At 36.1% G+C, this 57,671-nt stretch carries 40 protein-coding genes, 1 tRNA gene and 1 pseudogene (2 of these 42 only partly in view); 31 read left to right on the forward strand and 11 right to left on the reverse strand.

What is annotated here, in order from left to right:
* Positions 1-7,642, forward strand: partial view of a PKD-like domain-containing protein gene (locus DCC35_RS09495; RefSeq protein ID WP_137090561.1) — the 3' portion only. Its footprint begins 3,761 nt before the window's first position; only the last 7,642 of its 11,403 coding nucleotides appear in the window; its start codon lies beyond the left edge, outside the window; the stop codon is at positions 7,640-7,642.
* A 70-nt stretch (positions 7,643-7,712) separates the two neighbouring features.
* Positions 7,713-10,550, forward strand: coding sequence for a PAS domain-containing sensor histidine kinase (locus tag DCC35_RS09500; RefSeq protein ID WP_137090562.1), 2,838 nt, complete (start codon positions 7,713-7,715; stop codon positions 10,548-10,550).
* Between the two features lie 11 nt (positions 10,551-10,561).
* Here DCC35_RS09500 and tyrS read toward each other — a convergent pair whose 3' ends face one another.
* The gene (gene tyrS, locus DCC35_RS09505; RefSeq protein WP_137090563.1) at positions 10,562-11,842 is read right to left on the reverse strand and encodes a tyrosine--tRNA ligase; all 1,281 of its coding nucleotides are present in this window, start codon (positions 11,840-11,842) and stop codon (positions 10,562-10,564) included.
* 185 nt (positions 11,843-12,027) lie between these two features.
* On the opposite strand from tyrS, the gene DCC35_RS09510 reads away from it, so the two are divergent.
* Positions 12,028-12,627, forward strand: coding sequence for a tetratricopeptide repeat protein (locus tag DCC35_RS09510; RefSeq protein ID WP_137090564.1), 600 nt, complete (start codon positions 12,028-12,030; stop codon positions 12,625-12,627).
* 49 nt (positions 12,628-12,676) lie between these two features.
* Here the strand turns inward: DCC35_RS09510 and DCC35_RS09515 are convergent, their stop codons facing one another.
* From DCC35_RS09515 to DCC35_RS09535, 5 genes are all read right to left on the reverse strand, one after another.
* A complete protein-coding gene (locus DCC35_RS09515) occupies positions 12,677-13,567 on the reverse strand; it encodes a 3-hydroxyacyl-CoA dehydrogenase family protein (RefSeq protein WP_137090565.1) in 891 nt (296 codons plus the stop codon).
* A gap of 102 nt (positions 13,568-13,669) precedes the next feature.
* Positions 13,670-14,029 carry an arsenate reductase family protein gene (locus DCC35_RS09520; protein WP_137090566.1) on the reverse strand — a complete coding sequence of 120 codons (360 nt, stop codon included), beginning with the start codon at positions 14,027-14,029 and terminating at the stop codon, positions 13,670-13,672.
* A 111-nt stretch (positions 14,030-14,140) separates the two neighbouring features.
* On the reverse strand, positions 14,141-15,958 hold the full coding sequence (locus DCC35_RS09525; protein ID WP_137090567.1) for a glycoside hydrolase family 13 protein: 1,818 nt from the start codon (positions 15,956-15,958) through the stop codon (positions 14,141-14,143).
* Positions 15,959-16,010: 52 nt separating this feature from the next.
* Positions 16,011-17,090, reverse strand: coding sequence for a class II fructose-bisphosphate aldolase (gene fbaA, locus DCC35_RS09530; RefSeq protein WP_137090568.1), 1,080 nt, complete (start codon positions 17,088-17,090; stop codon positions 16,011-16,013).
* Between the two features lie 13 nt (positions 17,091-17,103).
* On the reverse strand, positions 17,104-19,941 hold the full coding sequence (locus tag DCC35_RS09535) for an alpha-amylase family glycosyl hydrolase (protein ID WP_137090569.1): 2,838 nt from the start codon (positions 19,939-19,941) through the stop codon (positions 17,104-17,106).
* Positions 19,942-20,332: 391 nt separating this feature from the next.
* Here DCC35_RS09535 and DCC35_RS09540 point away from each other — a divergent pair, with 391 nt between their 5' ends.
* The 5 genes from DCC35_RS09540 (at position 20,333) to DCC35_RS09560 (ending at position 27,907) form a co-directional block, all read left to right on the forward strand.
* Positions 20,333-21,364, forward strand: a complete 1,032-nt coding sequence (locus DCC35_RS09540; protein WP_137090570.1) for a LacI family DNA-binding transcriptional regulator — start codon at positions 20,333-20,335, stop codon at positions 21,362-21,364.
* Positions 21,365-21,534: 170 nt separating this feature from the next.
* Positions 21,535-23,940 (forward strand): glycoside hydrolase family 31 protein, encoded by a 2,406-nt coding sequence (locus DCC35_RS09545; RefSeq protein ID WP_137090571.1) that lies wholly within the window; start codon positions 21,535-21,537, stop codon positions 23,938-23,940.
* Positions 23,941-23,995: 55 nt separating this feature from the next.
* Complete coding sequence (locus tag DCC35_RS09550) at positions 23,996-25,393, forward strand: alpha-amylase family glycosyl hydrolase (RefSeq protein WP_137090572.1); 1,398 nt, start codon at positions 23,996-23,998, stop codon at positions 25,391-25,393.
* A 2-nt stretch (positions 25,394-25,395) separates the two neighbouring features.
* Positions 25,396-26,769 (forward strand): MFS transporter, encoded by a 1,374-nt coding sequence (locus DCC35_RS09555; RefSeq protein WP_137090573.1) that lies wholly within the window; start codon positions 25,396-25,398, stop codon positions 26,767-26,769.
* A gap of 70 nt (positions 26,770-26,839) precedes the next feature.
* Positions 26,840-27,907 carry a type III polyketide synthase gene (locus DCC35_RS09560; RefSeq protein WP_137090574.1) on the forward strand — a complete coding sequence of 356 codons (1,068 nt, stop codon included), beginning with the start codon at positions 26,840-26,842 and terminating at the stop codon, positions 27,905-27,907.
* On the opposite strand, the gene DCC35_RS09565 is transcribed toward DCC35_RS09560, so the two are convergent.
* A complete protein-coding gene (locus DCC35_RS09565; protein ID WP_137090575.1) occupies positions 27,900-28,310 on the reverse strand; it encodes a hypothetical protein in 411 nt (136 codons plus the stop codon). The genes DCC35_RS09560 and DCC35_RS09565 overlap by 8 nt on opposite strands.
* Positions 28,276-29,517 (reverse strand): sterol desaturase family protein, encoded by a 1,242-nt coding sequence (locus tag DCC35_RS09570; RefSeq protein WP_137090576.1) that lies wholly within the window; start codon positions 29,515-29,517, stop codon positions 28,276-28,278. Before DCC35_RS09570 ends, DCC35_RS09565 begins: the two co-directional genes overlap by 35 nt.
* A 58-nt stretch (positions 29,518-29,575) precedes the next feature.
* Here DCC35_RS09570 and DCC35_RS09575 point away from each other — a divergent pair, with 58 nt between their 5' ends.
* The 13 genes and pseudogenes from DCC35_RS09575 to DCC35_RS09640 all read left to right on the forward strand — a co-directional run bounded on the left by DCC35_RS09575 (position 29,576) and on the right by DCC35_RS09640 (position 43,664).
* Positions 29,576-30,145: a hypothetical protein gene (locus DCC35_RS09575; protein ID WP_137090577.1), complete on the forward strand. Its 570-nt coding sequence runs from the start codon at positions 29,576-29,578 to the stop codon at positions 30,143-30,145.
* 152 nt (positions 30,146-30,297) lie between these two features.
* The gene (locus tag DCC35_RS09580) at positions 30,298-32,205 is read left to right on the forward strand and encodes a DNA topoisomerase IV subunit B (protein WP_137090578.1); all 1,908 of its coding nucleotides are present in this window, start codon (positions 30,298-30,300) and stop codon (positions 32,203-32,205) included.
* A 5-nt stretch (positions 32,206-32,210) separates the two neighbouring features.
* Positions 32,211-34,844, forward strand: coding sequence for a DNA gyrase/topoisomerase IV subunit A (locus DCC35_RS09585; RefSeq protein WP_137090579.1), 2,634 nt, complete (start codon positions 32,211-32,213; stop codon positions 34,842-34,844).
* Positions 34,845-34,849: 5 nt separating this feature from the next.
* Positions 34,850-35,530 (forward strand): TrmH family RNA methyltransferase, encoded by a 681-nt coding sequence (locus DCC35_RS09590; protein ID WP_246070199.1) that lies wholly within the window; start codon positions 34,850-34,852, stop codon positions 35,528-35,530.
* Positions 35,527-36,189, forward strand: a complete 663-nt coding sequence (locus DCC35_RS09595; protein ID WP_137090580.1) for a SanA/YdcF family protein — start codon at positions 35,527-35,529, stop codon at positions 36,187-36,189. The genes DCC35_RS09590 and DCC35_RS09595 overlap by 4 nt, the downstream gene beginning before the upstream one ends.
* Before the next feature lie 91 nt (positions 36,190-36,280).
* Positions 36,281-38,721, forward strand: a pseudogene (locus DCC35_RS09600) (DUF5686 family protein).
* A gap of 24 nt (positions 38,722-38,745) precedes the next feature.
* The gene (locus tag DCC35_RS09610) at positions 38,746-39,102 is read left to right on the forward strand and encodes a tetratricopeptide repeat protein (RefSeq protein ID WP_137090583.1); all 357 of its coding nucleotides are present in this window, start codon (positions 38,746-38,748) and stop codon (positions 39,100-39,102) included.
* Positions 39,103-39,146: 44 nt separating this feature from the next.
* Complete coding sequence (locus DCC35_RS09615) at positions 39,147-39,881, forward strand: tetratricopeptide repeat protein (protein ID WP_394347721.1); 735 nt, start codon at positions 39,147-39,149, stop codon at positions 39,879-39,881.
* A 1-nt stretch (position 39,882) separates the two neighbouring features.
* Positions 39,883-41,838, forward strand: a complete 1,956-nt coding sequence (thrS, locus tag DCC35_RS09620; protein WP_137090585.1) for a threonine--tRNA ligase — start codon at positions 39,883-39,885, stop codon at positions 41,836-41,838.
* Between the two features lie 93 nt (positions 41,839-41,931).
* The gene (gene infC, locus DCC35_RS09625; RefSeq protein WP_137090586.1) at positions 41,932-42,486 is read left to right on the forward strand and encodes a translation initiation factor IF-3; all 555 of its coding nucleotides are present in this window, start codon (positions 41,932-41,934) and stop codon (positions 42,484-42,486) included.
* A gap of 26 nt (positions 42,487-42,512) precedes the next feature.
* Positions 42,513-42,707: a 50S ribosomal protein L35 gene (gene rpmI / locus DCC35_RS09630; protein WP_137090587.1), complete on the forward strand. Its 195-nt coding sequence runs from the start codon at positions 42,513-42,515 to the stop codon at positions 42,705-42,707.
* 82 nt (positions 42,708-42,789) lie between these two features.
* Positions 42,790-43,134: a 50S ribosomal protein L20 gene (gene rplT, locus DCC35_RS09635; protein WP_137090588.1), complete on the forward strand. Its 345-nt coding sequence runs from the start codon at positions 42,790-42,792 to the stop codon at positions 43,132-43,134.
* Between the two features lie 59 nt (positions 43,135-43,193).
* Positions 43,194-43,664 carry a pyrophosphohydrolase domain-containing protein gene (locus tag DCC35_RS09640; protein WP_137090589.1) on the forward strand — a complete coding sequence of 157 codons (471 nt, stop codon included), beginning with the start codon at positions 43,194-43,196 and terminating at the stop codon, positions 43,662-43,664.
* Between the two features lie 246 nt (positions 43,665-43,910).
* Here the strand turns inward: DCC35_RS09640 and DCC35_RS22060 are convergent, their stop codons facing one another.
* Both DCC35_RS22060 and DCC35_RS09650 read right to left on the reverse strand, forming a co-directional pair.
* Positions 43,911-44,021, reverse strand: coding sequence for an LPXTG cell wall anchor domain-containing protein (locus DCC35_RS22060; protein ID WP_137090590.1), 111 nt, complete (start codon positions 44,019-44,021; stop codon positions 43,911-43,913).
* 49 nt (positions 44,022-44,070) lie between these two features.
* Positions 44,071-44,143 (reverse strand) — tRNA-Met (locus DCC35_RS09650).
* Between the two features lie 115 nt (positions 44,144-44,258).
* On the opposite strand from DCC35_RS09650, the gene DCC35_RS09655 reads away from it, so the two are divergent.
* The 7 genes from DCC35_RS09655 to bshB1 all read left to right on the forward strand — a co-directional run bounded on the left by DCC35_RS09655 (position 44,259) and on the right by bshB1 (position 52,343).
* A complete protein-coding gene (locus DCC35_RS09655) occupies positions 44,259-44,642 on the forward strand; it encodes an START-like domain-containing protein (protein WP_137090591.1) in 384 nt (127 codons plus the stop codon).
* Positions 44,643-44,721: 79 nt separating this feature from the next.
* A complete protein-coding gene (locus DCC35_RS09660; protein ID WP_137090592.1) occupies positions 44,722-46,635 on the forward strand; it encodes an LptF/LptG family permease in 1,914 nt (637 codons plus the stop codon).
* A 64-nt stretch (positions 46,636-46,699) separates the two neighbouring features.
* Positions 46,700-46,975 carry a 30S ribosomal protein S15 gene (gene rpsO / locus DCC35_RS09665; RefSeq protein ID WP_137090593.1) on the forward strand — a complete coding sequence of 92 codons (276 nt, stop codon included), beginning with the start codon at positions 46,700-46,702 and terminating at the stop codon, positions 46,973-46,975.
* 110 nt (positions 46,976-47,085) lie between these two features.
* Entirely contained in the window at positions 47,086-49,233 is a 2,148-nt protein-coding gene (pnp, locus tag DCC35_RS09670) for a polyribonucleotide nucleotidyltransferase (RefSeq protein WP_137090594.1), read from the forward strand.
* Positions 49,234-49,650: 417 nt separating this feature from the next.
* Entirely contained in the window at positions 49,651-50,514 is an 864-nt protein-coding gene (locus DCC35_RS09675) for a sigma-70 family RNA polymerase sigma factor (protein ID WP_137090595.1), read from the forward strand.
* 126 nt (positions 50,515-50,640) lie between these two features.
* Positions 50,641-51,597 (forward strand): thioredoxin-disulfide reductase, encoded by a 957-nt coding sequence (gene trxB / locus DCC35_RS09680; protein WP_137090596.1) that lies wholly within the window; start codon positions 50,641-50,643, stop codon positions 51,595-51,597.
* 14 nt (positions 51,598-51,611) lie between these two features.
* On the forward strand, positions 51,612-52,343 hold the full coding sequence (bshB1, locus tag DCC35_RS09685; RefSeq protein WP_137090597.1) for a bacillithiol biosynthesis deacetylase BshB1: 732 nt from the start codon (positions 51,612-51,614) through the stop codon (positions 52,341-52,343).
* Positions 52,344-52,356: 13 nt separating this feature from the next.
* Here bshB1 and mtaB read toward each other — a convergent pair whose 3' ends face one another.
* Entirely contained in the window at positions 52,357-53,682 is a 1,326-nt protein-coding gene (mtaB, locus tag DCC35_RS09690; RefSeq protein ID WP_137090598.1) for a tRNA (N(6)-L-threonylcarbamoyladenosine(37)-C(2))-methylthiotransferase MtaB, read from the reverse strand.
* 300 nt (positions 53,683-53,982) lie between these two features.
* Between mtaB and DCC35_RS09695 the strand changes: the two genes are divergently transcribed.
* The 3 genes from DCC35_RS09695 to DCC35_RS09705 form a co-directional block, all read left to right on the forward strand.
* Positions 53,983-56,145 (forward strand): glutamine synthetase III family protein, encoded by a 2,163-nt coding sequence (locus DCC35_RS09695; RefSeq protein ID WP_137090599.1) that lies wholly within the window; start codon positions 53,983-53,985, stop codon positions 56,143-56,145.
* Between the two features lie 132 nt (positions 56,146-56,277).
* Complete coding sequence (locus DCC35_RS09700; protein ID WP_137090600.1) at positions 56,278-57,312, forward strand: ligand-binding sensor domain-containing protein; 1,035 nt, start codon at positions 56,278-56,280, stop codon at positions 57,310-57,312.
* 197 nt (positions 57,313-57,509) lie between these two features.
* A protein-coding gene (locus tag DCC35_RS09705; RefSeq protein WP_137090601.1) for a hypothetical protein crosses the window boundary here: on the forward strand, positions 57,510-57,671 show its 5' portion. It continues 66 nt past the right edge of the window; the window shows 162 of its 228 coding nt (coding positions 1-162); its start codon is at positions 57,510-57,512; the stop codon falls past the right edge of the window.

Below are 57,671 nucleotides of genomic sequence, written 5' to 3' on the forward strand. Positions count from 1 at the left end.
GCCAACGGTAACCGTGAATCCACAGCCGGACGGCAGTCTGTCAGGTGGGGCAACGATCTGTGCAGGAGGCTCAACGAACTTAACCTTTAACTTTGCCACTGGCACCGCACCATTTGATGTGGTGTATAGTGATGGCACAACTAACTTTACAGTAAACAATATTACCGATGGAGCGACAGTGAGTGTATCTCCATCAACGACAACGACTTATACCTTAGTCAGCATCACCGATGATAACGGCTGTACTGATCCGACACCAACGGGCAGTGCAACGGTTACGGTATCACCACAAGTAAGTGGAAACTTATCTGCTGATGCATCCGCAATCTGTGCAGGGGAGAGCGTAAACTTAAGCTTTGCTTTAGCAGGCTCGTCAACTACCTATGATGTTACCTATACTGATGGCACGACACCGGTAACTTTAACCGGAATTAGTGATGGTCATGTTGAAACGATCACGCCAAGTGCAACAGCAACGTATAGCATTACCAGCATCACAGCAAACTCATCGACTTGCTCGACTACGACAAATGTGAGTGGCACGCCAACGGTAAGCGTGAATCCACAGCCGGACGGCAGTCTGTCAGGTGGGGCAACGATCTGTGCAGGAGGCTCAACGAACTTAACCTTTAACTTTGCCGCTGGCACCGCACCATTTGATGTGGTGTATACCGATGGCACAACTAACTTTACAGTAAACAATATTACCGATGGAGCGACAGTGAGTGTATCTCCATCAACGACAACGACTTATACCTTAGTCAGCATCACCGATGATAACGGCTGTACTGATCCGACACCAACCGGCAGTGCAACGGTTACGGTATCACCACAAGTAAGTGGAAACTTATCTGCTGATGCATCCGCAATCTGTGCAGGGGAGAGCGTAAACTTAAGCTTTGCTTTAGCAGGCTCGTCAACTACCTATGATGTTACCTATACTGATGGCACGACACCGGTAACTTTAACCGGAATTAGTGATGGTCATGTTGAAACGATCACGCCAAGTGCAACAGCAACGTATAGCATTACCAGCATCACGGCAAACTCATCGACTTGCTCGACTACGACAAATGTGAGTGGCACGCCAACGGTAAGCGTGAATCCACAGCCGGACGGCAGTCTGTCAGGTGGGGCAACGATCTGTGCAGGAGGCTCAACGAACTTAACCTTTAACTTTGCCGCTGGCACCGCACCATTTGATGTGGTGTATACCGATGGCACAACTAACTTTACAGTAAACAATATTACCGATGGAGCGACAGTGAGTGTATCTCCATCAACGACAACGACTTATACCTTAGTCAGCATCACCGATGATAACGGTTGTACTGATCCGACACCAACCGGCAGTGCAACGGTTACGGTATCACCACAAGTAAGTGGAAACTTATCTGCTGATGCATCCGCAATCTGTGCAGGGGAGAGCGTAAACTTAAGCTTTGCTTTAGCAGGCTCGTCAACTACCTATGATGTTACCTATACTGATGGCACGACACCGGTAACTTTAACCGGAATTAGTGATGGTCATGTTGAAACGATCACGCCAAGTGCAACAGCAACGTATAGCATTACCAGCATCACAGCAAACTCATCGACTTGCTCGACTACGACAAATGTGAGTGGCACGCCAACGGTAAGCGTGAATCCTTTGCCAAATGTAGTAGCAAATCCGGCTAATGAAACAATATGTAGTGGTGAACAAACTAATATTTCATTTTCTACAGATAATGGGGTGTCTCCTGTAACCTATTCCTGGACAGTGAGTTCAAGTGGAGCTGATATCTCTGGAGCATCTTCCGGATTTGGTAATACTTTGAATCAAACTTTATTTAATTCCGGAATAACATCGCAAACTGTAACATATACAGTTACACCGGAGAGTGGTAATGGATGTTCAGGGAATAGCATTGACATAACTATTACAGTCAATCCTTTACCGGAACTTACTGTAACGAACAATACTTCTGAGATCTGTAGCGGAGAAACTACTGATATTCAATTATCAGGAACAACAACGGGAGCGACGATCAGTCTTGCTGCAGTAAATTACAATGGCCTGACAGGTGGATCATATGCTACAGGAGGGACATTTACTTATGGAGATGCGATTGCCGAGACATTAACAAATGGCGGGTTGACACCGATCACAATCGATTATGTATTCACTGTCAGTGGCAATGGATGTACCGGAACTACGATTACCGAATCGGTTACTGTTAATCCGACTCCGGACCTGACTGTGACCAACAATACAACCGATATCTGCAGTGGAGAATCTGTCAATATCAATGTATCGAGTGGAGTGTCAGGAGCAACGATTACTTTGCAAACAGTTAATTATAATGGCTTAACAGGAAGTTATGCTGGAGGAGAAACATTTACTTCGGGAAGTAATCTGATAGAAAATCTTATTAATACAACTACTGCACCGGTGACAGTTGATTATTCATTTACTGTATCATCGAATGGTTGTGATAATCCTGCTGTTCAAACAGCGAGTGTAATAGTTAATCCAATACCGGAACTTACTGTCACAAATAATACTCCTGAGATTTGTAGCGGAGAAACTACTGATATTCAATTATCAGGAACAACAACGGGAGCGACGATCAGTCTTGCTGCGGTAAATTACAATGGCCTGACAGGTGGATCATATGCTACGGGAGGGACATTTACTTATGGAGATGCGATTGCCGAGACATTAACAAATGGTGGATTGACTTCGATCACAATCGATTATGTATTCACTGTCAGTGGCAATGGATGTACCGGAACTACGATTACCGAATCGGTTACTGTTAATCCGACTCCGGACCTGACTGTGACCAACAATACAACCGATATCTGCAGTGGAGAATCTGTCAATATCAATGTATCGAGTGGAGTGTCAGGAGCAACGATTACTTTGCAAACAGTTAATTATAATGGCTTAACAGGAAGTTATGCCGGAGGAGAAACATTTACTTCGGGAAGTAATCTGATAGAAAATCTTATTAATACAACTACTGCACCGGTGACAGTTGATTATTCATTTACTGTATCATCGAATGGTTGTGATAATCCTGCTGTTCAAACAGCAAGTGTAATAGTTAATCCAATACCGGAACTTACTGTCACAAATAATACTCCTGAGATTTGTAGCGGAGAAACTACTGATATTCAATTATCAGGAACAACAACGGGAGCGACGATCAGTCTTGCTGCGGTAAATTACAATGGCCTGACAGGTGGATCATATGCTACGGGAGGGACATTTACTTATGGAGATGCGATTGCCGAGACATTAACAAATGGTGGATTGACACCGATCACAATCGATTATGTATTCACTGTCAGTGGCAATGGATGTACCGGAACTACGATTACCGAATCGGTTACTGTTAATCCGACTCCGGACCTGACTGTGACCAACAATACAACCGATATCTGCAGTGGAGAATCTGTCAATATCAATGTATCGAGTGGAGTGTCAGGAGCAACGATTACTTTGCAAACAGTTAATTATAATGGCTTAACAGGAAGTTATGCCGGAGGTGAAACTTTCACATCAGGAAGTGGTGTTGTAGAAAGCCTAAATAATACGACTATAAATCCGATAACTGTAGAATACGTTTTCAGCGTATCTGCAAATGGGTGCGATAATATTACTACGGAAACGACAACTGTAATGGTAAGTCCATTACCAACGTTTACCAATCCTATTTCAGAACTATCCGATCAAATTTGTAGTGGTGATCAATTGAATTTCACTCCGGTTTCTTCTGTAACAGGAACTACTTTTAATTGGACTTCCTCTATTACCGGGACTATTGATCCAACTAGTGTTTCTACCAGTGGTAGTGGAGTTATTAGTAATTCACCTGTTAATACCGGTACAGACCAGGCTTCAGTAGTTTATACAATAACTCCAATAATAAACGGTTGTGAAGGACCGCAAAAAGAATATGTAGTAATTGTTAATCCGGTTGTTGAAGTAACTTCAGCATCTCAGAATTATGAAATATGCGGAAACGAAACTACGAATATTCAATTATTAGAAACCAGGTCTATTTCTGGTGTAGTGTATAATTGGACCGTTAACTCAGATGCGAACATTTCAGGAGCTACTGATGGGTCAGGTACAGTTATTTCCCAGTTACTACAAAATAGTTCAAATATTGCCGGTAATGTAGTTTATACAGTAACTCCAAGCTTTAATGGATGTCCGGGAATTCCATACGAAATCACAGTTAATGTTAAACCGATACCAGACGTAGAAGCATTACCTTCAGCAGAGTCCATTTGTAATGGTACGTCAACAAATATTACGCTGTCAAATCCGAATAATGTTGCAGGCACCACCTACACTTGGACTGCTTCTGCTGATGCTAATTTAACAGGAGCTTCAGATGGTACAGGTGATATTATCCAGCAAACGCTTTTTAATTCAGGAACTAATTCAGCTGGAGTTCAATACGAAATAACTCCGATTTCAAATGGTTGTGCGGGTACACCAATAACAGCCTTTGTTACTGTGAACCCGGAATTAATAGCTGATTCCGGGAATGATCAGGTAGTATGTGAAGGAACCGGAGTTACATTAGGAGGTTCTCCAACAGCTTCAGGTGGTTCAGGGTCTTATAACTATAACTGGACCGGCCCGGATAACTTTAGTTCTGCTGTGGCTAACCCTAATAATGTAATTGCACAGGTAGGAGTAAACACTTACACGGTTGTAGTTACAGATAGCAGAGGTTGTCAAAGTGCTCCGGAATCGATTAACATAACTGTTAATGATGCTCCTGAAGTATTTGCAGGAAATGATAGCCAGATATGCCGTGACCAGATTTTTAATCTTGAAGGAAGTATTTCAGGATCTACTACAGAAGCTTATTGGTCATCACCAAGTGGTACGGTTGGATTTTCTCCATCAAATTTATTTTCCGAAGCATTAACTTATACTCCGACACAAGCAGAGATCGACGCAGGACAGGTAATATTAACTTTGACTACCAATGATCCTGCAGGACCTTGTGCGGCTGTTTCTGACCAGGTATTGATTATTATAAATGATCTCCCAAATGCCAGCTTTAGCGGATTGCCTTCTGAGCTTGCGGAGAATGATTCACCTGTAGAATTAACTCCATTTAATACAGGAGGTAATTTCTTCTTTAATGGTGTTGATTTTGGAACAAATATTTTTGATCCTAATCCTAACACAGGTACAAATGCTACATTAGGTCAAAATGAGATAATGTATACATTTACAGATGGTAAAGGATGTACCAACAGTACAACGCAAACTGTATTTATAAATGCACTAACTCCAATTAATTTCTTCGTTGGAGATAGTACCGTTGATGCTTCGGGTAACCCGGTAGTATGTAGTAATGAAGGTCTTCAGCTTTTAGTCGGAGATCCATCTGCCGATCAGATTAATTACGATGCTAATACACCTCCAAATACTGTAGGTTTCTTTGACGGAGCTAACGTAATCGAGATAAACGGTGAATTCTTTTTTGATCCTGCGGCAGCTGGTACAGGTATTCACCAGGTTACCTACACATATACCAATGAAAATAATGCTACGAATCAATTAACTAAAGACGTGTTTGTTTTTGGTACTCCACAAGTTGACTTCACTTTTTCAGAGCAATGTGTAAGCGATCCGGTTTTATTTGAAGATGCTTCATCAATTGAACCATCACCATTCAGTGAAGGGTTAGTTTCCTGGACATGGGAATTTGGAGATGGATCAATGAATGATAACAGGCAAGATCCCGATCATTTATATAATAATGCCGGGACTTATGATGTGACACTGACAACAACCACCTCCAGAGGATGTACCAGTACTGGAACTAAAAGTGTAAAAGTCGGAGAAGTTCCTGTAATAGACTTCCTGGTTTCCAGAGTTTGTAATGGAGATCAATCGATATTTACTCCATCGGTGTCATTACCAGACCAGGAGATTGTAGGATGGTTATGGGAATTTGGAGACGGTACTCAATCAGTTAATAAAAATGCAACATATACCTATCCTTCACAGGGTAATTATAATACTTCTTTAACAGTTGAAACTACAGAGGGATGTATTGAAACAGTCCAGCAAGAGATATTTATTTTACCACGTGTGACTTTGGTTAGTGATCCTGCGAATCCGTATTTAGCTACTTTCAATTCAGGTACAGAAGGATGGGTAGCACAGGGAGAAAATGTAAGTTGGGAGGTTGGCTCACCTTCCGGCGGAACGATATTCCCAATTGATAATCAGGCATGGGTAACAAATGCTGATGGATCACCATCTGTATCAGAAGATAGCTGGGTGAATTGCCCTTGTTTCGATTTTAGTAATATGACCAGACCAATGCTAAGTCTTGATTATTTCTCAGATCTGTTTAGTGAGGATGGAGCTGTTATTCAATATTCTCTAAATGGCGGGGAAACATGGGAAGTTCTTGGTCAAACCGGATCTGGTATTAATTGGTATTCCAGTGATAAAGTAACTTCAAGACCAGGTGATCAGGATGGTTTTAACAGTTATGGCTGGAATACCGCAGAGGATGATTGGAAGACAGGGAGAATATATTTAGATGAATTAATCGGGCAGCCTTCAGTAAGAATGAGAGTAGCATTCGCTACCGGACCAAATCCTCCGTTAGGATCTGAATTTGATGGTTTTGCTCTTGATAATTTTAAAATATTTGAAAGAAGCAGAAATGTATTAGTTGAACAATTTTCAAATCTTGCTCCAGAAGTTCTTACAGGCACACAAGAAAGTATAAACAGACTTGAGCAGGCGGGTGATGAGATATTAATGATGCATTATTTCACAGACATTCCAGCAGTTGATAGTTTATATGATGCTAATAGGGCAGATCAGGGTGCAAGAGGATTATATTACTCTGTTTCACAAACTCCAACTACAGTAATCGATGGAAACGTTTATAATGGTTTATCTTCAGATTGGCAATTAAATACAGTACTTACCAGGAGCTTGATAGATCCCGACTTTAAAATTGAAATCGATTTTCCAGTTCCAAATGAACGATATAATTTAACATTCGACATAGATGTAACTAGTATTTATGACCGGGCAGCCGAGGACATTTATGTTCAGACCGTTGTTGTAGAAAATGAAGTGTTATTGAGTAATGGAGATGTGATTCCAAATCTTGTTAAGGAATTTTTACCAAGCGCTGCCGGAACCTTATACAGATTTAATTGGGCACAGGGTGAGAGAAGGTCATTAAGGTTTGATTGGGAAATTACAGCTTATGACCCATCAGAGTTAGCGGTTATTGTATTTATACAGAACAGCTCCGGAGAGGTATTACAATCACAAATAGTAAAAGCTCCGGATTACGGTTATGAAAATTCTGTACTTACAGGAATTGAAGATGATTTTAAAAATACCAGGGTGCTAGTTTATCCTAACCCTGCAGTAAACGAGACAACTTTATTATTAGAAGAACCGGTTAAAGAAGATACAGATTTGATAATGTATGATAGTAAAGGGTCTGTTGTATACGAAGGGAAGATTTTGAGAGGGGCAATGGAAAAACAAATTGAATTATCTAACTATTCAACCGGTATTTATAATCTACAATTAATATCTGAAGGAAGAGTATTGGGTACCCTTAGAATAATTAAGAATTAGTGAATCATTTAGTTTGACTTTAGAGGATTAAAGAAATATATTAATGTGCGTATAAAACTTAATAGCCCTAATGAGTACTGACCTTTATAGTTCTCTGTTAAATGAGAGAGCAGATTTATTTTTCGAGGCAGCTGATAAACCGTTTCTTATTTTAGAATTCAATGGGGAATTTTTTTCAATCTTATCATCCTCTTTTAAAGCAAGTGAAAGTGATGTTATTGAACTCCAGAATAAAATCAGAAAAATTGATAGTAGATTAATTGAACAAGGAGGTATATTTCTTTTAAATCACCAATTATTTAATATATGTCAATTTATAAAGTCTTATGATAATAAGGCTTTATTTTATGGGATCCTTTTAAAAGAGGGTGAATTACCAATATCCAGGCTTCCCGAGCTGAACTTTAATGATACTTCCAACAAGATCATCATTAATAAAGATACTGGCCTTATTCATAGTGCATCAAAAGCCTTTTGTGAATTATTTGATTTTGAATGGAGCGAATTGATAGGTGCAAATGTAGCTGAAATATTTGGAAGAAAAACCTGTGAGCTTTTATCTAAGGGAATTTTATTATTTAAGGGTAAATTATCCCTTACTTCAAAGGGCAATGTCAAATGGGGAAATATCAAGGTTATTGAATCTTATCAAACTAATGATAAGGAATTTTTAATTCTGAATTTCGATGATTTGACAGAAAGTCATTTACGAAGCTTGCAGTACTTCCAGATGATGAGACAATTCGGTGAATCAATCCTTGTTGTAGACCTTAAATCGAGAAGGATAATTGACCTTAATAATGCTACAATTGACCTGACTGGTCTTTCTCAGCAAGAAATTTTATCAAAAAGGATAATCGATATTTTACCTGATTTATATCCATCAAGTGATGGAGGTTTTAGTGTCTGGGTAAAGACCATTAAAGAGTTGTCAAATGCTGGTGAGAATTATATCAAACGCTGTACTCTCAAATCTGATAACTTTAAAATTACGGTTGAGGCTTCTGTCCATTATCATTATTTAGATAATAAAGGTTATTTCACTGTCTTATTAAGAGATATAACCAGGCAATTGAAGTCTGAATATTCATTGAAAGATAGCAGGGAAAAGTTACAAATTCTCTTTAATAATGTTGGGTATGGAATTATTGAAACAAGTCCTTCTGATATAATTATCAGAGTAAACAAAACCTTCCAGGAGCTATCTGACTTAACTGAAGCTGATTTGGTAGGTCGACCAATAGAATCTGTTTTTTCAGAAATTCCCTCTTTAAATCGAAAAGATCCTATTCATATAAATACCTCAGACTCAAGAATTGTGAGCCTTTTAAATGGTCAGGAAAAGGATGTATATATATCACTTAAGAAGTCAATAGTAAGTGGATCTGATAAAAAAGTTCGATCGCATATTTATGTGATGGAAGATGTTACCGATTATTTAATTACATATCAGAAAAGTAAGGAACAGGAGTCTCTTCTTGAATCAGTTAATGAAAATTTAAAAGAAGCAATTTATAGGTGTATTAAAGGTAAAGGACTAGTGTACGCTAACAAAGCGTTTTTGGAGTTGTTTGGATTTAAAGATCTAAATGAAGCATTAAATACATCAGAAAGCGAACTGAATGATTATTATCTTAATGGAGACCGAAGAAAATCAATTTTACTGCAAGCAAGAAATAAAGGATATATAAAGAGTGCTGAAGCCGAATTTATCCGTAGGGATGGAACTAAATGGTGGGGATTACTTAACTGTACCGTCAATAAAAATGAAAATAGTGAATGGATTATTGATGGAGCTATAGTAGATATTTCATTGAGAAAAGAAGCTGAAGATCAGGCAAGGGCTAACCAGGACTTATTAAAATCAGTGAATGAAAATATTCATGATGCAATTTATCGAAGTACCACTGATGATAAAGTAATATATGCAAATAAAGCTTTTTTGAATCTCTTCGGATTGGATGAAAATATACAAGTACATCAAATAGATCCTCAGAATCTATATCGAAATAAGTCGGATAGAAACGAAATAATTAAAGAGGTTGAAGAGAAAGGAATGGTTAAAAACAGGGAAATTTTCTTTATCAGGGAAGACGGGGCCGGTTTTTGGGGACTTATTAGTATGAGTAAAATGGTGGGAGAAGATGGAAAGCATTATTTAAATGGTGCTATTAGGGATATTACTGATCGGAAAATCGCTCAAATCAATCTTAAGAAGAAAAATGAAGAATTAAGAAAAATTAATTCTCAATTAGACCGGTTTGTTTATAGTGCTAGCCACGATTTAAGAGCTCCATTAACCTCACTTTTGGGTCTTATTAATATTGCTGAAAAGGATAAGGATAATCTTGAGCAATATTTTGAACTAATGAAAAAAAGTATTTTTAAGCAAGATGGTTTTATAAAAGATATTATTGATTTCTCTAGAAATAAGGAGATTCCTGAAAAATTAGAAAGAATATATCCGGGTGATTTTATTACAGAAATTCTTGATAATTTAATCTATGGGAATCCTGATGACCGGATAAAAGTAAATGTAATAATTGAAGATAACATTTCGGAGATACAATGCGATTCCAAAAGGCTTTCAATTATTTTATCAAATCTTATTTCAAACTCTTTTAAATATGCTGATTTTAACAAAGAAAAACCCTATGTCAATATCAGTGTCTCTGCCGATTCAAATTATGTTATTTTTGAAATAGAAGATAACGGTATTGGGATTAGCGAAAAGTATCTAGGTAAAATATTTGATATGTTTTTCCGTGCCCACGACACATCCTTTGGTTCCGGAATAGGGCTTTATATTGTAAAAGAAACAATTGAAAAGTTAAAGGGAAAGATCTTCGTAGAATCAACCATAAAAAAAGGCACCAAGTTTATAGTCATGGTGCCTAATAGAAAATGATTTTTTCCTAATTAAATTATTTTTACAAAGAAGTAATTCTTTCTTCCTTTTTGTATCAGATAATATTTATTCGAAAGCGGATTAATATCAAGGATTGCATTTCCATCTGTAATCTTTTCTTTATTTATTGATATACCACCTTCTTTGATCATTCTTCGAGCCTCACCTTTACTTTTAAAAATTAAATCTCCAATGTGCTCACCCAGAAAATCCACATAACTAATCTCACCAGGTGTGTTAATTTCTTTTTGTGGAACTGTTTCAAAAACTTGTAGTAAAGTTTTTTCTCCCAGCGAATCGAAATCGGAAATTGTTGCTTTTTTATCAAATAGTATTTTGGAAGCTTTTTTAGCGGTTTCAAGTTCTGTTTCACCATGAACCATTTTGGTGATATCGTCAGCAAGAGCATTCTGAAGAGTTCGCAAATGAGGAGCTTCTTCGTGTTGCTTCTCCAGAGTTTCAATTTCTTCTTTTGATTTAAGTGTAAATACTCTGATCAATTTCTTACTGTCTTCATCAGAACAATTAAGCCAGAATTGATAAAATTGGTAAGGAGAGGTCATTTCGGGATCCAGCCAGATGTTGCCTCCTTCTGATTTTCCAAATTTTGATCCGTCTGCTTTAGTAACCAAAGGAGCAGTAAGTGCATAAGCCTCTCCCTGGGCTTTTCTTCTGATATATTCAGTTCCTGTAGTAATATTGCCCCATTGATCAGATCCTCCCATTTGGATCTTCACACTATGATTAGCATATAAATGGTAGAAGTCATATCCCTGAAGCAACTGGTAAGCGAACTCTGTAAATGAAATTCCAGTTTCCAGTCGTTTTTTAACGCTGTCTTTAGCTAGCATGTAGTTAACAGAAATATGCTTTCCGTTATCTCTCAAAAATTCCAGAAAACCAAAATTTTTAAACCAGTCATAATTGTTTAATACAATGGCAGAATTTTCTCCACTATCAAAATCGAGGAATTGTTCTAATTGCTTTTTAATTCCAGATTGATTTTCACGCAAGGTTTCTTCATCCAGTAATTTTCTTTCGGCAGCTTTGAAGGATGGATCACCAATCATACCGGTAGCGCCTCCGACTAAAGCAACCGGTTTGTGTCCGGCTCTCTGAAAATGAACCAAAAGCATAATCGTTGCCAGGTTTCCAATGTGAAGTGATTTAGCTGTAGGATCAAAACCAATATATCCGGCCGTTATTTCTTTTTTTAATTGTTCCTCAGTACCCGGAGTCATATCGTGCACCATTCCTCTCCATCGTAGTTCTTCAATAAAATCTGGCTTCATAGATATATTTACTTTTTTTAAATTTTTGGCAAATATAATGTTCATTTTTTGTTTAAGAGATAAAATCATGAATAATCCTTATCCGTGTTGAATAGCTATTAATTATTTAACTTTGCCTTTCGTTAAGTTTTGTGGTATTAGCCAATCATTGCTCTAAATTTATTAAATAATTAAAAAGAAAATTTATGTTGAAATTACGTCTCTATTTGACGGTACTGATTATGATTGTAGCAGTTTCTTGTGGAAGCGACCTTTCTGATAAAGGAGATCAGTTATACAAACAAGGTAAATACGAAGAGGCAATTGAGGCTTATTCAGAATATTTAGAAACTTATCCTAATAACGAGATTGTTATTTATAACAGAGGTAGGAGTTATGAGGAGCTTGGGCAATTTGATGAAGCAATTGCTGATTATGAAAAGGTTCTGAAAATTGATGATCGACATATGAATAGCAGATTAGGTCTGGCTTCTTTATTTTATAAGAATGAAGATTATCCATCAGCAGAAATAATATTGACTGAATCAATGAAAATTAGTCCTGAAAATCCAAATGTCTATGCTTTGAGAGGGAAAGTGAATTTTCAGATGAGTGAATTTAAACAGTCGATTACTGATCTTTCAAATGCTATCAAAATTAAGCCGGATATGGCTGAAGCTTATTACTATAGAGGGTTAGCTTATATAGGGACTAATAAAAAATCCACTGGTTGTGCCGATCTTCAGAAGGCACTTTCGATGGGTATCGATGTAGCTCAAAATTCAATCAACAAGTATTGTAAATGATATTTCTGGAATAAGGAAATTAGAAAAGGGAGCTATAAGCCCCCTTTTTTTATTTTTTAAAGTTGTCCGAAACGACAAGATCCTTGGTTCCATGAGAGTAGGAATAAAACCCTTCACCTGATTTCACACCTAATTTTCCAGCCTGTACCATGTTTATTAACAATGGGCAAGGAGCATATTTAGGATTACCTAAGCCGTCATGTAATACTCTTAATATCGAAAGACAAACATCAAGTCCAATGAAGTCAGCTAGTTGTAACGGACCCATTGGGTGCGCCATTCCAAGTTTCATAACAGTGTCAATTTCTTCTACTCCTGCTACTCCTTCAAAAAGTGAATATATAGCCTCGTTGATCATAGGCATTAATATTCTATTGGCGACAAAACCGGGATAATCATTTACTTCTACCGGAACTTTACTTACATCTTCGGAAAGTTTCATAATAGTATTGGTAACCTCATCCGAAGTAGCATATCCTCTGATAACTTCTACCAGTTTCATAACTGGAACCGGATTCATAAAATGCATACCTATTACTTTATCCGGTCTTTCAGTAACAGATCCAATTTTAGTAATACTTATAGAAGATGTATTCGTTGATAAGATACAATTGTCAGGAGTAATTTTATCTAGCTCTCTGAAAATATCCAGTTTAATATCTACGTTTTCTGTGGCCGCTTCTACAACCAGATCAGCATTTTTCACGCCCTCTTCCATGGAAGTGGTAAATGTGATATTCGAAAGAGTGGAATTTTTAGCATCCTCATCGATCAATTCTTTTTTTATTTGTCGATCAAGGTTTTTTGTAATTGTAGCCTTTGCTTTTTCTAATGCTTTTTCGTTAATATCAACCAGATTTACAGAATAGTTACTTTGAGCAAATACGTGTGCGATCCCATTGCCCATAGTTCCTGAACCAATTACCGAAATATTTTTCATTTTAATGTCTGTTTATTGAGTTTGTGGCCCTGAAATTAAAAAATCCAATGCTCTTCGAAAAGAACATTGGATAAAAGCTTTTTAATTTTTGGTTGAGAGAGATTAAGCTAATTTGAAAATATCAGAAGGTTTCTCGCAAAGAACTGCTTTTTTGTTTCTTATAACAATTGGAGCTCTGATTAAATCAGGGTTGTTGTATAATACATTGAGCCAACCTTCCATTGTATAAGCATGTCCTCTGACTTTTTCCTGATATTTAGGATCAGCTTTGTTCAGTAATCTTTTTGGAGGGATATTAAGCATGTTAATAATTTCCTTCCACATGAGCTTACTGACCCGGGTGCGATTGTAATCAACATCATTCACATGATTTGACACTGAATAGGCATATGCTTTCGTTTGCTTGCCGCTGTTCGTTGCCGAATCATAGATGATCATAAGTTCATTTGGGTGAAATTGCATGGCAGTAACTATTGGTGTAGGTAAATAATATAATAAAATTTCACCATAATTCAAATATTATTCTATAGTTACCAGTAATAGCAAAATTATATTTATCAGCTATTTGTATAATTAAAAATCTAATATAAGTGCTTGGTTAGGTTTTAAAATAATATTCTTCCCAATGTTTGTTTTTTCGCCGGATAGGATATTTTGAGCTTCCTCTCCGGGCTTAATTGATTCTTTAAATCTTTTCAGGTTCAGATTTTGTTCAGAATTATTATTATTTATTATTACAATGACTTTATCATTTTCAGATTTTCTCTCATAAAAATATATTTCATTTTCTGGGATATAATGTTTTAAGCTTCCCTTAGCAATGGCCTCTGAGTTTTTTCTCCAGTTTAATATGTCTTTCATAAACTCTAAAGACTTCTTTTGATTCTCAGTAACATTTTTATCCGCAAAGACATTTACCTCATCACCTTCCCAACCACCGGGAAAATCTTCTCTCAATACCCCATGATCTCCATGGCCATCCATTAGAATTTCCGTACCATATAATATTTGAGGAATTCCCCTGGTTGTCAATAATACTGAAAGGGAAAGTTTGAATTTATCAAAGTCCTTATCCAACACATGATAAATCCGATCCATATCATGGTTGTCGACAAAAATCTTATGCATAAAAGGGTCAGTGTAAATAAAGTCCTTTGCCATAACTTCATAAATACTATATACACTTCCCTCAGGTTTAAAAGCGTTTTGAATAGCAAAGCAAATAGGGAAATCTGAAATGCTCGGTAGTTTTGAATTATATTCGCCTTCGTTCGCATTTGGTTTTCGTGACCAATACGATTCAAAGGAAGCATTGTTTAGCCAGGTTTCTCCCACGATAAAAAAACCTGGATATTCTTCTTTAACTCTTTCAACCCAATTTGCCATCATTTCCTTGTCTGGGTAGGGGTAGGTATCCATTCTGATACCATCAATTTTAGCATATTCTATCCACCATAAACTAGTTTGAATGAGGTAATCTGATAAAAGCTCATTATCCTGATTAAGGTCGGGCATCGTTTTGACAAACCATCCATCAACCATTTTTTTGTAATCAAAATCGGAAGCATATGGATCAGAAACCACCGACCCCGTATAATTAGTTTGTGTAAATTCAGGCCATTGATGGATCCAGTCTTCTGTTGGCAGATCTTTCATCCAGTAATGATTTGAACCTATGTGATTAAAAATTAGGTCCATAATTACTTTTAAGCCCTTATCGTGAGATTTTTTAACAAACTCCTTATATAGCTTATTACTTCCCAGTCTTTTATCAATATGGTAATAATCAGTTATGGAATATCCGTGGTAACTATAAGACTCCATATTATTTTCCTGGACAGGATTGAGCCATACTGTGGTGATTCCTAGTTCTTCGAGGTAATCTAAATGATCAATCACACCTTGTATATCACCTCCATGCTTGCCTCCAGGATTTTTTCTGTTGCTTTTTTCAAGATATCCTTTGATGTTATTTGTTTGAGGATCACCATCGGCAAATCTGTCTGGCATCAATAAGTACATCACATCTGAAGCTGAAATCGGATTTATATTTTGATGTTTTTCCTTTTTATAAAGTGGATAGTCTATTTCTGTCGTTTTACCTTCTTTAGTAAATGTAATATTTACCGGACCCTCTTTTCTGTTTTTACTTATTTCCAGGTAAAGGAAAATATAGTTTTCATTTTCGGTGGTTATTTTTCTTTTAAGAGAAACACCTTCGTCATTAATTTGGACTTTTGAATCAGCAATATCTTTGCCATATAACATTAATTGGAAGGTTGGATCTTCCATTCCTATATACCAATGTAGCGGTTCTGCTTTTTGAATGTCAGGCTGGCAAAATGAGATATAAGAGCAGAAAAATGCTGTTAGAAATAATAATGTTTTCATGATTCGAATAAAAAAAGAGGCCCTTTTAAAAAAAAGAGCCTCAAATAGTTATTTAAAAGTTTCTGTTATTTGCATTTAAGTCTTCAAATGCCTGAGCTAATCGTTTTTTGAAGGAATCTTCACCTTTACGAAGCCAGACTCGTGGATCATAGTACTTTTTGTTTGGTTTATCATCACCATCAGGATTTCCAATTTGTGCCTGAAGGTAGCCCTCATTTTCTTTATAATAATCCTTAACACCATCCCAGAAAGCCCATTGAAGATCGGTGTCAATATTCATTTTAATTGCTCCATAACCAATTGCTTCAGTTATTTTTTCAGGCTCAGAACCTGATCCACCATGGAAAACAAAATTTACAGGGTTAGGCTCGGTATTAAATTTCTCCTGAATGTATTCCTGAGAATTTTTAAGTATTTCAGGAGTTAATTCTACATTACCTGGTTTATAAACACCATGAACATTACCAAAAGCAGCAGCTACAGTGAAATTAGGGCTGATTTTTAATAATTCTTCATAAGCAAATGCGACTTCCTCCGGTTGAGTGTATAGTTTAGAACTATCGATGTTAGTGTTATCAACACCGTCTTCTTCACCTCCGGTAACACCAAGTTCGATTTCGAGAGTCATTCCAAGTTTATCCATTCTTTCAAGATATCCCTTACTTATAGCTATATTTTCATCAAGGGGCTCCTCAGAAAGATCAATCATATGACTGCTAAACAATGGCTGACCATGTTGCTTATAATATTCTTCACCTGCATCCAGAAGGCCGTCGATCCATGTCAATAACTTTTTTGCTGCATGGTCAGTATGAAGAATTACAGAAACACCATAGTGTTTTGCCATTTGATGAACGTGATGGGCTCCACTTACTGCACCCGCAATCGCAGCCTTTTGTCCATCATTGCTTAACCCTTTGCCAGCATAAAATGCAGCTCCTCCATTAGAAAACTGAATAATCACCGGGCTGTTTACATCTCGTGCAGTTTCGAGAACAGCATTGATGCTATCGGTACCAATTACATTTACAGCAGGCAATGCATAGTTATTAGCATTAGCGTGAGCTAGTAATTCTTTTACTTCTTCTCCCCAAAGAACACCACTTCTTAAGGTTTTCTTTACTTCAGACATAAACTTTTATTATTTAATTTTTAATAACTCTTTGGGTTGTTGTTTTTTCTTTTCCAATGAAATGTACGAGGTAGATCCCCGGAGTAAACTCTGTAAGATCAATAGTAGGGGAAACATTTTCCTTGCTAATATCAATAATTTTGAGGATTTGTCCTAAGTTATTAGTGATATTGATTGATTTAATATCAGATTTAACTAATCCTGAAACATTGATTGTGTTCTTCGTTGGGTTAGGATAAATAATTAAATCAGTATTATCGATGTCATCTTCAACAGTTAAAATATTATTTAGAATTGATGGAGCTCCTGTTGGTCCGATACTTTCGATCGGTAAATCAGGATTGTCAGTTAAAATATGAAACTCTCCCGGTGCCAGATCCAGATTCAAGGTTACATTATCAAAATTAATCGACTCTTCTGCTAGTACAGAATACCATTCTCCGGTATTTGGAAGTGAAAGTGTTGTAGTGCCTTCTGTAACTCCAAAGTTACCCATTACTACTACATTTAAATTATCTGATGTGTATTTAAATGTTTTAATCGATGAAGTCCATGATGCTGTGAATGCATCTGAATTCATGTTTTGAGCATTTATAATATTTTTTAACTGAATAATTCTGCTAAAAGTATTATAAACTTCTTTCCTGTTTTGCTCATCGTAGTATTCCCAAAGCACGGGCTTAGGAGATGTTCTTCCATCGAAATTAATGCTCACATCATATCCAAGTTCACCAAATTGCCAGAACATTTTCGGTCCTGGAGGTAGAAATAAGAATGCTGATGCAGCTTTTACTCTATCAAGAGCGATATCCTCATTTCGAACAGTATATGAACCGGAACTATTTCCGTAATTCAGAGCTTCTACCATTTGTCTTTCTTCATCATGGCTTTCCATATAGGTTACTAAATGATTATTATTCCAACCTCTGAATTGGGCTACCCCACCGGAAATATCAGACTTGTTATTATCGTGGTAACCTAGTATTGCTTCTTTATACGGGCCGTGCATATTGCCCCATAACATCATTCCATAATCTGATAGCTCTTTTTCTTCTGTGTTATTACCAAAATGCTCCAGAATAACATAGGTACTAGGATCATTTTGCCATATAACATCAGCCATCCTCTTCAAATAGCCAATTCTTTCGCCATCGTATGAACTCCATGCACCTACATCAGAGGTCTGTTTTTGAGTAAACCCTTTACTCAGGTCAAATCTAAATCCATCGAAATGATATTCATTCACCCAATAATTGTTAACTGTGTCCATTAAATCCTGTGTATATGAGGAAGAATGATCAAAGTCAAAAAATACATTAAACGGGTGAGTAGCCTCTACGTTAAAATAAGGATTATCTGCAGTAGGCCTTATGGGATCACTATTAAAATCGAACCACATAGTAGCATAAGGAAACGGAACATCTGCATGATTGAGAACCATATCTAAAACAACAGCTATTCCCATTCCATGGGCAGTATCTATAAACTCCTTTAGTTTATTTTTAGTGCCGTAAAATTTATCTACAGCAAAGAAAAAAGTAGGGTTATAGCCCCAGCTGTTATTACCAGCAAATTCCATTACCGGCATCAATTCAATAGTGTTAATTCCCATGGACTTAAAATATCCTAAAGTATCGATCAAATTCTGGTAATTCTTATTTTGATCTCCTTCAAAAAAATCTCTTATCAACAGCTCATAAACAATTAAATTCTCTTTTTCTGGCTTCTGATATCCATCATTTTGCCATACGAATTCTTGCTGGGCGGTTTGAAGTACTGAGAATCTATTGAAATACCATTCGTCATGAGCTGCCTCTGAAGGAAATTCTTTAAGATTCGGAAAAGTTTCAGAGGGAATATATCGATCATCGGGATCTAAAATTTTATCTGAATATGGATCAGCGATGAAAGTAGATCCGTCGACAAGGTATTGAAAAGCATATTCCTGACCGGGTGTTAACCCATTTATTTCCAGCCAGAAATAATCTCCATCTTTGTTCATTTGTGTCGAAGTAGAAATAGTCCAGTCATTCCATTCTCCATATAAAAAAACATCATTCTTACCTGGAGCAAAAAGGCACAGGGTTACTTTAGTGTCATCACCTTCATGGTAATTAATACCTGGAATGATATCAGCAGGGCGAGGAGCAGTGGGTTGAGACCCTTCGAAAATAATATCGAAGTCATATGTGATTGTTTCACTTCCGTTGCCGGCTTCAATCTCTATAAAGCTGACATTTGTATCATTGAAAGTATAATTGAAAGAAAAATCTCCTGATGTTGAAGTAGAGTTTACTTCTGAACCATTAACTAAAAATCTAACTGTAGATTGCTCATTAACTCTACCATTAAATGAAATAGATTCTCCCTCACTAACAAATAAATAGCTTGTTTCCGGATTATTTATAGTCAGAGCAAAACCAGTTTCGGTAATGTAGTCAACAGTTTTTCCATCAGCCCAATCATTTCCTTTTAGTAGCATTCCCAATTCTGTTTGTCCTTCAGGAATAGATGAAAAATGATCAGCTGGAGTAAGTGTCAATGTAAATGTAGTATTTCCACCTTCCGTGATTTTAGTAAACTTAGCCGGAGCAGTTGATGTAGGGTCACTATCAGCAGGGTTTTTGTTAAATTGTGCATCCGCCGGATTAGTAGTGGAAGGAAGCCACATCCATAAATAAGCATTATTCAAGCTTTCCAGACTTGTTCCGGTAACATCATATGTTATGGTTATTTCAGTCGTAAATGAAAAGCTTGCAGGTGATATTGTCGGTTGGATATTCTCTCCATCCTGACCAAAGGATGAAAAATAAATAAAAAATATTAATAATAGAGGGTAAAAGTTTTTCATGTTTTTATGTCTATATAGGTTTGGTTAAAATTGTATTTTAGCAATATTTTTACTTAGGTTATATTTGTGTTATCACTACGGATACTGTAGTGAAACATTTATAATTTAATCAAAAGAATGTTATTATACATAAATTTTCACGGGTTTTAAGTATTGATCATTTATGGTATTATTTCAATCGTTTGCGTAAATTTCAGTTGAAATCTTTTTAATTGTTTTTACTAGTTTTTCGGGTAAACATATTATCTTAAGGAACTGTAATAATTTATTAGGATATAAATAGTACTTTTTTAATTTTTAGAATTTGTTTATGAAATTTATATCTCTGATTAATCTAAACATTAGGTTAATTAATAAATAATGGGATATATTCATATGTAAATTAATACACATGGGAAATTCACATCAGGTAACAATAAAAGATATTGCAAGGGAATTGAATATTTCGCCTTCAACGGTATCCAGGGCATTAAAAGACCATCCTGATATTTCAAAGGATACTAAAAAGGCAGTTTCTGATCTTGCTAAAAAATATAATTATCAGCCAAATGCAATTGCTCTCAGTCTGAGAAGTAGAAAAACGAACACCATTGGTGTAGTAGTGCCACAGATCGTACATTTTTTCTTTTCCAATGTTATTAGTGGCATTGAAGATATTGCTTATGACAAAGGGTATAACGTAATGGTATGTCAGACTAACGAATTGCAGGAACGTGAAGAGAAAAGTGTTCAGGCATTATTAGCAAGCAGGGTAGATGGATTGCTTGTTTCTCTTAGTAAGGAGACTAAAACCTATGATCATCTACGAAAAGTAACCGATGGTGGGACACCTATGGTGTTTTTTGATAGGAAATCTGATGATTTTGATGTTAGCTCAGTGGTTATAGATGATTATCAGGGTGGATATCAGGCTACAGAACATTTGGCAAAACAAGGGTATAAAAAAATAGCTCATTTGGCAGGTCCTTTAAATCTTACCTTATCAAAAAGTCGTTATGCTGGTTATCAGCAGGCTTTGAAAGATTATGGACTGGATTATCGCAGGGATTATGTCATCGAATGTGCAAATGGTACAATAGAAGAAGGTTATGAAAAAACAAAACCTCTATTAGATTTGCGCGATAAACCAGATGCAGTGTTCGCTGCAAATGATCCTGCTGCAATAGGTGCTTTAAAAGCTATTAAAGATTCAGGATTAAAAGTTCCACAGGATATTGGTGTAATTGGATTTAGCGATTGGCAATTAGCCTCTCTGGTTGAGCCTGCTCTATCTTCTATCTCCCAGCCCGGTTATGAAATGGGCGCAGAGGCAGCCAGGTTAATGTTCAAAGCTCTTGAAGCTGAAAAAGGTGAAGAGGTAGAAAAAGAAAATATTGTGTTGAAAACTAATGTGATCTCAAGAGAATCTACTCACAAAAAATAATTTTCCTAAAAGGAGATTTCAAACGATTTAAACCCTTCAAAACTTCGATTTTGCAGGGTTTTGTTCTTTTTATGAAGTATTTATACTAATAATTTTTGTTGTTTATTTGTGCTATATGGCTTTTTTTTAAGCTATCTTAATGCTAAAAGCACACATTAAACAAGATTATTATGTCTCTTCTAAGTGAGTCTGTCGGTTCTGTTGACAAAGTTGATTTTAATGATTCAAAAATATCTTTGAAACTATCAAATGGAAGTGCTGAAATTAGTTCATTTGATGAACAGATTTTTAGAGTAAGGGTCATGATCAAAGATGAACGGGATTTTTCATATGCTATAACCAATCCGGATAAGATAAATGAAGAGGTGAAGTTTGATGACCTTGATAGTAAAATTCGATTTTCAACAACCAAAGGTCATCTGGAAATATATAAGTACCAATTTATTGTCGATTTATTAAATCATAGTGAAAAGTCTTTAACCAAAGATGATTCACTAGGTACCCGGTTTATCGGAAATGAATTGACTGTTTACAAAAGATTAAAGGAGGATGAGAAATTCCTTGGATTGGGTGAAAAAACAGGGCCATTAAACAAAAAAGGAAGAGCGTATGTCAATTGGAATACTGATCAGTTTGCATATTCTCCGGATGATGATCCGATGTATTGTACAACTCCTTTTTATTTAGGGGTTCATAAAGATGGCTTATATGGTGTTTTCCTTGATTCCACCTATAAATCTTCTTTTAATTTTGGGGCGAGTAATGATCGGTTTACCTCCATAACCGTTGAGAATGGCTCATTAAATATTTATTACATTTTAGGCGATAGCCTGGCAGAGATTACTCAGGCTTATTGTCGGTTGACTGGTACACAGGCATTACCACCAAAATGGTCATTAGGATATCAGCAATGCAGGTATAGCTATTATCCCGAACACGAAATAAGAAACTTAGCCAGAACATTCAGAGATAAAAAAATACCAGCTGATGTACTGTATTTTGATATCCATTATATGGAAGACTACAAAGTTTTCACCTTTCACAATGAGCGGTTTCCGGATCCGAAAAAATTGATCAGTGATTTGAAAGAAGATGGATTCAGGTCTGTGGTAATTGTAGATCCTGGTATTAAAGTTGAAAAGGGCTACGATGCCTATGAAGAAGGGAAAGATAAAGGATATTTTATGAAATATCCCGATGGTGAAGATTTTGCAGCCCAGGTTTGGCCTGGTTGGAGCAATTTCCCTGATTTTACTAATCCTGAAGTACGAGATTGGTGGAAAGATAAAATAGGTTACTATACGAATCTGGATATTACCGGTATCTGGAATGACATGAATGAAATCGCTTCCTGGGGGCAATCTACTCCTGATCTTATAATCAATGATTATGATGGAGATAAGACCAGTCATAAGAAAGCCAGAAATGTTTATGGGATGCAAATGGCAAGGTCTACTGCGGAAGGAATAATTCAGAATAAGCCAAATGAAAGACCCTTTGTCCTGACCCGTTCAGCTTATGCCGGTATCCAGCGATTCGCCGCAGTTTGGACAGGTGATAATGTTTCCTCAGACGATCATATGTTATTAGGAGCAAGAATGTTAGCTGGTATGGGTTTATGCGGTATGGCATTTGCCGGTAATGATGCCGGTGGTTTCGTTGGTGAAACATCAGGAAAGTTATTTGCCAGATGGATAGCTCAATCAGCTTTCACTCCATTTTTTAGAGGTCATACCATGGTCAATTCTACTGATGCCGAACCCTGGTCTTTTGGAGAAGAAGTGGAAGATGTTTCTCGAAACTTTATTGAATTAAGGTATAAGTTAATGCCTTATATATATTCTTTGTTTTGGGAAGCACATAATAATGGAATGCCAATAGTCAGAACTCTGGCCTATTATTGGTCAAATGATTCAACAGTATATGACGGGGCATTTGAAAATCAATATTTATTTGGAGATTCGATAATGGTTGCTCCAATGCGGTCAGATACAGACTTTGTTAAAATATATTTCCCTCAAGGTGTATGGTATGATCTTTTTACAGATGAAAAATATATTGGTAGTGAAGTCTCAATTCTTGAATATGAAATAGCTAAGTACCCCTTGTTCGCACGTGGAGGCACTTTTTTTACTGAGCAATCCCTGGTGCAAAATACCAACGAGAACCACGACGGAGTTCTAAAGATTCATCTTTATCAGGGTAGTACCGGTAGCGTTTTTAATTTTGTTCATTTTGAAGATGATAATATATCATTCGACTATAAAGAAGATAAATATTACCAGAGAACTATTTCTTATGATCCTGAAAAGAATGAATTAGTTTTTCTTTCATCAGAAGGAAAGATGGAAAGTTCTTTTAATAAGATCCAATTGATTTTTCACGGATTTGAAATTGATAATTTATCTATCAACGGATCAGAAAAATCAGTCAGAGAAATCAAACAATATAGATTTATTGGTAAGATTTCAAACTTTGATCCTTTTTATAATGATGATGATGATGGGTTACATGCCGATCAATTACCATATGTTGAGTTTGAGAACGAAAAAGGTGAAATAAGAGTGAAATGGTAGTTCACTAAATTAAAAAACTGAATTAATTATAACCTAAATAAATAACCTGAATAACATGAAAGAACGAAGTAAAATAGCTTTGCTATTATTTTTTCTGCTAACCTCTTTTGGAGTTATTTCCTGCGGCCAGGAAAAAACCGAAGAAAAATCTGAAGTAGCTCAGGAAGTTCGCGAAAATAAGTACCCTGAGGCAGCAAAAGATTATACCATTTACGAAGTGAATGTCAGGCAATATACACCTGAAGGTACATTTAATGCTTTTTTACCGCATATGGAAAGACTCAAAGCAATGGGAGTGGATATATTATGGTTTATGCCAATTCAGCCTATCGGGATAGAAAACAGGAAGGGGCCTGAAGAAGGGAGCCTTGGTAGCTATTATTCTATCAGAGACTATACGGCTGTAAATGAGAATTTCGGAACTCTGGAAGATTTTAAAAAAGTAGTTGACAGGGCGCATGAGTTGGATATGATTGTAATTCTGGACTGGGTGGCCAACCACACTGCTTTTGATCACCACTGGACCGAAGAGCATCCTGATTTTTATAATAGAGATGAAGAAGGTAATTTAATTCCACCAACGGGAACAGATTGGACGGATGTTGCCGATCTAAACTATGAAAATAAAGAACTTCATAATGCCATGAGAGATGAAATGGCATGGTGGATAAATGAAGCCGATATTGATGGGTTCAGATGTGATGTTGCACATGAGGTACCAATGGCATTTTGGAATCCGGCAGTTGACAGCCTTCAGAAAATCAAAGATCTTTTTATGTTGGCAGAATCAGATGTTCCTGAAATGCACGATTCAGCTTTCCATATGACTTATGGGTGGGGATTTCATGCTTTATCTAATCAAATCGCTGAAGGAGAAAAGAAAGCGTCAGATATCGGTCCTTTTCTTAAAAATGACAGGGAAAGATATGGAGAGGAAGCCTTTAGAATGAATTTCACTTCTAACCATGACGAGAATAGCTGGAATGGTACTGTTTTCGAAAGATATGGTGATGGAGCTAAGACCTTTGCAGTATTAATGTCAACAGTGCAGGGAATGCCTCTGGTTTATAGTGGTCAGGAAGCAGCATTAGACGAACGTCTGGAATTTTTTGTAAAGGACACGATAGAATGGGGTGACTATAAATTTGAAGATTTTTATACAAAGCTTTTAAAGTTGAAAAAAGAGAACCCTGCATTGTATAATGGCGAATTTGGAGCACCGGCTGAACCTGTTGATCTGCAAAATGAGAATGTATTTGCATTCGACAGATCAAAAGACGGAAATACTGTTTCAGTGATATTAAATCTATCAGGAGATTCTCAGGACGTCAGTATTCCTGACGAATGGGTAGGAGCACACAAAGATTATATGTCAGGTACTGAAGTTGAGTTAACTACAAGACAAAGTCTTGATCCGTGGGCGTATTATATTTTTATAACTAACGAGAACTAAAGATGAGTACAGGGACAAAGAAAATGCCCAAACTAAGTTTTCTGGACATTTGGTTACTTAGCTTTGGATTTTTAGGTATACAATTTGGCTTTGCTTTACAAAATGCAAATGCAAGTAGAATATTACAGACTTTCGGGGCAGATGTAGAGCATTTGTCATGGTTTTGGCTTGCAGCACCTCTTACCGGATTAATTGTTCAACCGATAGTAGGACACTATTCTGATAGAACTTGGAATAAACTAGGTAGGAGAAAACCATATTTTCTAGTTGGAGCTATTTTGGCCTCGATAGCTTTAATTTTAATGCCGAATGCAGGTCAGTTTGCTCAATTCATGCCTGCAATGTTTGTTGGAGCTGGCTTTCTTATGATTATGGATGCTTCGATAAATATTGCCATGGAACCTTTCAGGGCATTAGTTGCAGATATGTTACCTTCAGACCAGCGAACTCTCGGTTTTAGTGTACAAACTACTTTAATAGGAATAGGGGCAGTAATAGGTTCAGCTTTGCCATACATACTTAAAAATTATTTAGGAGTTGATAATCCCGCAGCGGAAAATGAAGTGCCTCTTAATGTGATTTATTCTTTTTTCATAGGAGCAGCTGTTTTAATTATTTCAATTCTTATTACTGTTTCTGGTGTTAAAGAGTATTCTCCAGAGGAATATGAAGCTTTTCATGGTAAAGCACCTGATGAAGAGGAGGAAACCGGATTTTTTCAGATATTTAAAGATTTTGCCAATATCCCAAATAACATGTGGAGACTGGGGCTTGTTCAGTTTTTCTCCTGGTTTGCATTATTCAGCATGTGGGTATTTACTACACCTGCAATAGCACAACATATATATGGATTACCGGTTTCTGATACTAGTTCAGCAGCCTATAATGATGCTGGTGACTGGGTTGGTATTATATTCGGAGTTTACAATGGCGTATCTGCGGTGTATGCGTTTTTTGTTCTTCCATGGCTGGCAAAGGTTACATCGAGGAAGATGGCTCATTCAATATCCTTAATATGTGGTGCAATTGGGTTTTTCTCTGTGTATTTTATAACAAATGAGGACTACCTGGTTATCTCTATGATAGGTATTGGTTTTGCCTGGGCGAGTATCCTGGCAATGCCGTATGCAATTCTGGCAGGATCTATTCCTTCTGGAAAAATGGGAGTTTATATGGGGATATTTAACTTTTTCATTGTTATTCCTCAAATTATAAATGGAATTTTTGGTGGTCCGTTGATTAAAAATGTATTCGGAGAACAGGCGATTTATGCATTGATTATAGCGGGGTGTTCATTTACACTTGCTGCTATATTAGTAGTGTTTGTAAAAGATGAAGATGAGCCTGAATCGGATGAAACCGCAATTGATGTGTAGCTTTTCAAAATATAAGTAAAAAATATTATGCCCGGCAAAACAATACCGGGCTTTTTTGTATATTAATATTATGTACATAACCGGATTAGAACTTATTGAAGCTCCATATGATATAGAGCAGCCACAATTAAAGGAAGTTCTGGGAAAAGCATTAAACCTCGATGAAAGAAATCAAAGGGCATTTAATGTACTTTACAGGGCAACAGGTATTAAAAGAAGACAAAGTGTTGTCGAGGATTATTATCGTGGTAGAAGTGTGGATTTTTTCGCAGATGAAGGAGATCGGATCATTTTTCCATCTACCAAAACAAGAATGGATCTTTATCGGAAATCCATTCTGGAGTGGTTAATTCCTTCTGTTAAAAAGATCCGAGATAAAAAATTTGGTGATGTAGAATTCACTCATTTAATCACTGTAAGCTGTACCGGTATGTATGCTCCCGGCTTAGATTATGATATTCAATACCATTTAGGTCTGAATCCAACGATTTTTAGACAATCAATAAATTTCATGGGGTGTTATGCTGGTATTTCTGCCCTTAGAATGGCCAAAGATATTTGTAAAGGCAGTCCTGAGGCAAAAATTTTGATTGTGGACGTTGAAATGTGTAGTATTCATTTTCAAAATTCTATAAAGCATGATGACCTTCTTTCAAACAGTTTGTTTGCTGATGGCGCTGCTATGATAGTCGTAGAAGGAACTGATTCTGATAATAGAAAACTGGCCTCCATTAATAGCTTTGAAACTCAAACTATTCCTGAAAGTATGAATGATATGGCCTGGGAAATAGGTGATGAAGGCTTTAATATGAAATTATCTTCTTATGTACCTCAACTCCTGGGAGATCAACTGGAAAAGTTTGCTGCATGCTTTGATAAAGATTCAACCCTTAATTATGCTATCCATCCCGGAGGAAGAAAAATCCTGGAGGCATTTCAGAATGCTTTTGGAATAAACTCAGAACAATTACAGCATTCATATGAGATTCTGGAAAGTCACGGAAATATGAGTTCAGTAACTATATTCTATGTGATACAGAAAATGATTTCAGAAGGAAAAACTGGTAAAACTTTTGCAGCTGCTTTCGGACCGGGGTTAACTATGGAAGCTGCAAATATGGAAATTTACTCTAATTAACAGGGAATTCAACATTACTGACCTTATCTAAAGCACTCATTTTTATTATCAGCTTTTGTCCTTCTTCCGCATCTGCTGAAACATCCTGGCACTGACTACCGGCATTTAGATAGTAATGATAGTATTTTTGGTTTCGGGTATATAATACAATGTTATCAGGGCTTCCAAGAGCTTTTTTAAGTTCATGAGTAGTTAAGCCAATAAGCATTCCTTTATTTAATTCCAGTTCCTCGATCATTTCGATTCTTTCGCCGGAACAACCATTAATATCATTTATCCAGGTTTCCTCATTGAAGTTGGGAAGATCTATATCTGAGCCACAAGCTGAAACAAATATTATAATTAAAAATAAATGTAGAAATGATTTATCAGGCAGCAGTTTTACTGAGAGCAGACTTTTCATAAGGGGTTTTACTTATTTTAAATAGCCATACAAAGCTAATCAAAGCTACGCAGATTGTGGCAATAAAACCTGCCGACATTAAATTCATATTTGCAAGAAAGACATAACTTAAGGCAACACCTGAAATAATTCGCAATGGCTCAAGGATATAAAACCATTTTTTCTTTTCAAGAATTATACCTGTGTGCACGACACTCCATATAATAAAAGTACTCATGATTATTTTTTCAAGTAACGAAAACTGTCCCTCATTAAAAAGAAAAAGAGCAGTGACTACCAGAGCAATTATGTATTGAAATATTGCATATAAATTTATTATTACCGGGGCAGGGGTGTCATATTTTATGTAGGTTTTTTTATCTACCTCCGGAATTCCTTTCATTCCACCAAGATACGAAGGCATCCAGCCAGGTTTGTTGAATGTAAATTTTAATTTATCCTTAAATTTCATTCCTTTCATATTTTGAGCCATTTCTTTGAAATGCTTCAGATTTACCCAAACCGGATTCCAGGAATTTGTTGGTACCGTCACTCCATATACAGGCCTTTCTTCTTCCTCCTGAAAAGTGCCAAACATTTTATCCCATATTATAAATACTCCTGCATGATTCTTATCGATGTATTTTGGGTTTCTTCCATGATGGACTCTATGATGACTTGGCGTATTAAATATCTTCTCAAACCACCCCATTTTATTGATTGTCTCTGTGTGAATCCAAAATTGATAAACAGTCACTAATCCGGAAATAAGTGTAAATGTTATCACGTCAAAACCAAGTATCGCTAATGGCCAGTAAAATGGTGCTGTAAATAATATTTGAAATGTTCCTTGTCTCAGAGCGACTGAAAGATTATAATCTTCACTTTGATGATGAACTACGTGTCCGCCCCAGAATAAATTTATTTCATGACTCATGCGATGAGACCAGTAATAGCAAAAATCAGCTGCAACAAAAAGAATAATCATCGAATACCAAGTTGGCTCAATAGTTAAAATCCTTAAGTTTTCATAAATGAAATGATAAATAAATAATACTCCAACTTTGAGAAATAAATTGGTTGTTTGCTGAGTAATACCACAGCTAATGTTAGTCAGGGCATCACCTACTCGATATAATTTAATCTTCCTCACATGCTGAATAACCATTTCAATTCCTATCAGCAGGAAATATATCGGTATAGCAATCACTACAGGGGATAGTTCCATCGTTTATTTGGGTTTTCAACTTTAAATTTAATAAAAAAAATATTATTTATTTTCAAAATTGCCTTATGCAAAACCAGGTACATTTAAATCTTTTAATTCAAACTTTTTTGGGTGGCACACTAATGATGAATATTTGTACCTTTGTCAAAAAATAAATAAGATGGATAAAGTACTGCGTTTACTCTGGTTTTTTTCAATAGCCGGATTTTTTGTAACTTTTTTTTATACCTATGCAGGTTTAGAAGGAATGGTAGAAATTGGTGTTTATGAAGATATGAACAAATTTTTTCTTTCAAAAAATGAATTCTTTTATTCTGTATTTGGAATTTTTATTGTAGCCTCAGGGATATTTTTGGCTGCTACGCAGTTTATCAAAAATATGGATTTGAAATCAGGGTTTTTGAATGGGAGTATTCAAAAAAGAAATAACTTTTTAAGCTCACTATACCTCAGTGCTATTGGAATCAATATTTTGCTGGTTTCTTTCGTTGTTTTTGTAGGCTTTTTAAATAGTCCAACAATAAAAGGAAATTTTGGTGGTGAGATGTTATTATATATAGGAATTCCAGTAATTATTTTCGGAATATTATTTATGATTTATTCTTTAATGAAACCATATAATAAGTAAATCAGTTTAAGGGACTGTTTATCAGATTTTTATACTGAGATTGCTGGGTGATTCCTCAAGGAGCAGGTAATTTTTAAATTTTAATATCCTGATAAATATTCCACTTCCTTTTATATATTTATGGATTGAATAAGAACTGAAATCAAGCAATAATGGCAAATTCGAAAGGTGAAGTAGTTTATAATGAGGACAGTATCAAATCGCTTGAACCAAATGAGCATATCAGGCTAAGGCCGGGTATGTATATTGGTAAATTAGGCGATGGTTCTTCATTTGATGACGGTATTTATGTTTTAGTAAAAGAAATTGTAGATAACTCGATTGATGAACACATGATGGGAAATGGTAAAACCATTTACATCAAAATCACAGACCATCATGTAGAGGTACGTGACTATGGTAGGGGTATCCCTCTTGGTAAAGTTGTTGATTGCGTTTCAAAAATCAATACAGGAGGAAAGTATGATTCAGGTGCTTTTCAAAAATCTGTAGGGTTGAATGGTGTGGGTACCAAAGCTGTAAATGCACTTTCGTCTAATTTCAGAGTTATTTCTTACCGTGATGGGGAAAAGAAAGAAGCTTATTTTGAACAAGGATATCTTAAGGAAGAGAAGCCTGTAGAAAAATCCTCTGAAAGAAACGGGACGTTTATCAAGTTTACTCCGGATAACTCCATTTTTAAGAATTACCGGTTTATTCCCGAATTTCTGGAAAATCAAATATGGAATTATTGTTACCTTAATGCCGGGTTGACAATTAATTTCAATGGCCAAAAATATCATTCGGAGAGAGGTCTTTATGATCTACTGGATAAGAAAACGGATGAAGAAGCCAATAGATATCCCATCATTCATTTGAAAGGAGAGGATATTGAGTTTGCCATGACTCACGCTAATCAGTACGGTGAAGAATATTATTCATTCGTTAATGGTCAGTTTACTACTCAGGGAGGAACCCACCTTGCCGAATTCAGATCTGCAATAGTCAAAGCCATTCGTGAATTCTATAATAAAAATTATGAGGCTGTCGATATCAGGCAGGCGATCGCTGCAGCAGTTGCTGTAAGAGTTCAGGAACCTGTTTTCGAATCGCAAACAAAAACCAAACTTGGAAGTACCCATGTTGGTCCTGGAGGCCCGACAATGAGGACTTTTGTGAATGACTTTGTTAAAAGGGTACTTGATGACTACTTACATAAGCATTCTGACACTGCTGAAGCACTTCAAAAACGAATCCAGCAATCAGAAAGAGAAAGAAAGGATATTGCCGGAATTAAAAAATTGGCAAATGACCGTGCTAAAAAGGCTAACCTACACAATAAAAAACTTAGAGACTGCCGAAATCACTTTAACGACAAAAAAGGTAATAAGCAAGACGAGACGATGATCTTCATAACAGAGGGAGATTCAGCGTCAGGGTCTATTACAAAATCAAGGGATGTTCAAACCCAGGCTGTTTTTTCTTTGAGAGGAAAACCATTGAACTGCTTTGGTAAAACAAAGAAGATCGTATATGAAAATGAAGAACTAAACCTACTTCAACATGCATTAAACATTGAAGATGGGTTAGATGGACTTAGATATAGAAAAGTGATTATTGCTACTGATGCAGATGTTGATGGAATGCATATTCGCCTACTTTTATTGACGTTCTTTCTTCAGTTTTTTCCTGATTTAGTAAGAAACGGTCATGTTTATATTCTTGAAACTCCATTATTTAGGGTTAGAAATAAAAAAGAAACTATCTATTGTTATTCTGAAGAGGAAAGAAGGGAAGCGATAGCTAAGCTTGGAAATAAACCGGAGATAACCAGGTTTAAAGGGTTAGGTGAAATTTCCCCGGACGAATTTGGCGGATTTATCGGTGAAGATATTAGGTTGAGTCCAATCATTATAAATAAAGAAACCAGTATCAATAAATTACTGACTTTTTATATGGGTACGAATACTCCAGCAAGACAAGAGTTTATTATTGATAAACTTCGAGTAGAAAAGGATGTCGTAGAAGAAGGGAAGATACCTTTATTGGAAACAGAAGAAAGTGAAATTGAAAAAGCATAATTTAGATGGCAAAAGATAATAACCAAAATAATTCAAATAACGAGGAAGAAGAAATTCATGATGTTATTCCCGTTGGAGGGATGTATGAGAATTGGTTTCTTGATTATGCTTCCTATGTAATACTTGAAAGAGCAGTCCCGGCCATTGGCGATGGATTTAAACCCGTGCAAAGAAGGATCATGCATTCCATGAAGGAAATGGATGATGGAAGATTTAATAAAGTTGCAAATATCATTGGTCAGACAATGCAATATCACCCCCATGGCGATGCATCTATTGGTGATGCGATCATTAATATGGGGCAAAAAGATCTTCTGATAGAAACTCAGGGTAACTGGGGAGATATAAGGACAGGAGACTCTGCAGCAGCACCTAGATATATCGAGGCAAGATTATCCAAATTCGCGCTTGATGTTGTTTTCAATCCTCAGGTAACGAATTGGCAGCTTAGTTATGATGGTAGAAAGAAAGAGCCTGTAACACTTCCGGTTAAATTTCCTATGCTTTTAGCTCAGGGCGTTGAAGGAATTGCAGTTGGACTAAGTACCAAAATTTTACCTCATAACTTTAACGAGTTAATTGATGCTTCAATAAAGGTCCTTCAGGGTAAGAACCCGAAAATTTATCCGGATTTCCCAACTGGTGGACTGGCTGATTTTTCTGAGTATAATGATGGACTAAGAGGTGGAAGAATAAAAGTCAGGGCTAAAATTGAAGAGGTTGATAAGAAGACAATAGCAATAAAAGACATTCCTTTTGGAGTTACGACCAGTTCATTAATTGACAGTATTCTTAAGGCCAATGATAAGGGAAAGATTAAGATAAAGCAGGTTACTGATAACACTGCAAAGGACGTTGAAATTCTGATATCATTGGCATCAGGGCAATCACCAAATGTTACTATTGACGCCCTTTATGCTTTCACAGACTGTGAGACAAGTATATCTCCTAATGCCTGCGTTATTATCGAAGATAAACCGCATTTCTTAGGTGTAACAGATATCCTTAAGCATAATACCGATCAAACGGTTGAATTACTTCGACAAGAGCTGGAGATCAGAAAAGGTGAGTTAAAGGAAAAGCTACTTTTTTCATCCCTTGAAAAGATCTTTATCGAGAACAGAATTTATAGAGATATCGAAGAATGTGAGACCTGGGAAGCAGTTCTTGAAACCATTGATAAAGGATTGGATCCATATAAGCCCGATTTTTACCGGGAGATCACACAAGATGATATAGTAAGGCTTACAGAGATTAAAATTAAACGTATTTCTAAGTTCGATACCTTTAAGGCTGATGAGCTGATGAAGAAATACAGTGATGAGCTTGCTGAAGTTGAATATAACCTTGAGAATATAATCGATTATTCAATCGAATATTATAAAAAGATCAAGGAAAAGCATGGTAAAGGTAGAGAAAGAAAAACCGAGATTACTACTTTCGAAACTATCCAGGCTCATGTTGTTGCTGCCAATAATGTGAAATTATATGCTAATTTGAAAGATGGCTTTATTGGCACTGCACTTAAAAAGGATGAGTTTATTACAGACTGCTCTGATATTGATGACATCATCGTATTTAGAAGAGATGGTAAAATGCTCGTCACTAAGATTGCAGATAAAACGTTTGTTGGTAAAGATCTCTTATATGTAGGGGTCTTTAAGAAAAATGACGAACGGATGGTCTATAATATGATCTACCTCGATGGGAAATCAGGAAGATCAATGGTGAAAAGGTTCCAGGTATTAGCAATAACCCGTGACAGAGAGTATGATCTTACAAAAGGACATGCTAATAGTAAAGTTTCATATTTTTCAGCTAACCCAAACGGAGAAGCAGAAAAAGTTACAGTTTATCTAACCTCAGGTTGTAAAGCTCGAATAAAAGTATTCGATTTTGATTTTGCCGAAGTAGATATTAAAGGCCGCGGAGCAGGGGGTAATATCCTTACTAAATATCCTGTGCGTAAAATCCAATTTAAAGAAGCAGGTGTGTCTACGCTTGGAGGCGTTGATATTTGGTATGATGATGTTGTTGGAAGATTAAACAGAGATGAACAGGGAAGTTATTTAGGGAATTTTAATGGGGACGATAACATCCTGGTGATTTATGAATCTGGTGAATACGAATTGACAAATTTTGAGTTAACCAATCGTTATGAGGCAGGTAAGGTTAAGTTAATCTCTAAGTTTGATCCGGAAAGGCCTGTTTCAGCTGTATATTATGATAGTGGGTCAAAAACAACTTATATCAAGAGATTTTTGATTGAAACCAGTACTCTGGATAAAAAATTCTTGTTTATCAGTGAAGGCAGAGGTTCGAAATTATATTTTGCTTCTACAGCACTTAAGCCTGTAATTAATGTCAAATATCAGGACGGTAAAAAGCGAAGCGAAGAACAATTTGAGATTGAAGATCTTATAGATATTAAAGGATGGAAAGCTATAGGAAATAAATTCCCACTTCAATCGGTTAAAGATATTAAGGATATAACTCCTAAAGAAGAAAAGAAATCAGAAGAACCGAAGAAGGAGGAAAAGGGATCAACAGACAAGGAAAAAGATAAAGATGTTTATACATCAGGTGATTCTGTTGATTTTGATGGTGATGATGATAAAGAACAACTAGGCTTGTTTTAGTATAAATGGAGAATATAAATTCCAGAAAAGATTTTTTAAATCATTTATCAAATTTTGTAACGGAAAAGCGAAAGTTATTAATCGAAGATATACTTAACTTTCGCACTCGTTACCTTACAGTGGTTCTGGAAGATATTTACCAATCTCAAAATGCCAGTGCGGTTTTGAGGACATGTGAATGCATGGGACTCCAGGATGTCCATATTATAGAACAGGAAAATAAATTCTCTATAAACAGGAATATCGTTAAAGGAGCAACAAAGTGGATGGATATTCATCGCTACAACAAAAGTGAAGTAAATAATGTTAAGGAATGTCTTACTTCATTACGTGGAAAAGGCTATAAAATTTGTGCAACCTCTCCACATGAAGGTGCTTACGAATTAGGTGAATTTGTTCCTGAAGAGAAAACCGCTTTTTTACTGGGACATGAAAAACATGGATTAAGTGATCAGGCTTTAGAAATGGCTGATTTTAGTATTAAAATACCAATGTATGGGTTTACTGAAAGTTATAACTTATCTGTTAGTGGTGCATTAATACTTTATGATTGTATACATAAATTAAAAAATAGAAAGATTGATTTTTATCTTTCTGAAGATGAAAAAGAAGAGATCAAATATAGGTGGTATAAAATGTCGTATGGTAAATCTGATCTTTTAGAAAAGGAATTTTTTAAAACATGAAATTGAACTCTGTTATAAAAAAGGCCTTTAAGATCAGTCTTTGGGCATTATTGGTATCATTGTTTGTTATTCTTATAACAAATCTAATGGTTGTATGGGTGAATAAACAAGAGCTCGTCTTCTCAAAAAAGGATCTTTCGAATACAAAAGTTGGGTTGGTTTTGGGAACGAGTAAATTCCTGACCAAGGGTGGTGAGAACCCATTTTTTAATAAAAGAATAAATGCAGCAGCAGATCTGTATCACAGTGGTAAAGTCAAACATTTGATAGTTAGCGGAGATAATAAATATCAATCCTATAACGAGCCAAGATATATGTATCAGGCACTGATAGAGAAGGGAGTGCCCCATGAGGCGATCACATTTGATTTTGCCGGATTCAGAACTCTTGATTCTGTAGTTAGGGCTAAAAAAATATTTGGACAGGATTCTATTGTGGTTATAACCCAGGAGTTTCATGCTTACCGTGCACTACAGATCAGTAAAAAATATAATATTAAAGCACAGGCATTTGCAGCTGAAGAAGTACCTTTGAAGGAAAGTTTTTTTGTAAGGAGCAGAGAAGTGCTTGCAAGGACAGCGATGTATGCAGATCTTTACATTTTAAATACTCAACCTGAATATTTAGGTGAAAGACAACCTATAAATATTGGAAAGTAAAATTTTTTATTGCTAATCTTGCTTGATGATTAAAAATAAATCCAATTTAATATTTTATCCTTTGTTATTGATACTCAGTTTCGGTATCAATATGGATTTATTTGCCCAAACAAAAGTTTCGGGTAGGGTCAATGATGCTGAAAACGGAGACCCTATTCCTTTCGCTAATATATCTATTCCCGGTACAACCAAAGGAACAACAACTGATTTTGACGGATACTACGAATTGGAGATTAGTAATTCCACTGATAGTATAAAGGCCAGTTATATCGGGTTTATTCCACGAACCAAGGTGATTCCCGAAAATGGTAAGTTGAATTTTCAGTTACAGCCTGATGTTATAGCTCTTGAGGAAGTGGTCGTAACAGCCGGTGAAGACCCGTCCTATCCAATAATGAGGAAAGTTATTGAGGCAAAGGAAAAAAACGATAAAAGAAATCTCGATGCATATGAGTATGAATCGTATGCTAAAATTGAAATAGATGTAAATAAGATTTCCGAAAAGCTCAGGCAAAAAAAGGTTATGCAAGAAATTGCTACCGTACTGGATAGCCTGGATCGGATAGCGGGAGAAGATGGAAAACCGATATTGCCTGTGTTCATATCGGAATCAATCAGTGATTTTTATGTGAAAAATAATCCTCTGGTGAAAAAGGAAGTGATCAGGAAAACAAAAATCACAGGTGTCGGAGTAACAGATGGTAGCTTTACTTCACAATTTATTGGTACATCCTTTCAGGAATATAACTTTTATGATTCATGGATGACCATTGTTGACAAAGAAGTTGTTTCCCCACTGGCAGACTCATGGAAGGGTTATTACGATTATTACCTGATAGATTCCATGATGGTTGATTCGTTTTTTTGTTATCAAATAGATTTTGAGCCGAAAAGATTACAGGATGTTGCGTATAAAGGGACAATGTGGATAACTAAAGACACTTACGCCCTAAAACAAATTGATGCAACGATTGGTAAAGCAGCTAATCTTAATTTCATAGAGAAGATCAAAATACAACAGGAGCTCCTTCCATCTGATAAAGATGCATGGCTTCCAAAGAAAACGCGAGTTACTATAGATGTTGATGAATTGAGTAGCGGATCAGCCGGTATGCTGGTCAAATTTTATGTGTCCAATAAAAACTGGGTGGTAAATGATCCCAGGGACCCTAAATTTTACGATCAGGCAATTGAATTGAAGCCTGAATATAGAAGTTTTGAGGATGATTATTGGGAAGAAAACAGACATGAGCCACTATCAGATGCTGAATTGAATGTCTACTCGATGATCGATACTATCAAGAATATACCGATTGTTAAAACTTACATTGATGTTGTAGAGACGGCTATTTCAGGTTACTACCAGGTGGGTAAAATAGATATAGGGCCGTATGCAGTGTTGATGGGAGTAAATGATCTGGAAGGTTTCCGATTGAGAGGAGGTTTCCGCACCAATACTAATTTTAGTGACAAATGGATTCTTGGAGGCTATTTAGCCTATGGCTTCAAAGATGAAAAGATTAAATATAACGCTAGTGTCAGGCATATTTTTAATAAAGAAAGGTGGACTTTTCTGGAAGGAGAATATGGGTATGATGTCGAAATAACTGGCCTTGATAAGGATGAGATTTCCTCAAATCCGGTTTTCTATACATTTAACAAACTCGGTTTTTTAAGAAGGCCTTATTATCACCGCTATGGTAATTTCAAATTTAGCAGGCAAATTTCAAGGAGTTTTGAGCAGCAAATAGCATTTAAATACAAGCATTTTGATCCTCAATTCAATTTTGCCTATTATGATATTTATAGTAGCGAACCTGGGGTAGTAAAAGAAGAATGGACTACCAATGAACTAGAGATTACCACAAAGTTCTCTAAGGATGAAAGGTTTGTTTATGATGGAAATAGAAGGCTCAGCCTGGGGTCATACAAATGGCCAACTTTTATTTTATCGTATACCTATGGAATTCCTGATTTCCTCGGGGAGATTTTGAATATCATAAGTTGAGATTTGACGTTTCTCAAAATTTACGTTTGGGAAGTTTAGGTACTTCAAGATACAAGCTTACTGCAGGTAAAATATTCAATCCATTGCCTTACCCATTGTTGGAAATACATTTAGGTAATGAAAGTTTCTTTTACAGTACTGCTGCTTTTAACCTGATGAATAATTATGAGTTTGTAAGTGATCAATTCGTTTCATTCAGATATTCTCATTCTTTCGAAGGCTTAATTCTCAATAGAATTCCATTGCTTAAAAGATTGAAATGGAGGCTTCTATTTAATGCCAATGTGGTTTATGGTACCCTGGATCAGGAGAATTTTGATATTATGGCGGAATTAACTCCTTCAGGAGGACCGGTTAGCACTTTTGGCACATTTAAAGAAAATAAGCCATATGCTGAAATTGGTTATGGAGTAGAAAATATCTTAAAATTCATTCGGGTAGATTTCTACCACAGACTCAACTATTTATATAATCCCAACGTAGATAAATTTGGTGTTAAAGTAAGTTTCCAGTTTATTTTATAGAGCATTCTATTCCATATTTTTATTATGCTTAAAAATCAGTCTTTATTCTTATCTGCCTTAGTTGTCCTGATCTTGTTTTCGGGGTCCTCATGTAAGAGGGAATATAGTTCTGAACGTTTAGTTGAATTTGATGAAAATGTTTTTCCAGAAACAGATGAAAAGATCAAATTTATTGAAGAGCGAATAGCATTAAACCCAAATAACCCGGAGAATTATTATCTGAAAGCAGAGGCCTTAAGAAATGTTGGTAAGTATACTGATGCATTAGAGCAAATTGATAAAGCACTTGCCCTTGATAGTAGCGATGGGAATTACTATCTCTTAAAGGCTGATGTGCTACACAAAAAAGGATTTGTTACCAGGTCATTATTTTTGCTTTAAAAGCTGAAAATAAACTCCCTTACTCGCCGGAGTTGAGATCTGTTTTGGCTAGTAATTATTTGAAATTAGAGAAGCCTTCATTGGCTAGAACCAGTATAGATAACGCAAAAAAGTTACAACCCGCAAACGCTAACTTTTACCTTTTAAGTGGAGAAATTGCACTAGTTGAAGGAGATACTTCCAGAGCAGTTGAGGAATTTAATAAAGCTATTCAAATGGATAAGAAGCTTATTTCAGGTCCGCTAAAGTTGATTCAGATAAGTTTGGATCAGGGCAGAGTTGATGAAGCTTTAAATTATTTCGAACAATTTCCTCAATCCACTATATCTGATAATGACGAGTTAAACTATTTGTATCTCAAAACTAAATTAGCAGCAGGGGAGGAGGAGTTCTATTTTACTGAAGTAGACAGTATAGGTAATACCAGCAAATACAATACTTTACTTATTAAAGAGGCTGGAGATTGGATGAAAGAGAGGCGGAGGTATCTGGCTTCTATTGACTATTATAACAGAATCCCTGAGAAAAGTGAGCAATGGCTACCTGCTTCGTTATCAAAAGCAGAATCCCTGGGGATATTAGGTAGATCAAGAGAAGCCTTAGATGTTTATAACAATATACTCGAAAGATTTTCTGATAATGAGGAAGCGATTGCAGGGAAGGAGGCAATTGAAGAAAAAATTGCTTTATATTTGCGCTGGAAGCAACGGCAGAGGAAGAACGATAGTTTATCTTCGCAACCGCTGAAACCAAAAAGTTTAGATTTGAATAATAAATAAAATGAGTAATACAGAGCAGATAAAAATCACTTTACCTGATGGGACTGTAAAAGAGTTTTCCAAAGGATCCAGTAGTATGGATGTTGCAAAAAGCATAAGTGAAGGCCTTGCCAGAAATGTTTTGGCTGCGAAAGTAAACGGGGAAATATGGGATGCAGACCGAGCAATCGAAAATGATTCAGAGGTTCAGCTTCTTACCTGGAACGACGAGGGAGGAAAGTATGCATTTTGGCATTCTTCAGCTCACCTTCTGGCCGAAGCTCTGGAGGATCTTTATCCAGGTATTAAATTAGGTATTGGGCCACCGATCGAAAATGGTTTCTATTACGATATAGATTTTGGAGATACCGAATTTGGTGAGCAGGACCTTGAAAAGGTTGAGAAAAAATTCCTGGAACTGGCGAGACAAAAGAACGTTTTTGACAGAAAAGAAATCTCCAAAGATGATGCTCTGAAATACTATCAGGAAAAAGGAGACGAATATAAATTAGAGCTTATTGATGGTCTTGAAGATGGATCAATAACCTTTTATACTCAGGGTAATTTTACTGATTTATGTAGAGGTCCACACATTCCTCATACTGGGTTTGTTAAAGCAGTTAAGCTTTTAAACGTGGCTGGTGCTTATTGGAGAGGTGATGAGAAAAATAAGCAGCTCACCAGGATTTATGGCGTGTCTTTTCCTAAACAAAAAGAACTTAAAGAATATTTAGAGCGTCTTGAAGAGGCCAAAAAGAGAGATCACAGAAAGCTTGGGAAGGAATTAGAGCTTTTTACCTTTAGTGAAAAAGTAGGCCTTGGTTTGCCATTGTGGTTGCCTAAGGGTGCGGTTTTACGTGATAGACTAGAAAGCTTTCTTAAAAAGGCTCAGGTAAGAGCAGGCTATGATCCTGTCGTTACTCCACATATCGGTCATAAGCAATTATACCTTACCAGTGGACATTACGAGAAATATGGTGAAGATTCATTTAAGCCAATTCAAACTCCTCATGAAGGAGAGGAATTCATGCTTAAGCCAATGAACTGCCCTCACCATTGTGAGATATATAAATCCAAACCAAGGTCTTATAAAGATCTTCCTGTAAGATATGCCGAATTTGGTACTGTCTATCGATACGAGCAAAGTGGTGAATTACATGGCTTAACAAGAGTAAGAGGATTTACTCAGGATGATGCACACATATTCTGCAGACCGGATCAGGTTAAGGAAGAATTTATAAAGGTAATTGACCTTGTATTGTATGTATTTAATGCACTAGGTTTTGAAGATTTTACAGCCCAGGTATCGTTACGTGACCCCGAAAATAAATCTAAATATATTGGAGGTGATGAAGTATGGGACAGAGCAGAGAGAGAAATCCAGGAAGCAGCTGATGAAAAGGGATTGAAGACGATCGTCGAATATGGAGAAGCAGCATTCTATGGTCCGAAGCTGGACTTTATGGTTAAAGATGCTTTAGGAAGGAGCTGGCAGCTGGGTACGATCCAGGTAGATTATAATCTTCCTGAAAGATTCGAATTGGAATATGTTGGCTCGGATAATAACAGGCACAGACCGGTAATGATTCACAGGGCTCCATTTGGCTCTATGGAGAGGTTCGTAGCTGTTCTCATTGAACATTGCGGAGGTAATTTTCCATTGTGGTTAGCGCCTGAGCAGATCGCTGTGCTTCCAATTAGTGAGAAATTTGCCGATTATGGGCAGGAGGTATTTAGAAAATTGCAGGCTGCTGATATTCATGGATTTATTGATCACCGTGATGAAAAGATTGGAAGAAAAATCAGAGATGCTGAAGTAAAGAAAATACCTTATATGATCATAGCCGGCGAAAAAGAAGCTCAGGAAGGAAAAGTATCTGTGAGAAAACACGGAGAAGGAGACCTTGGCTCAATGACTATAGAAGAATTTATTGAGCATATAAATGATGTAAAAAGTAAGGAATTATTAAATTCTTGATATATTTATTAACGGGAATGCTTTTAACTCAAGTAATTTATTGAGATATTTGCACCCTGAATATAATTTTTAACTAAAAAGAAGGAGGTTAATATCGCCAAAAGAGGAAGAAGGCCCTTCAGAGGAAGAGTAGAAGAGCCTTACAGAGTAAATTCAAAGATCAGAGCACGCCAGGTTCGTGTAGTTGGAGACAACGTCGATGTAGATGTCTATCCGCTTGATAAAGCTCTTAAGATGGCTGAGGAACAAGGATTGGATCTCGTTGAGATTTCTCCAAAAGCAGATCCGCCTGTGTGCAAGATTATTGATTACTCGAAGTTTAAATACGAGCAAAAAAAGAAACAAAAAGAAATTAAAGCCAAAGCACAGAAAACTGTGGTGAAGGAGATTAGGTTTGGTCCTAATACTGATGATCATGACTTTAATTTCAAATTAAACCACGCAAAAAACTTCCTTAAGGAAGGAGCAAAGGTTAAGGCTTATGTTCATTTCGTGGGTAGGACGATCGTATTTAAGGAACGTGGCGAGTTGTTACTCCTTAGATTTGCACAAGCTTTGGAAGATATCGGAAAGGTAGAGCAGATGCCTAAACTTGAAGGTAAAAGAATGACGCTTTTTGTTTCTCCTAAAGCTCAGAAAAAGAAATAATAATTAATTAATAAACAAGTAGTAAAATGCCTAAAGTAAAAACTACATCTGGAGCTAAGAAAAGGTTTAAGCTTACTGGTACTGGCAAAATTAAAAGAAAGCATGCTTTCAAAAGCCACATCCTTACAAAAAAGGAAACAAAACAGAAGCGAGGCCTTACTAAAATGGCTTTAGTACACAAGTCTGACGTACCAAGAGTACGTGAACTTTTAAACATCTAATAATTGGTTAAATTGTTAAACCCGGGTATTGGTTAGTTAAGTTTCGCAAAAGCGAACACCACTATTCAAAAAGCAAAATTTTATGCCTAGATCAGTAAATCACGTAGCATCAAGAGCAAGAAGAAAAAAGATGCTCAAGTCGGCCAAAGGTTATTGGGGTCGCAGAAAAAATGTTTGGACAGTAGCAAAGAACGCTGTCGAAAAAGGTTGGTCATATGCCTACCGCGATAGAAAAGCTAAGAAAAGAGATTTCAGAAAGCTTTGGATCGCTCGTATCAATGCAGGTACTCGCGCGCACGGAATGTCTTACAGCCGTTTCATGGGCCAGTTAAAGAAATCTGATATCGAGTTAGACAGAAAGGTTCTTGCAGATCTTGCAATGAATCATCCTGATGCTTTCAAAGCGATAGTAGAGAAACTTAAATAATTAGAAAATATTTCTTATTATTGAAGCCCTCAAATGAGGGCTTTTTTTATTTATATAATATGGAAAAATTAGATTCTTTAAATCAAGTAGCAGAATTTCATAAAACATTTCAACACCCAATCGAAAAGAGCCCGGTAATTCCGGAGCAAAATCGATGTGACTTGAGAGTGTCTTTGCTCGCAGAAGAGCTAAAGGAGCTTCAGGAGGCAATAAAAGATAAAGACCTTGTTGAAATAGCTGATGCTTTATGTGATCTGCAGTATGTGTTATCGGGAGCTGTGCTGGAGTTTGGGCTCGGGGAGAAGTTTAGAGAGCTTTTTGATGAAGTTCAGCGCTCCAACATGAGTAAGGCCTGTGACACAGAAGCAGAGGCTCAGGAGACTGTAGAATACTATAAGGATAAAAAGAATGAGGAATGCTACTATCAACAAATTGATGGTAAGTATTTAGTCTTTAGAAAATCTGATAATAAAACAATTAAATCTGTAAATTATAGTCCTGCAGACCTGAAGAAAATTCTCGATAAATAAGATATTTAAGAAGTTGGGATATAAAAAAGAGGCTGTCTACAACTGCCTTTTTTTTATTCTTCACTATTATCTTTTTCTTAATAATAAATCGATTTATCAAAAATGCCATAATCCAGCTTACCAAAGAAATACCTACATATTGTAATTGTCCTTCGTCAATTCTGAAACTATACATTAAAGTAAAAAGACATGTGAGGATCAGAAGCCAGTAAATTACTTCAAAAATCGTATTCAAAGATCTGTTATTCATCGTCTTTTTTTTCTGCCGAAAACGAACCATAAGACCGAAACAACTACAATAGCTCCGATAATTAAAGCAAGTATGTTTCCTGAAGTTATCTGGTCAATTCCGTGCATTTTATCGGTAATATTAAATGGAAATTATGACGTCTGGTAAGTAAAAAAGTAGCGAGAGGGGATTTGAACCCCCGACCTCCGGGTTATGAATCCGACGCTCTAACCAACTGAGCTATCTCGCCAAATGGGCTGCAAATATAATGATGATATTTTTATAACTCCAAGCATTTTTCAAACTTATTTTGTTTTGGTTTTATGTTTTTTGTCCTAAATTGGAAAATAAGAAACAGAGCTTAAATGAATAAAAATACCTTTACCGCTGATTTTGAGATAAATGCATCACCCAAAATGCTATACCCTTACTTAAATACAGCAGGAGGACTTGCACAATGGTTTGCTGATGATGTAAGTCTTGACGGAGATAAGAATTTTCTATTTTTTTGGGATGGAGAAGAGAATAAGGCTAAGCTTTCCGGGCAACGGTCTAACATATATGTTAAATATGAATTTTTAGATGAGGATGATGAACCTTCCTATATTGAGTTAAAACTTGAGGTTAATGAATTAACCCAGTCTACTTTTTTAGTTATTACAGATCATAGTGATAATTTTGACAACGAAGAACTGTATGAAATGTGGGATCAAATGGTTGGTTCTCTAAAAGAAATAGTAGGAGGTTAATATTCACTTTCAAAAAACTTTTTATTCCCCCTCTTAAGGCATTATTTTTGCTTTTAAATTTTGGAAAAAGCCAGCCTGAATGAAAAAAATTGACAAGCTTATTTTTAAAGCTTTTATAGGGCCTTTTATATTGACCCTGTGTATCGTTGTATTTATACTCCTGATCCAGCAATTACTTCGCTATATGGATCAAATAATAGGGAAAGACCTGGGTATGGAAGTATATGCTGAATTATTCCTTAATTTCGCTTATGTCACAACCCCAATGGCTTTACCGCTGGCGATACTTCTCTCTTCTATTATGACTTTTGGGAATCTTGGCCAGCATTTTGAATTAACAGCGATAAAGGGAGCCGGGATTTCTCTAGTCAGAGCATTATTGCCAATTTTTATATTTTCTGTTTTTCTTTCTGTAGCTGCTTATTACAGTAATTATTACCTAGTCCCAAGAGCTGCTCTCAACGCTTATAGTTTATTATGGGATGTAAAACAAAAGAAACCTTCCATGGAACTCAAGGAAGGAGTCTTCTATAATGGTATTCCAAATTATAGCATAAAGATCAATGGGAAAGACGATGAAAAACAATTGCTCAAAGATCTGATGATATATGATCATTCTGCCCATAATGGTAACATAAGTTTGACAGTGGCTGATTCAGGAAGAATGATTTCTATCAATGAGGGGAGATATTTAAAGCTCGAAATGTTCAATGGGGCAAGGTATGCTGATGGTGAATCAAATAAGTCAGTTTTAAAAAGAAGGCGAAATGAACCTGCTGATTTTATAAAAACTGAGTTTGAAAAAACTTATTTCATATTTGATCTGTCATCGATGACAGATATGGATAGAACTGATAAGGCTCTTTTTGCCCGGAATCGAATTATGAGAAACCGGGAACAATTGCTCGAAGATGTCGATTCTATTCAACAAGATGTAGTGAAAACTGAATATAGTGTGTTCCAGTATTCTAAATCCTTTTTTATGCACCACGGGATAGAACAAAAGCTGGTTCCCGACTATCTTGAGGAAAAGGTGAAGTATTATGACTCTTTAAAGGATCTTAGAAAAAAGGAAACCAAAATAGATTCATCTCAGATTGCAAAGAATAATACAAGAAGAGACTCTATAGCTGACAGGGATAAACAGAAAAATAATGTTGATTCTACTACAGCAAATGAGGATTCGGCCGCTTTAAAAATAAAGAAAGTAGAGATTAAGAGAAATCCAGAAAATCGTCCGGGAGCAATAGTAGCTAATAAAGAAATCAATGACAGGCTAAGAACCAGGCTGGATTCGATAAGAGAAAGTAAGAGCATAGCTAATCGTAAAGAGAGAGATAGAGAACCAAATGAGGATCGGGAAGCCGGGAAAGACGAGGTGGAATCATCAGCTCAGGCTGACACAACTAATACAGGAGATTCCAGTGATTTCGAAGAAGGAGATCATACTGCACCGATAAGATTACCGAAAAAGAAACCTTTAAAAAATAACCTGGAAAATAATCTTGAGAAGTTTCAGGAACGGATTGATTCTGAAGGGACGCAAAAACAAATTGTCAGACGAGCTTTAACAAGAGCGAGACAAAATAAAGGCAGGATAGAAGCTAAGAGTGAAAATATTAAGGACAAAGAGTCTGAACTCAGAGCTTTTATAGTAGAATACAATAAAAAGTTCGCGATGAGTTTTGCATGTATAATCATGTTTCTGATTGGTGCTCCACTTGGATCGATAATTAAAAAAGGAGGACTGGGTTTTCCTACTATCGTTTCAGTAATATTTTTTATCATATACTATGTCTTAAGTATTTTTGGTGAAAAATGGGGTAAGGAAGAAGTTATTGATCCAACACTAGGGGCGTGGATGGCCAATATAATCCTGTTTCCACTGGGAATATACTTTTTACAACAGGCCAGAGTAGATGCCAGATTGTTTGATGCCGATTTTTATTCTGTTGCTATAAAAAGAATAAAGAAAAAGTTCTTTAATAAGTAAGGGAATACTTGTTAACATTAATTGAATAATATAATTTTGCACCTCATTTAAAATTTAACTAGTCATGTATTTAACAAAGGAAAAGAAACAAGAGATCTTTGAAAATCATGGTCGGTTAAAGTCAAAAGATGATACAGGTTCTGCTGAATCACAAATTGCGTTATTCACGTACAGAATTACACATTTGACTAACCACCTGAAGAATAATAAAAAAGATCACTCAACTCGAGTAGGATTATTAAGACTGGTAGGTAAAAGAAGAAGACTTCTTAACTATCTACAGGAAATTGATATCGAAAGATACAGAGCAATCCTAAAGGAGCTTAAGTTGAGAAAATAAAGAACAAAAGAGGGGATTCTAATAGGATTCCCTCTTTTTTTATTATATTGCTCTCGTCTGAAGTCTGAACTCCATCAAAATAAAATTTTAAATATTATTTTCAATTCTTTATGATTCCTAAATCAATTATAAAAACCATCCAACTGCCGGATGGAAGAGAAATCACTATTGAAACAGGACGATTAGCAAAGCAGGCCGATGGATCTGCCGTTGTTCGTCTTGGAGATACCATGTTATTAGCCACTGTCGTATCCAGTAAAGAAGCAAAAGAAGGGGTGGACTTTCTACCGTTAAGTGTAGATTATCAGGAGAAGTTTGCTGCAGCTGGAAAAATACCTGGTGGTTTCCTGAAAAGAGAAGGAAGATTATCTGATCACGAAGTGTTGATCAGTAGATTAGTAGACAGAGCCTTAAGGCCTCTGTTCCCGGATGATTATCATGCGGATACACAAGTAATGATCCAGTTAATATCTAGCGATGATGATGTTTCACCTGATGCCCTTGCAGCTTTAGCAGCTTCCTCGGCCCTTGCAGTTTCTGATATTCCTTTCGGAGGCCCGATATCAGAGGTCAGAGTAAGCAGGAGAGAAGGTGAATGGAAAATTAACGCTCCGATATCAGAAATTGAAGAAAGTGATATCAGCCTTATAGTTGCTGCTACCAAAGATAATATCATGATGGTAGAGGGTGAGATGAAAGAGGTTCAGGAAGATGAAATGCTTGAAGCTCTGAAAGTGGCTCATGATGCAATTAGAACTCAATGTGAAATTCAGCTGGAACTTGAAAAAGAGGTTGGGTCATCAGAAAAAAGATTATATAGCCACGAAGAACACGATGAAGGCTTAAAAGATAAAATGCATCAGGAGCTTTATCCTAAAGTATATGCTATCGCTAAACAGCAGCATGCTAACAAGGATGTCAGGTCTGATATGTTTAGAAGCATCAAAGATGAATTTATTGACAGCCTCGGCGAAGAAAGTGAATTCGATGAGGTGTTGATCGGAATGTATTTCAAGGATATCCAGAAGGAAGCTTGCAGAAATCTGATGCTTGATGAAGGTTTAAGGCTTGATGGCCGTAAATTTGATGAAGTGAGACCAATCTGGTCTCAAGTAGATTACCTTCCTTCAGCTCATGGATCAGCAGTATTTACCAGAGGAGAGACTCAATCTCTAACAACATGTACTCTCGGTACTAAACTCGATGAGCAAATGATCGATGGAGCAGTATACAGTGGTACAAATAAATTTTTATTACACTATAATTTCCCAGGGTTTTCAACTGGTGAGGTGAGACCTAACAGAGGTCCTGGTCGAAGAGAAGTTGGTCACGGAAATCTTGCTCTAAGGGCACTTAAGCAAGTGGTGCCAGCTGATGAGAATAATCCATATACAATAAGAATTGTTTCTGATATTCTTGAATCTAATGGTTCTTCATCCATGGCTACTGTTTGTGCAGGAGCAATGGCAATGATGGACGCTGGGGTGCCTATTTCTAATCCTGTCTCAGGTATTGCGATGGGTATGGTTAGTGATCCTGAAACTGGTAAATACAGAATTTTAAGTGATATTCTTGGAGATGAAGATCATCTGGGAGATATGGACTTTAAAGTTACCGGTACTCAAAATGGTATCACTGCTTGTCAGATGGATATCAAAATAGACGGATTATCTCATGAAATTCTTAAAGAAGCATTAGAGCAGTCCAAAAGAGGTCGACTGCACATTCTTGAAGAAATGAATAAAACGATCTCTGCACCTAGAGAAGATTACAAAGAACATGCTCCAAGATTTGAAACTATTAAAATAGGTCTGGATCAAATAGGAGCTGTTATCGGGCCAGGTGGTAAGATCATCCAGGAAATTCAAAAAGAATCAGGAGCCACAATCATTGTTGAAGAAAAAGATAATCACGGTTTAGTAAATATTTTTGCCAATGATAAGGATAAAATGAAGATGGCTGCTGATAGAGTAAAAGCTATTGTTGCTCTTCCTGAGGTCGGTGAAACTTATACAGGTACAGTAAAATCTATTATGCCTTTCGGTGCATTTATCGAATTTATGCCTGGTAAAGAAGGTTTACTTCACATCTCAGAGATTAAATGGGAACGAGTAGAAAACATGGATGGTGTTCTCGAAATCGGTGAAGAAATACAGGTTAAGTTGTTAGATGTCGACAAGAAGACCGGTAAATTTAAGTTATCAAGAAAAGCACTTCTTCCTAGGCCACCTCGAAAAGAGCGTCAAAACAAGGAATAAGTAATTTATATAATAATAATTTAAGTGATTGGAAAGAGGGCTTCGAGCCCTCTTTTTATTTTTCAATTTTTGTTGATTTTGATATTTCTTTAAAATATTCAAAAATATTCTGGATGGTCAACTCTTGACTCTTCAATTTTATCAAGAATAATCCGATAAATTAAATTTGTATTTAAACAGGTTTGAATTATAATTTATCTTCTGATCGTTAACAATTTAGTGTTTGTCTAATATTTTCAATTGTTTATCCCATGGGTAAACACGTTCCTTTTGTTAAGAGGCAAACCAAAATTATATTCTGGAAAGTGTCTAGTAGATCCCAATTAATTTTTAAATAACTTGAAATATTGCTAATTAATTGTTGGTAGAATTAGTCTTCACGGATTATATTTAAGGTGGGATCATAAAAAACAACGAATGAGACAACTTAAAATTAGTAAACAAATCACTAACAGAGAAAGTCAGTCTCTTGATAAATATTTACAAGAGATTGGTAAAGTAGATCTGTTATCACCGGATGAAGAAGTTGAGCTTGCTGTACGTATAAAGCAAGGAGATCAACTAGCACTAGAAAAATTAACCAAGGCCAACCTTAGGTTCGTAGTTTCAGTAGCAAAACAATACCAGAATCAGGGGCTTACCCTGGGTGATTTGATTAACGAGGGAAATCTTGGTTTGATCAAAGCTGCTCAAAGATTTGACGAAACAAGAGGATTTAAGTTTATTTCATATGCCGTATGGTGGATCCGACAGTCAATTTTACAAGCATTAGCTGAGCAATCACGAATAGTGAGATTACCATTAAACAGGGTAGGGTCTTTAAATAAGATATCAAAGACTTTCTCTGATCTGGAACAAAAATATGAAAGAGAGCCTTCACCTGAAGAATTAGCAGACGTGCTTGAAATAACTGCCAGTGAAGTAGTAGATACTATGAAGATTAGTGGTCGCCATGTATCGATGGATGCACCATTTAGCCAGGGAGAAGAAAATAGCCTGTTAGATGTTCTCGAGAATGAAGGTGAAGATAAGCCGGATCTTGAATTAATGAGTGATTCTCTTCGAAGAGAAGTATTAAGGGCTCTTTCTACTTTAACTGCAAGAGAAGCAGACGTTATCATGCTTTACTTTGGGCTCAATGGAGAGCACGCATTAACTCTTGAAGAAATTGGCGAGAGATTTAATCTCACAAGGGAAAGGGTAAGACAAATAAAAGAAAAAGCAATTAGAAGGCTTAGGCATACTAGTAGGAGCAGAGCATTGAAAACATATCTTGGATAATATGATAAAAATTTTACATTAAGGAAAAAGGTCTCAATTTGAGACCTTTTTTTTTAACTTTACGGCAACTTTTCCGTTTAGGACTATAGTTTGTTTTAACAAAAGTGTAATAACTATTTAATTATAATGACTACAGAAAATATTGATTTAGTAATTATCGGTTCCGGGCCAGCAGGTTATACTGCAGCTCTTTATGCATCTAGAGCAGGATTAAAGCCTGTTTTATATCAGGGAGGTCAGCCCGGAGGACAGTTAACAATCACTAATGATGTTGAAAATTACCCGGGATATCCGGATGGGATCAACGGTCCTCAAATGATGGTTGATTTCCAGAAACAAGCTGAGAGATTTGGAGCAGATATCAGATATGGTATGGTTACCAAAGTAGATTTTTCAGGATATCCTCATAAATTAATAGTTGATGACAAGCATGAGATTACGGCTAAGGCTGTAATTATTTCTACTGGGGCATCAGCTAAATGGCTCGGCCTGGAGTCTGAACAAAGACTTAATAGTAAAGGTGTTTCTGCTTGTGCAGTTTGTGATGGATTCTTTTTCAGAGGTCAGGATGTAGTAGTAGTAGGTGGTGGTGATACTGCTTGTGAAGAGGCTACTTATCTGTCAAAACTCGTGAATAAGGTATATATGCTCGTACGCCGAGATGAAATGAGAGCGAGTACCATCATGCAGAAAAGAGTTGATAATGCAGATAATATCGAAGTACTATGGAATACTGAAACAGTAGAGGTTCTTGGAGATGAGGAAGTGACCGGTGCAAGAGTTAAAAATAATGTTACTGGTGAAGAATACGATATTGAAGCTCAGGGATTCTTTGTTGCTATAGGACATAAACCAAATACGGAGATCTTTGAAGGATATGTGGATATGGAATCTACTGGATATATCAAAACGCTGGGCAAATCTTCTTTAACTAATGTTGAAGGTGTCTTCGCAAGTGGTGATGCACAAGATTCTATTTACAGGCAGGCTGTAACAGCTGCAGGATCAGGGTGTATGGCTGCTCTTGATGCAGAAAGGTTCCTTGCTGCAAAAGAAATGGAAGAAGAAGTAGCTAAATCATAACCTTAAATAAGATTATGAAAATTGATATTCTGGCCATAGCGGCTCATCCAGATGATGTAGAACTGTCATGTGCTGGTACATTATTAAAACATAAATCCCTTGGACAGAAAGTTGGTGTGATAGATCTTACGCGTGGAGAACTGGGAACCAGGGGGACAGATAAAACCAGAGCAGAAGAGGCTGCTGCCTCTTCTGCTATTTTAGATCTTGATGTAAGAGAATGTATCGATCTACCTGATGGCTTCTTTGCAAACACTCCGGAGTTTCAAAAGAAAGTTATTAAGGTAATCAGGAAGTTCCAGCCAAGAGTGATTCTCACAAATGCTGTTAGAGACCGTCACCCTGATCATGGAAGGGCTGCTGAACTTGTACGAGACTCTGCATTTTTATCCGGGTTGATCAAAATAGAAACTTTTGATGATAAGGGTCTTTCCCAGGAAGCCTGGAGGCCTGAGAAAGTATATCATTTTATACAAAATGATTTTATCCAACCGGATTTCATTGTTGATGTAAGTGAATTTTGGGATAAAAAGATGGAATCTGTGAAAGCTTTTAAAACCCAGTTTTTTACAGGTGATCAATCAACTAATCCCGATGAACCTGAAACATTTATTTCCAAACCTGGATTTATAGAGTTTCTCGAAGCAAGAGCAAGGGAATTCGGTCATAAGGTGGGTGTGAAATATGGTGAAGGGTTTACAACTAATTCTTCACTAGGAATTAAAGACTTAGATTCATTGATATAAATAGTGTTGGCTTTTAATGAGCCAACACTTCATTTTCTATTTCTGTCACTGATACCCTGCCATCTTCCTCAATTTTATCAAGTCTCACCCTCTTTAACTCATTAATTAAAACAGGATCATATTTTGCGGAGACTCTAACATAATTTTCTGTAAAACCATGCATCATACCATCATCGCTTACGTCGTCTTCAAATAAAACGACCTGATTCTTTCCTATTTGAGACTCATAAAAATGCCTTTTTTTCTTTTCAGATAAAATTCTTAGCATTTTAGACCTCTTATTACGAGTTTTCATCGGAACAACATCCTGATGTTCTATAGCATCAGTATTTGCTCTTTCTGAATATGTAAATACATGTAAATAAGAAATATCAAGCTCATTCAAGAAGTTGTAGGTTTCCATAAAATCCTCATCAGTTTCACCAGGAAACCCCACAATTACATCCACACCGATACATGCATCAGGCATTAATGATTTTATCTTTGAAACTCTCTCTGCATATAATTCCCTGAGATATCTTCTCCTCATTAACTTGAGGATCTTATTGCTTCCTGATTGAAGTGGTATGTGAAAATGTGGGACAAATCTTTCACTTTCGGCAACAAAACTTATAATGTCATTGCTTAATAAATTGGGTTCAATAGAAGATATTCTTATTCTATCCAGACCTTTAACCTGATCAAGTTCTTTAACCAGGTCGAAAAATCGATATTTTCTTTTTCCATCGACAATCCCGTAATCACCAGTGTTTACCCCTGTCAGGACTACTTCCTTAACATCAGTCAGAGCAATTTCATTTGCCTTACTTAGAATGTTTTCTATAGTATCACTTCTGGATTTACCTCTTGCAAGTGGAATCGTACAAAATGAACACAAGTAGTTGCATCCATCCTGAATTTTCAGGAAAGTTCTGGTTCTGTCATTTATTGAATGAGAATGAACAAAGTCTTTTGCTTCTGAAACCTCAGAAGCCAGTACTCTGGTTTCCTTTTCTTTTATAAAGCCATCAAGTAATTCAATTAACCTGAATTTTTCTGCGGCACCTAAAACTGCATCCACACCTTTTATTTCTGAGATTTCTTTAGGTTTTAACTGAGCATAACAACCTATGATAGCTATGTAAGCGTCAGGTGATATGGAACGAGCTTCTCTCACTATCTTTCTGCATTTTTTATCTGCATTATCAGTGACAGAACAGGTGTTAATTATATATATATCCGGCGTGTCCGTAAAAGGAACTTTTTTAAATCCTTTATCCTCAAACTGTCTTGAAATAGTAGAGGTTTCAGAAAAATTCAATTTACATCCTAATGTATAAAACGCTACTTTTTTGCTCATGGCGCAAAATTACTAAAAATGATACTATTTACTATAAAGTAATTGGGATAAGGGTGATTGAAGATATTACATCGTTAAAATTCCATAATTATACATTTTATCAAAAAATATGCTTTTTCACTGATTTCATTGTTTTTTTTATCTCTTTGATGCTGTTTTTTTGAAAATTCACTTTTTTTGGGTGAAAAATTCAGGTGAAAAACACAATTTTTTTGCAATTGATAAAAAATAAGGGTTATTTTTGGTACATCATTTTTATGGTAACTTAATAATAAACTAACTGGACAATAAAATAAATTTATGGCTACATTAAGACAAAAAGCTCTTGAGCAGCTCGGAAACAGGGAGCTGATTACTCCTGATTTCCCGGAAAAACCTGCTTCATCTTATTTTGGAGAAAATACATTTGGATTAAAGCAAATGCAAGCAACATTATCTCCTGATGTATTTAAGAGAGTTAAAAATGCTATTTCTAAAGGTAAAAAAATCGATGAAGATTCTGCTGATGCTGTTGCAGCTGCAGTTAAAACCTGGGCTTTAAATAAAGGTGCAACTCATTACACTCACTGGTTTCAACCTTTAACAGGGTCAACAGCTGAGAAACATGATGGTTTTTTCGACCCACTAGATGAAATTGAAAAATTTAAAGGTTCAAAGCTTGTTCAGCAAGAGCCTGATGCAAGTTCCTTTCCAAATGGAGGGATCCGTTCTACTTTTGAAGCACGTGGTTATACAGCATGGGATCCATCTTCCCCAATGTTTATAATTGATGAAACATTATGTATACCAACTGTATTCGTTTCATATACTGGTGAAGCACTGGATAATAAAGCTCCATTATTGAAAGCAATGGAAGCTGTAGGAATTGCTTCAACCAGAGTTTGTAAATTATTTGATAGAAATGTTACTTCTGTGACTCCGGTATTAGGTGTAGAACAGGAGTATTTTGCCATAGATGAGGCATTATATGCTGCACGACCTGACCTGGTAATGGGTGGTAGAACTGTTTTTGGTCATGATCCTGCAAGAGGACAACAATTGGATGATCATTATTTCGGATCTATTCCTTCAAGAGTTAGAAACTTCATGAAGGATTTTGAATTCGAATGTCTGAAATTAGGAATACCTGTAACAACTCGTCATAATGAAGTTGCACCGAGTCAGTTTGAGGTAGCTCCGGTATTCGAAGAAATAAACATTGCGGCAGATCACAATCAGTTATTAATGGATGTAATGGGTAAGGTTTCTGAGAAGCACAAGCTCAAGATCTTATTCCACGAAAAGCCATTTAAAGGATTAAACGGAAGTGGAAAACACAACAACTGGTCACTTATTACTAATAATGGAGTAAATCTTTTCCAGCCAAGTAGTAGTGCTAGAGAGAATCTGCAGTTTTTAACTTTCTTTGTATGTACTATCAAAGCCGTCGATGACCATGCAAAACTTTTAAGAGCTAGTATCGCCTCTCCTGGTAATGATCACAGATTGGGTGCTAACGAAGCTCCTCCAGCCATTGTTTCTGTATTTATAGGTAGCGAGTTAACTGCGGTTCTTAATGAGCTTGAAGAGAATGGTAACATCAAGCTGAAAAAAGGTGATAACATGTATATGAAGCTGGGAATTGATAAAATTCCTCAGATCATTCTTGATAACACTGATAGAAACAGGACTTCACCTTTCGCTTTCACAGGTAATAAATTCGAATTCAGAGCAGTTGGTTCAGAAGCTAATAGTGCTCAGCCAATGACAGCTTTAAATCTCGTGGTTGCAGATCAGTTAACTAAGTTTGCTGAAGCTGTTGAGAAAGAAGTTAAGAACGGAACAGAGAAAAGACTGGCGGTAATTAATATCCTTAGAGAATATATTAAAGAATCGAAAAAAGTAAGATTTGAGGGTGATGGTTATTCGGATGAATGGGTAAAAGAAGCCGAAAAACGAGGTTTGCCTAATATTAAAGATACTCCTAGAGCACTACATGCTTATGTAACAAAAGAATCTAAAGAACTTTTTGCCAGACATAATGTATGTAATGAAGTTGAACTTGATGCACGTCATGAGATAATGCTTGAAAATTATATCATGAAGATTCAAATCGAATCCAGAATGATTGGAGACTTGGCATTAAATCATATTATTCCAACTGCAGTTAACTATCAAAACAAGTTGATTGCGAATGCGAATGGATTAAAAGGACTTGGAGTTGATAATACTGAAGTAGTTAAGAATATCGAAAAAATATCAGAACATATTTCTGCAATCAATTCTGGTATTAAGGATATGACCAATGAAAGAAAGAGAATCAACAAGATTGAAGATCTTGAAGAAAAGGCAATTGCCTATTGCGATGATGTCAAAATTAAATATTTTGATTCAATCAGATATCATGTAGATAAGCTCGAACTGCTTGTGGATGATGAAGATTGGCCTCTAGTGAAATACAGAGAGATGTTATTTTTGAGATAAAATAATATCAAATACTAATTATAAAAAGGCTGTCTGAAAGGGCAGTCTTTTTTTTATTGTACATTTGTTATAAAAATTTTAATTAAAGGAATTTGGTTATATATTTGTGAAGTTAACATTTTTATAAATAGTATGAATTTTAAGCTGCTCCCGCAGATATTTTTTGCTCTGATTCTTTCAATAATTCCATTAAGGTCCCAGGATAATAATGGAAGTGATCTACCATCATATTTCTCATTATTGAATTACCAGGCAGATATTTGGAATTCAGATAACGGATTGCCAAACAATTCTATCAGGGATATTATCCAGGATGAAAATGGGTTCCTTTGGTTTGCGACATATAATGGACTTTGTAAATTCGATGGTTATGATATTGAACTATTTAATTTTTCTACTCATGCATCAATAAAATCATCAGGTTTTTTGTCTCTTTATTATTCTAATACAGATAGTAGTCTTTGGATAGGGACCAATGGCCAGGGGCTTTTGAAATATGAAAATGATACTTTTCAGTCTTTCATACCAGAAGATGTTTCAAATGGAGTTATCACTTCAATTTCTGATTTTGGTAAAGAATTTATGTTAGGAACAAGAGAGGGAGTCTTATTCTTTAACAAAACAACAGGTGAATATCGTAATGTTGATCACCCGGAAATAGCAAAGGTTACCGTTACAGATACTTATGTATTGGGAAATAATGTTTTTATTACCACCCTGGCAAATGGGGTTTTTCATTTTGACCAATCGATGAATTTATTGAATAATTATTTACCATCGATAGAATGGAATGCAGTTTATGGCATTTCAAATGGATCAGTTATGTTTGGAGGTACTGACGGATTATATACTTTAAGGGATGAGTCCTTGTCAAAGTATAATCAAAATGATCTTCCAGGGAATGAGGTTACCTATATTTTCGAAGACGTTGGCGGTAAAATATTTATTGGTACTGATGCCGGAGTGGCAATTTTAGATGGTAGCTCAGGGTATTATGTGGGGGAGAATATCGGACTCAAAACAGGAGTTATCGAAGTTATTATCGAGGATTTTGAAGGGAATTACTGGTTTGGTACCAATGATCAGGGATTAATAAGATTTAAACGAGGTAATTTCATTAACATAACCAAATACCAGGGTTACCTTCAAATAGTGTACATGCTATAATTAAAGGTGATGAAAAAATCTTTATTGGTACCCAAAATGGTGTTGCAGAATTTTATTCCGGTAAATTTCATTTTTTAACTTCTACCAAAGGTATAGATGTAAGAGATATTTATATAGAAAATGATAATTCATTATGGCTTGCTTCTTATAGTGGTATAATAAAAGTTGAAGATGGTCAGATTGTTAAACAAATAGGCTTGAATAGTGACTTAAAATCTGAAAAAATTAGAGATATAATCAAATATGATGAATCCTCTTTATTGATAGGGACAGTTGAAGGTCTTTACTTATATAATTTAAGAAATGATGAAGTAAAACTGTTTTCAAATGATTCTGATTTAGCAGACTCATGGATACTT

It is taken from the genome of Mangrovivirga cuniculi, assembly GCF_005166025.1.
Lineage (GTDB): Bacteria > Bacteroidota > Bacteroidia > Cytophagales > Cyclobacteriaceae > Mangrovivirga > Mangrovivirga cuniculi.

What these genes read in the sequence shown, in the direction of transcription:
- fbaA (WP_137090568.1), bottom strand. Translation starts at nt 17,090, where the DNA reads ATGTCTGAAGTAAAGAAAACCTTAAGAAGTGGTGTTCTTTGGGGAGAA.
- rplT (WP_137090588.1), top strand. Translation starts at nt 42,790, where the DNA reads ATGCCTAGATCAGTAAATCACGTAGCATCAAGAGCAAGAAGAAAAAAG.
- bshB1 (WP_137090597.1), top strand. Translation starts at nt 51,612, where the DNA reads ATGAAAATTGATATTCTGGCCATAGCGGCTCATCCAGATGATGTAGAA.
- DCC35_RS09590 (WP_246070199.1), top strand. Translation starts at nt 34,850, where the DNA reads ATGGAGAATATAAATTCCAGAAAAGATTTTTTAAATCATTTATCAAAT.
- DCC35_RS09560 (WP_137090574.1), top strand. Translation starts at nt 26,840, where the DNA reads ATGTACATAACCGGATTAGAACTTATTGAAGCTCCATATGATATAGAG.
- DCC35_RS09500 (WP_137090562.1), top strand. Translation starts at nt 7,713, where the DNA reads ATGAGTACTGACCTTTATAGTTCTCTGTTAAATGAGAGAGCAGATTTA.
- thrS (WP_137090585.1), top strand. Translation starts at nt 39,883, where the DNA reads ATGAGTAATACAGAGCAGATAAAAATCACTTTACCTGATGGGACTGTA.
- DCC35_RS22060 (WP_137090590.1), bottom strand. Translation starts at nt 44,021, where the DNA reads ATGCACGGAATTGACCAGATAACTTCAGGAAACATACTTGCTTTAATT.
- mtaB (WP_137090598.1), bottom strand. Translation starts at nt 53,682, where the DNA reads ATGAGCAAAAAAGTAGCGTTTTATACATTAGGATGTAAATTGAATTTT.
- DCC35_RS09655 (WP_137090591.1), top strand. Translation starts at nt 44,259, where the DNA reads ATGAATAAAAATACCTTTACCGCTGATTTTGAGATAAATGCATCACCC.
- tyrS (WP_137090563.1), bottom strand. Translation starts at nt 11,842, where the DNA reads ATGAAGCCAGATTTTATTGAAGAACTACGATGGAGAGGAATGGTGCAC.
- DCC35_RS09695 (WP_137090599.1), top strand. Translation starts at nt 53,983, where the DNA reads ATGGCTACATTAAGACAAAAAGCTCTTGAGCAGCTCGGAAACAGGGAG.
- rpmI (WP_137090587.1), top strand. Translation starts at nt 42,513, where the DNA reads ATGCCTAAAGTAAAAACTACATCTGGAGCTAAGAAAAGGTTTAAGCTT.
- DCC35_RS09640 (WP_137090589.1), top strand. Translation starts at nt 43,194, where the DNA reads ATGGAAAAATTAGATTCTTTAAATCAAGTAGCAGAATTTCATAAAACA.
- DCC35_RS09610 (WP_137090583.1), top strand. Translation starts at nt 38,746, where the DNA reads ATGCTTAAAAATCAGTCTTTATTCTTATCTGCCTTAGTTGTCCTGATC.
- DCC35_RS09660 (WP_137090592.1), top strand. Translation starts at nt 44,722, where the DNA reads ATGAAAAAAATTGACAAGCTTATTTTTAAAGCTTTTATAGGGCCTTTT.
- DCC35_RS09565 (WP_137090575.1), bottom strand. Translation starts at nt 28,310, where the DNA reads ATGAAAAGTCTGCTCTCAGTAAAACTGCTGCCTGATAAATCATTTCTA.
- pnp (WP_137090594.1), top strand. Translation starts at nt 47,086, where the DNA reads ATGATTCCTAAATCAATTATAAAAACCATCCAACTGCCGGATGGAAGA.
- DCC35_RS09570 (WP_137090576.1), bottom strand. Translation starts at nt 29,517, where the DNA reads ATGGAACTATCCCCTGTAGTGATTGCTATACCGATATATTTCCTGCTG.
- DCC35_RS09535 (WP_137090569.1), bottom strand. Translation starts at nt 19,941, where the DNA reads ATGAAAAACTTTTACCCTCTATTATTAATATTTTTTATTTATTTTTCA.
- DCC35_RS09520 (WP_137090566.1), bottom strand. Translation starts at nt 14,029, where the DNA reads ATGCAATTTCACCCAAATGAACTTATGATCATCTATGATTCGGCAACG.
- DCC35_RS09525 (WP_137090567.1), bottom strand. Translation starts at nt 15,958, where the DNA reads ATGAAAACATTATTATTTCTAACAGCATTTTTCTGCTCTTATATCTCA.
- DCC35_RS09700 (WP_137090600.1), top strand. Translation starts at nt 56,278, where the DNA reads ATGAATTTTAAGCTGCTCCCGCAGATATTTTTTGCTCTGATTCTTTCA.
- DCC35_RS09545 (WP_137090571.1), top strand. Translation starts at nt 21,535, where the DNA reads ATGTCTCTTCTAAGTGAGTCTGTCGGTTCTGTTGACAAAGTTGATTTT.
- trxB (WP_137090596.1), top strand. Translation starts at nt 50,641, where the DNA reads ATGACTACAGAAAATATTGATTTAGTAATTATCGGTTCCGGGCCAGCA.
- rpsO (WP_137090593.1), top strand. Translation starts at nt 46,700, where the DNA reads ATGTATTTAACAAAGGAAAAGAAACAAGAGATCTTTGAAAATCATGGT.
- DCC35_RS09595 (WP_137090580.1), top strand. Translation starts at nt 35,527, where the DNA reads ATGAAATTGAACTCTGTTATAAAAAAGGCCTTTAAGATCAGTCTTTGG.
- DCC35_RS09675 (WP_137090595.1), top strand. Translation starts at nt 49,651, where the DNA reads ATGAGACAACTTAAAATTAGTAAACAAATCACTAACAGAGAAAGTCAG.
- DCC35_RS09510 (WP_137090564.1), top strand. Translation starts at nt 12,028, where the DNA reads ATGTTGAAATTACGTCTCTATTTGACGGTACTGATTATGATTGTAGCA.
- DCC35_RS09540 (WP_137090570.1), top strand. Translation starts at nt 20,333, where the DNA reads ATGGGAAATTCACATCAGGTAACAATAAAAGATATTGCAAGGGAATTG.
- DCC35_RS09580 (WP_137090578.1), top strand. Translation starts at nt 30,298, where the DNA reads ATGGCAAATTCGAAAGGTGAAGTAGTTTATAATGAGGACAGTATCAAA.
- DCC35_RS09555 (WP_137090573.1), top strand. Translation starts at nt 25,396, where the DNA reads ATGAGTACAGGGACAAAGAAAATGCCCAAACTAAGTTTTCTGGACATT.
- DCC35_RS09515 (WP_137090565.1), bottom strand. Translation starts at nt 13,567, where the DNA reads ATGAAAAATATTTCGGTAATTGGTTCAGGAACTATGGGCAATGGGATC.
- DCC35_RS09550 (WP_137090572.1), top strand. Translation starts at nt 23,996, where the DNA reads ATGAAAGAACGAAGTAAAATAGCTTTGCTATTATTTTTTCTGCTAACC.
- DCC35_RS09585 (WP_137090579.1), top strand. Translation starts at nt 32,211, where the DNA reads ATGGCAAAAGATAATAACCAAAATAATTCAAATAACGAGGAAGAAGAA.